Source organism: Aeromicrobium sp. Root344 (genome assembly GCF_001425755.1).
Lineage (GTDB): Bacteria > Actinomycetota > Actinomycetes > Propionibacteriales > Nocardioidaceae > Aeromicrobium.
In genome coordinates, this window is record NZ_LMDH01000001.1 from 65,619 (window position 1) to 122,525 (window position 56,907).

General features: G+C 69.7%; 53 protein-coding genes (1 of these 53 cut by a window edge). 15 read left to right on the forward strand and 38 right to left on the reverse strand.

The genetic code is table 11. From position 1 onward, the window contains the following. From ASC61_RS19890 to ASC61_RS00325, 6 genes are all read right to left on the reverse strand, one after another. Positions 1–480: hypothetical protein (locus ASC61_RS19890; protein WP_200935357.1), on the reverse strand; the 480-nt coding region annotated here is incomplete at its 3' end. Positions 481–589: 109 nt separating this feature from the next. After that, positions 590–1,216 carry a maleylpyruvate isomerase N-terminal domain-containing protein gene (locus ASC61_RS00305; protein WP_056207717.1) on the reverse strand — a complete coding sequence of 209 codons (627 nt, stop codon included), beginning with the start codon at positions 1,214–1,216 and terminating at the stop codon, positions 590–592. Then, a complete protein-coding gene (locus ASC61_RS00310) occupies positions 1,210–2,634 on the reverse strand; it encodes an SDR family oxidoreductase (RefSeq protein ID WP_056207719.1) in 1,425 nt (474 codons plus the stop codon). Before ASC61_RS00310 ends, ASC61_RS00305 begins: the two co-directional genes overlap by 7 nt. After that, a complete protein-coding gene (gene ilvD, locus ASC61_RS00315) occupies positions 2,635–4,320 on the reverse strand; it encodes a dihydroxy-acid dehydratase (protein ID WP_056207722.1) in 1,686 nt (561 codons plus the stop codon). A 46-nt stretch (positions 4,321–4,366) separates the two neighbouring features. Further along, entirely contained in the window at positions 4,367–5,029 is a 663-nt protein-coding gene (locus tag ASC61_RS00320) for a hypothetical protein (RefSeq protein WP_056207724.1), read from the reverse strand. Between the two features lie 79 nt (positions 5,030–5,108). Then, complete coding sequence (locus tag ASC61_RS00325; protein WP_056207727.1) at positions 5,109–5,738, reverse strand: SatD family protein; 630 nt, start codon at positions 5,736–5,738, stop codon at positions 5,109–5,111. A gap of 73 nt (positions 5,739–5,811) precedes the next feature. Between ASC61_RS00325 and ASC61_RS00330 the strand changes: the two genes are divergently transcribed. Together ASC61_RS00330 and ASC61_RS00335 are read left to right on the forward strand one after the other, a co-directional pair. Next, positions 5,812–6,663, forward strand: a complete 852-nt coding sequence (locus ASC61_RS00330; protein WP_056207730.1) for an ATP-grasp domain-containing protein — start codon at positions 5,812–5,814, stop codon at positions 6,661–6,663. A 45-nt stretch (positions 6,664–6,708) separates the two neighbouring features. Beyond that, a complete protein-coding gene (locus ASC61_RS00335; protein WP_056207733.1) occupies positions 6,709–7,593 on the forward strand; it encodes an alpha/beta fold hydrolase in 885 nt (294 codons plus the stop codon). 68 nt (positions 7,594–7,661) lie between these two features. Here ASC61_RS00335 and gatB read toward each other — a convergent pair whose 3' ends face one another. From gatB to ASC61_RS00360, 5 genes are read right to left on the reverse strand one after another with little or no spacing between them, the layout of a single operon-like run. Then, a complete protein-coding gene (gene gatB / locus ASC61_RS00340) occupies positions 7,662–9,155 on the reverse strand; it encodes an Asp-tRNA(Asn)/Glu-tRNA(Gln) amidotransferase subunit GatB (protein ID WP_056207735.1) in 1,494 nt (497 codons plus the stop codon). Next, positions 9,152–10,663: an Asp-tRNA(Asn)/Glu-tRNA(Gln) amidotransferase subunit GatA gene (gene gatA / locus ASC61_RS00345; protein ID WP_056207737.1), complete on the reverse strand. Its 1,512-nt coding sequence runs from the start codon at positions 10,661–10,663 to the stop codon at positions 9,152–9,154. Before gatA ends, gatB begins: the two co-directional genes overlap by 4 nt. A gap of 1 nt (position 10,664) precedes the next feature. After that, positions 10,665–10,973, reverse strand: coding sequence for an Asp-tRNA(Asn)/Glu-tRNA(Gln) amidotransferase subunit GatC (gene gatC, locus ASC61_RS00350; protein WP_056207740.1), 309 nt, complete (start codon positions 10,971–10,973; stop codon positions 10,665–10,667). Positions 10,974–11,023: 50 nt separating this feature from the next. After that, entirely contained in the window at positions 11,024–12,268 is a 1,245-nt protein-coding gene (locus tag ASC61_RS00355) for a hypothetical protein (protein WP_056207744.1), read from the reverse strand. Between the two features lie 30 nt (positions 12,269–12,298). After that, positions 12,299–13,045, reverse strand: a complete 747-nt coding sequence (locus tag ASC61_RS00360) for a TetR/AcrR family transcriptional regulator (RefSeq protein WP_056207747.1) — start codon at positions 13,043–13,045, stop codon at positions 12,299–12,301. A 61-nt stretch (positions 13,046–13,106) separates the two neighbouring features. On the opposite strand from ASC61_RS00360, the gene ASC61_RS00365 reads away from it, so the two are divergent. The 4 genes from ASC61_RS00365 to ASC61_RS00380 are packed head-to-tail and all read left to right on the forward strand — an operon-like array spanning position 13,107 to position 16,014. Beyond that, a complete protein-coding gene (locus ASC61_RS00365) occupies positions 13,107–14,033 on the forward strand; it encodes an ATP-binding cassette domain-containing protein (protein ID WP_056207750.1) in 927 nt (308 codons plus the stop codon). Beyond that, entirely contained in the window at positions 14,030–14,794 is a 765-nt protein-coding gene (locus tag ASC61_RS00370) for an ABC transporter permease (RefSeq protein ID WP_056207753.1), read from the forward strand. Before ASC61_RS00365 ends, ASC61_RS00370 begins: the two co-directional genes overlap by 4 nt. A 25-nt stretch (positions 14,795–14,819) precedes the next feature. Further along, positions 14,820–15,656 carry an alpha/beta fold hydrolase gene (locus ASC61_RS00375; RefSeq protein WP_056207756.1) on the forward strand — a complete coding sequence of 279 codons (837 nt, stop codon included), beginning with the start codon at positions 14,820–14,822 and terminating at the stop codon, positions 15,654–15,656. Positions 15,657–15,666: 10 nt separating this feature from the next. Beyond that, positions 15,667–16,014 (forward strand): YrdB family protein, encoded by a 348-nt coding sequence (locus tag ASC61_RS00380; protein WP_056207759.1) that lies wholly within the window; start codon positions 15,667–15,669, stop codon positions 16,012–16,014. 9 nt (positions 16,015–16,023) lie between these two features. On the opposite strand, the gene ASC61_RS00385 is transcribed toward ASC61_RS00380, so the two are convergent. Then, a complete protein-coding gene (locus ASC61_RS00385; RefSeq protein WP_235503600.1) occupies positions 16,024–16,836 on the reverse strand; it encodes a pseudouridine synthase in 813 nt (270 codons plus the stop codon). Between the two features lie 185 nt (positions 16,837–17,021). Here ASC61_RS00385 and ASC61_RS00390 point away from each other — a divergent pair, with 185 nt between their 5' ends. After that, a complete protein-coding gene (locus tag ASC61_RS00390) occupies positions 17,022–18,359 on the forward strand; it encodes an FAD-binding oxidoreductase (protein WP_056207764.1) in 1,338 nt (445 codons plus the stop codon). A gap of 61 nt (positions 18,360–18,420) precedes the next feature. Here ASC61_RS00390 and ASC61_RS00395 read toward each other — a convergent pair whose 3' ends face one another. From ASC61_RS00395 to ligA, 3 genes are read right to left on the reverse strand one after another with little or no spacing between them, the layout of a single operon-like run. Then, the gene (locus ASC61_RS00395; RefSeq protein WP_056207767.1) at positions 18,421–18,672 is read right to left on the reverse strand and encodes a DUF1272 domain-containing protein; all 252 of its coding nucleotides are present in this window, start codon (positions 18,670–18,672) and stop codon (positions 18,421–18,423) included. Between the two features lie 16 nt (positions 18,673–18,688). Next, the gene (locus tag ASC61_RS00400; protein WP_056207769.1) at positions 18,689–19,072 is read right to left on the reverse strand and encodes a VOC family protein; all 384 of its coding nucleotides are present in this window, start codon (positions 19,070–19,072) and stop codon (positions 18,689–18,691) included. 1 nt (position 19,073) lies between these two features. After that, the gene (gene ligA, locus ASC61_RS00405; RefSeq protein ID WP_056207774.1) at positions 19,074–21,188 is read right to left on the reverse strand and encodes an NAD-dependent DNA ligase LigA; all 2,115 of its coding nucleotides are present in this window, start codon (positions 21,186–21,188) and stop codon (positions 19,074–19,076) included. A gap of 66 nt (positions 21,189–21,254) precedes the next feature. On the opposite strand from ligA, the gene ASC61_RS00410 reads away from it, so the two are divergent. Then, a complete protein-coding gene (locus ASC61_RS00410) occupies positions 21,255–21,611 on the forward strand; it encodes a hypothetical protein (protein WP_157439325.1) in 357 nt (118 codons plus the stop codon). Here the strand turns inward: ASC61_RS00410 and ASC61_RS00415 are convergent, their stop codons facing one another. The 11 genes from ASC61_RS00415 to ASC61_RS00465 form a co-directional block, all read right to left on the reverse strand. Then, the gene (locus ASC61_RS00415; protein WP_056207779.1) at positions 21,612–22,577 is read right to left on the reverse strand and encodes a methionine synthase; all 966 of its coding nucleotides are present in this window, start codon (positions 22,575–22,577) and stop codon (positions 21,612–21,614) included. 94 nt (positions 22,578–22,671) lie between these two features. After that, on the reverse strand, positions 22,672–23,760 hold the full coding sequence (mnmA, locus tag ASC61_RS00420; RefSeq protein WP_056207781.1) for a tRNA 2-thiouridine(34) synthase MnmA: 1,089 nt from the start codon (positions 23,758–23,760) through the stop codon (positions 22,672–22,674). Next, positions 23,757–24,962 (reverse strand): cysteine desulfurase family protein, encoded by a 1,206-nt coding sequence (locus tag ASC61_RS00425; protein ID WP_200935358.1) that lies wholly within the window; start codon positions 24,960–24,962, stop codon positions 23,757–23,759. The genes mnmA and ASC61_RS00425 overlap by 4 nt, the downstream gene beginning before the upstream one ends. A 105-nt stretch (positions 24,963–25,067) precedes the next feature. Beyond that, on the reverse strand, positions 25,068–26,210 hold the full coding sequence (locus tag ASC61_RS00430; RefSeq protein WP_056207786.1) for an ABC transporter substrate-binding protein: 1,143 nt from the start codon (positions 26,208–26,210) through the stop codon (positions 25,068–25,070). Positions 26,211–26,263: 53 nt separating this feature from the next. Then, a complete protein-coding gene (locus tag ASC61_RS00435; RefSeq protein WP_056207789.1) occupies positions 26,264–27,067 on the reverse strand; it encodes an ABC transporter permease in 804 nt (267 codons plus the stop codon). Beyond that, positions 27,064–27,870: an ABC transporter ATP-binding protein gene (locus tag ASC61_RS00440; protein ID WP_056207791.1), complete on the reverse strand. Its 807-nt coding sequence runs from the start codon at positions 27,868–27,870 to the stop codon at positions 27,064–27,066. Before ASC61_RS00440 ends, ASC61_RS00435 begins: the two co-directional genes overlap by 4 nt. Next, positions 27,867–28,745, reverse strand: a complete 879-nt coding sequence (locus ASC61_RS00445) for an ABC transporter permease (RefSeq protein WP_056207794.1) — start codon at positions 28,743–28,745, stop codon at positions 27,867–27,869. The genes ASC61_RS00440 and ASC61_RS00445 overlap by 4 nt, the downstream gene beginning before the upstream one ends. Beyond that, entirely contained in the window at positions 28,742–29,758 is a 1,017-nt protein-coding gene (locus ASC61_RS00450) for a TIGR03842 family LLM class F420-dependent oxidoreductase (protein WP_056207796.1), read from the reverse strand. The genes ASC61_RS00445 and ASC61_RS00450 overlap by 4 nt, the downstream gene beginning before the upstream one ends. A gap of 13 nt (positions 29,759–29,771) precedes the next feature. Then, positions 29,772–31,193, reverse strand: coding sequence for a dihydropyrimidinase (gene hydA, locus ASC61_RS00455; RefSeq protein WP_056207798.1), 1,422 nt, complete (start codon positions 31,191–31,193; stop codon positions 29,772–29,774). A 9-nt stretch (positions 31,194–31,202) separates the two neighbouring features. Next, the gene (locus ASC61_RS00460) at positions 31,203–32,051 is read right to left on the reverse strand and encodes a nitrilase-related carbon-nitrogen hydrolase (protein WP_082530357.1); all 849 of its coding nucleotides are present in this window, start codon (positions 32,049–32,051) and stop codon (positions 31,203–31,205) included. A 138-nt stretch (positions 32,052–32,189) separates the two neighbouring features. Beyond that, positions 32,190–33,152: a helix-turn-helix transcriptional regulator gene (locus ASC61_RS00465; protein WP_056207801.1), complete on the reverse strand. Its 963-nt coding sequence runs from the start codon at positions 33,150–33,152 to the stop codon at positions 32,190–32,192. Positions 33,153–33,214: 62 nt separating this feature from the next. Here ASC61_RS00465 and ASC61_RS00470 point away from each other — a divergent pair, with 62 nt between their 5' ends. Then, positions 33,215–34,072: an SDR family oxidoreductase gene (locus ASC61_RS00470; RefSeq protein ID WP_056207805.1), complete on the forward strand. Its 858-nt coding sequence runs from the start codon at positions 33,215–33,217 to the stop codon at positions 34,070–34,072. Between the two features lie 54 nt (positions 34,073–34,126). Here ASC61_RS00470 and ASC61_RS00475 read toward each other — a convergent pair whose 3' ends face one another. After that, the gene (locus tag ASC61_RS00475) at positions 34,127–35,725 is read right to left on the reverse strand and encodes a PucR family transcriptional regulator (RefSeq protein ID WP_056207809.1); all 1,599 of its coding nucleotides are present in this window, start codon (positions 35,723–35,725) and stop codon (positions 34,127–34,129) included. Between the two features lie 95 nt (positions 35,726–35,820). Between ASC61_RS00475 and ASC61_RS00480 the strand changes: the two genes are divergently transcribed. Further along, positions 35,821–37,329, forward strand: coding sequence for a CoA-acylating methylmalonate-semialdehyde dehydrogenase (locus tag ASC61_RS00480; protein WP_056207814.1), 1,509 nt, complete (start codon positions 35,821–35,823; stop codon positions 37,327–37,329). A gap of 96 nt (positions 37,330–37,425) precedes the next feature. Continuing rightward, complete coding sequence (locus ASC61_RS00485; protein WP_082530358.1) at positions 37,426–38,745, forward strand: aspartate aminotransferase family protein; 1,320 nt, start codon at positions 37,426–37,428, stop codon at positions 38,743–38,745. Positions 38,746–38,747: 2 nt separating this feature from the next. On the opposite strand, the gene ASC61_RS00490 is transcribed toward ASC61_RS00485, so the two are convergent. Then, positions 38,748–39,986, reverse strand: coding sequence for an MFS transporter (locus ASC61_RS00490; protein WP_056207821.1), 1,239 nt, complete (start codon positions 39,984–39,986; stop codon positions 38,748–38,750). 72 nt (positions 39,987–40,058) lie between these two features. Here ASC61_RS00490 and ASC61_RS00495 point away from each other — a divergent pair, with 72 nt between their 5' ends. The 3 genes from ASC61_RS00495 to ASC61_RS00505 all read left to right on the forward strand — a co-directional run bounded on the left by ASC61_RS00495 (position 40,059) and on the right by ASC61_RS00505 (position 42,520). After that, positions 40,059–40,631, forward strand: coding sequence for a MarR family winged helix-turn-helix transcriptional regulator (locus ASC61_RS00495; protein WP_082530359.1), 573 nt, complete (start codon positions 40,059–40,061; stop codon positions 40,629–40,631). A 24-nt stretch (positions 40,632–40,655) separates the two neighbouring features. Then, on the forward strand, positions 40,656–41,936 hold the full coding sequence (locus ASC61_RS00500) for a hypothetical protein (protein ID WP_157439326.1): 1,281 nt from the start codon (positions 40,656–40,658) through the stop codon (positions 41,934–41,936). A gap of 146 nt (positions 41,937–42,082) precedes the next feature. Next, positions 42,083–42,520, forward strand: a complete 438-nt coding sequence (locus tag ASC61_RS00505; protein ID WP_056207827.1) for a hypothetical protein — start codon at positions 42,083–42,085, stop codon at positions 42,518–42,520. Here ASC61_RS00505 and ASC61_RS00510 read toward each other — a convergent pair. The 5 genes from ASC61_RS00510 to ASC61_RS00530 are packed head-to-tail and all read right to left on the reverse strand — an operon-like array spanning position 42,517 to position 47,968. Continuing rightward, positions 42,517–43,641, reverse strand: a complete 1,125-nt coding sequence (locus ASC61_RS00510) for a cysteine desulfurase family protein (protein WP_056207829.1) — start codon at positions 43,639–43,641, stop codon at positions 42,517–42,519. The two genes, ASC61_RS00505 and ASC61_RS00510, sit on opposite strands and share 4 nt — an antisense overlap. Before the next feature lies 1 nt (position 43,642). Continuing rightward, positions 43,643–44,485 carry a carboxylating nicotinate-nucleotide diphosphorylase gene (nadC, locus tag ASC61_RS00515; protein WP_056207832.1) on the reverse strand — a complete coding sequence of 281 codons (843 nt, stop codon included), beginning with the start codon at positions 44,483–44,485 and terminating at the stop codon, positions 43,643–43,645. Then, the gene (gene nadB, locus ASC61_RS00520; protein WP_056207835.1) at positions 44,478–46,016 is read right to left on the reverse strand and encodes an L-aspartate oxidase; all 1,539 of its coding nucleotides are present in this window, start codon (positions 46,014–46,016) and stop codon (positions 44,478–44,480) included. The genes nadC and nadB overlap by 8 nt, the downstream gene beginning before the upstream one ends. Positions 46,017–46,025: 9 nt before the next feature. Continuing rightward, positions 46,026–47,285: a quinolinate synthase NadA gene (nadA, locus tag ASC61_RS00525; protein ID WP_056207838.1), complete on the reverse strand. Its 1,260-nt coding sequence runs from the start codon at positions 47,283–47,285 to the stop codon at positions 46,026–46,028. Beyond that, on the reverse strand, positions 47,282–47,968 hold the full coding sequence (locus tag ASC61_RS00530; protein WP_056215084.1) for an NUDIX hydrolase: 687 nt from the start codon (positions 47,966–47,968) through the stop codon (positions 47,282–47,284). The genes nadA and ASC61_RS00530 overlap by 4 nt, the downstream gene beginning before the upstream one ends. Before the next feature lie 137 nt (positions 47,969–48,105). Here ASC61_RS00530 and ASC61_RS00535 point away from each other — a divergent pair, with 137 nt between their 5' ends. After that, positions 48,106–49,614 (forward strand): ATP-dependent DNA ligase, encoded by a 1,509-nt coding sequence (locus ASC61_RS00535; RefSeq protein WP_056207841.1) that lies wholly within the window; start codon positions 48,106–48,108, stop codon positions 49,612–49,614. Between the two features lie 66 nt (positions 49,615–49,680). On the opposite strand, the gene ASC61_RS00540 is transcribed toward ASC61_RS00535, so the two are convergent. The 5 genes from ASC61_RS00540 to ASC61_RS00560 form a co-directional block, all read right to left on the reverse strand. After that, a complete protein-coding gene (locus ASC61_RS00540; protein WP_056207844.1) occupies positions 49,681–50,844 on the reverse strand; it encodes a toll/interleukin-1 receptor domain-containing protein in 1,164 nt (387 codons plus the stop codon). 99 nt (positions 50,845–50,943) lie between these two features. Beyond that, entirely contained in the window at positions 50,944–54,339 is a 3,396-nt protein-coding gene (locus ASC61_RS00545; protein WP_056207847.1) for an error-prone DNA polymerase, read from the reverse strand. A gap of 12 nt (positions 54,340–54,351) precedes the next feature. Continuing rightward, entirely contained in the window at positions 54,352–55,866 is a 1,515-nt protein-coding gene (locus tag ASC61_RS00550) for a DNA polymerase Y family protein (RefSeq protein WP_327019485.1), read from the reverse strand. Further along, positions 55,867–56,517 carry a hypothetical protein gene (locus tag ASC61_RS00555; protein WP_056207850.1) on the reverse strand — a complete coding sequence of 217 codons (651 nt, stop codon included), beginning with the start codon at positions 56,515–56,517 and terminating at the stop codon, positions 55,867–55,869. Positions 56,518–56,565: 48 nt separating this feature from the next. Beyond that, positions 56,566–56,907, reverse strand: partial view of a S8 family serine peptidase gene (locus tag ASC61_RS00560; protein WP_082530360.1) — the 3' portion only. It continues 1,659 nt past the right edge of the window; 342 of the gene's 2,001 nt are visible here — the last part of the coding sequence; its start codon lies off the right edge, out of view; the stop codon is at positions 56,566–56,568.

The window sequence follows — 56,907 nt, forward strand, 5'->3', positions numbered from 1 at the left end:
GGCGGGTGCCCACGTGCCCGGCGTGGCGGTGAGGGTCGAGGCGACGCGTGGAGTGCCCGAGACTGCGGGTTGACCCGCCGTGATGCCCGGTGCCAGGACCGTGGCGGTCATGCTGGAGGTCTTCACGAGACTCGTGTAGCCGGACCTGGCCCCCGTGACCTCGACCACCAGTCGCTTGCCGACGTCGGCGGACCGCACGACGTACGTGGTCCCGGTCCCGCCGGTTGCCACGAGGTCCTTGCTGGTCGTGCCGCTCAGCCACCGGTACGTCAGCTGTGCGTCGGTCGGCGACCAGACGCCTGGCTTGGCGGTGAGCGTGAGCCCGGCCTGTGGAGTGCCCGTGATCGACGGCGGCGTCGAGTTCGACACGGCCGCAGCGGGCCGTGCGATGGACGGCGTGGCAGTGCCGAGCAGCACCAGGCACGCCATGGCGAGGACGAGCGCGAAATACCCCGAACGGCGGCAAAGCCCGGCGATCATGTGAGACTCCGTACGCCCTCCACCTGGGAACGTACGCCCGAACGCGAGCGTGAAAGCCGGTCTGCGTGAGACTCATGACTTAGGTCCCCCGCAGTGTGGCCCGAACGGCTCAGAGCAGGGGTAGTGCCTCGTCGTCAGAAGCCACGCGCCCGGTCGCGGCCCTGATCCAGTCGAGCAGGTCGGCGATCTCCGGCTCCCGCGCGGTGACCTCGACGTACGCGCTCACCAACGCATCGGAGACGGCGTTGACCGGCTGCTCGAGCAAGGGCGGCGCCGGCAGCCCCGGCACGGAGCGCGCCAGGTCATCGCCGTGCACGACGAGCTCGAGGACGCGCGTCAGGATGAAGTCCTCACGCGTGATCGCGCCCAGGGGGCCGCGTACGACCTCCGCCTTGAGCGCATCCAGCGCGCGGAAGCCGAGCCGCGCGCAGTTGTCGATGCCGGCCAGCACGTCGCCGGAGAACGAACGGGCCAGCTGCTTCGTGCCGTCGGCGATGTCGCGTGCCGAGGCCCCGTAGCTGGAGATGTACTGGTGGATCGTGCGTGGTTCAGCGCGAGGCGCCGGACCCAGCACCGGGAAGTCGAGGAACGAGCGGCCGATGTGCGTGATGAGCTCGTGCACGTTCCACGCCTCGAGGACGCTCTGCTCCTGCGCGTGTTGCAGGACGCCTGACGTCTCGATCCACCGGCGAAGCGCCGTCCACTGGGACCGCAGCAGCTCCTCGTTGGTCACCACGGAGAGGGCTCGTAGTCCTTGAGGAAGACGCCGTGGATGTCTTCCCCGGCCTCGCCACGGACGATGGGGTCGTAGACGCGCGCCGCCCCGTCCACCAGGTCCAGCGGTGCCTTGAACCCCTCCTCGGCGAGTCGCACCTTGGTCGGGTGCGGCCGCTCGTCGGTGATCCAGCCCGTGTCGACGGCGGTCATGAGGATGCCGTCCTGCTCGAGCATCTCCCCTGCGCTGGTGCGAGTCAGCATGTTGAGTGCCGCCTTGGCCATGTTGGTGTGCGGGTGGCCCGGCCCCTTGTAGCGACGGCTGAACTGGCCCTCCATCGCCGAGACGTTCACGACGTACGTGCGGCGGGCCTCGGAGGCGGCCATCGACGGCCGCAGCCGACTGACGAGGATGAACGGCGCGGTGGTGTTGCAGAGCTGGACCTCGAGGAGCTCGAGCGCGTCGACCTCGTGCACGCGCTGGGTCCAGCTGTTGACGTCGACGGTGTCGGGCACCAGGCCGCCGGCGTCGATCCGCGCGAGATCGGCCGAGCCCGCGGACAAGGCCATCGACGTCAGCTCCTCGGCGGTGTGCGCGTCGCCGGCCAGGACCGGGTGCGCGGACACCGAGCCGACGAGAGCCGCCGGGTGGGCGTCGCTCGTGTGCCCAAACGTCAGCAGCTCGGGCAGCGGCCCGTCGGGCAGCGGGGCCGACTCGGCCTCGGCCAACGGCGCGTACGCCCCCGGTGTGCGGCGTACGGTCTGCGCCGCGTTGTTGATGAGGATGTCGAGCGGCCCCTGCGCGGCGACCGAGTCAGCCAGTCCGACGACCTGCGCCGGATCGCGCAGGTCGATGCCGACGACGCGGAGCCGGTCGATCCAGTCCGCACTGTCGGGCATCGCGGTGAAGCGGCGCACGGCATCGTGCGGGAACCGGGTCGTGATCGTGGTGTGCGCGCCGTCGCGGAGCAGGCGCAGCGCGATGTACATGCCGATCTTGGCGCGGCCACCGGTCAGCAGAGCGCGCTTGCCGGTCAGGTCGGTGCGCGCGTCGCGCTTGGCCCGGTTGAGCGCGGCGCAGTCCGGGCACAGCTGGTGGTAGAACGCGTCGACGACGGTGTACTTCTGCTTGCAGATGTAGCAGGGACGGGCGACCAGCAGCGTGCCGGCCGTGGCGCCGGCGGCGTTGGAGACGAGCGGCAGGCCTTCGGTCTCGTCGTCGATGCGTCTCGGCGACCCGGTGGCGGTGGCGGCCACCACCGCACGGTCGGCCGCAGCCACCTGGGCCCGCTTGTCGAGCCGGCGGTGCTTCTTGACGTTCTTGTAGAACTTGCCGCACGCGCGCCGCAGCGCGACGTAGTCGGGGTCGTCCTCGTCCAGCCGTTCGGCGGCGGCCAGCACCTGGAGCGCGACCGCCAGCTCGTCAGGGTCGATGGTCATCTAGCCACAGACTGCCCCGTCAGCGGCAGAGCTGACGAGCTTGCGGTACTTGGCGAGGACGCCCTTGGTGTACTTGGGCGGGAGCGGCTCCCAACCGACCTTGCGGGCCTCGAGCTCGTCGTCGTCGACCTCGATCTCGAGGGTGCGGTTGGCCATGTCGAGCACGATCGGGTCGCCGTCGCGGACGAACGCGATGGGTCCGCCGTCGACCGCCTCAGGGGCGACGTGGCCGACGCAGAGTCCCGTGGTGCCGCCGGAGAATCGGCCGTCGGTCATCAACAGGACGTCCTTGCCGAGCCCGGCGCCCTTGATCGCGCCGGTGATCGCGAGCATCTCGCGCATGCCGGGCCCACCCTTGGGGCCCTCGTAGCGGATCACCACGACGTCGCCGGCGACGATCGTGCCGTCCTCGAGCGCGTCCATCGCCTTGCGCTCACCGTCGAAGACCCGGGCGGTGCCGCGGAACACGTCGGAGTCGAAGCCTGCGCTCTTGACCACCGCGCCGTCGGGAGCCAGCGAGCCCTTGAGGATCGTGAGGCCGCCGGTCTTGTGGATCGGCTTGTCGAGCGTACGGATGACGTCGCCGTCGAGCTTCTCGGTGATGGTCGAGAGGTTCTCGGCCATGGTCTTGCCGGTCACCGTCATGACGTCACCGTGGATGAGGCCGGCATCGAGCAGGGCCTTCAGGATGACGGCGGTGCCGCCGGCCTTGTCGACGTCGTTCATGACGTAGCGGCCGAACGGCTTGAGGTCGCCCAGGTGGGGGACCTTGTCGCCGATGCGGTTGAAGTCGTCGAGCGACAACGGCACCTCGGCCTCGCGGGCGATCGCCAGCAGGTGGAGGACGGCGTTGGTCGAGCCGCCGAGCGCCATCACGACGGTGATGGCGTTCTCGAACGCCTCCTTGGTCATGATCTGACGGGCCGTGATGCCCTTGCGGAGCAGCTCGACGACGGCTTCGCCGGACTTGCGCGCGAAGTCGTCGCGGCGGTCGTCGATCGCCGGCGGGGCGGCCGAGCCGGGCAGGCTCATGCCGAGCGCCTCAGCCGCGGTCGCCATCGTGTTGGCGGTGAACATGCCACCGCAGGCGCCCTCGCCGGGGCAGACCGCACGCTCGATCTTGTCGACGTCCTCACGGGTGATGAGGCCCTTGATGCACGCCCCCACGGCCTCGAACGCGTCGATGATCGTGACGTCCTTGCCGTCGACGTTGCCCGGCATGATCGAACCGGCGTAGAGGAACACGCTCGACAGGTCGAGCCGGGCGGCCGCCATCAGCATGCCGGGCAGGCTCTTGTCGCAGCCGGCGAGCAGCACGGAGCCGTCGAGGCGCTCGGCCATCATGACGGTCTCGACCGAGTCGGCGATGACTTCACGACTCACGAGCGAGAAGTGCATGCCTTCGTGGCCCATCGAGATGCCGTCCGAGACCGAGATCGTGCCGAACTCGAGCGGGTATCCCCCGCCGGCGTGCACGCCGACCTTGACGGCCTTGGCGAGCCGGTCGAGCGACAGGTTGCAGGGGGTGATCTCGTTCCAGCTGGAGGCGACGCCGATCTGGGGCTTGGCCCAGTCGTCGTCGCCCATGCCGACCGCACGGAGCATGCCGCGCGAGGCGGTGGCCTCGAGGCCATCGGTGACGGTGCGGCTGCGGGGCTTGATGTCGATCGGGTTCTCGGGGGCCATGCCCCAAGATTACGGCTCGGCCCGACCGAGCCGTCCGCCAGTCCACCTAGAACAACGGCACGAAGACCAGGGCCAGCGCCCAGCTGACGAAGCTGCCCACCAGGACGTACTCGGCCCGCAGCCCGTCGGGGCCGTCGCGCGAGATCTCGGGAAAGCGCAGGATGCCCTTGGCCGCGACCACGACGGCGATCGCGGCGAGGTTGCCGCTGAGTGCGCAGGCCAGCACGAACCAGCGTTCGAGCGGTCCGAGCACGCGCCCGCCACGCAGCTGGTCGCCCTGGGCGAGGACGCGCGGACCTGTGGCCAGCAGCACTCGGCGCACGACGACGTTGGCGGCGGTCGCGAGGAACAGCACGACGCCGACCCCCAAGGCCGCCCGGTCGAGTGGGACGCCCTGAAGTCGCGGGATCGGCAGGTCGTCGTACCAGTCCTGCAGCGGAGCCTTGCCGAAGTCGAGCACGCCGGAGACCACGACCAGCGCCAGGCTCGCGACGGACAGGAGGATGACTCCCGCGGACGAGTCGTGGGAGGCCGCGTCGACCCACACGACGACCACCACGGCGAACACGAGCGAGAGCCACACGGTGTGCCACCCGCCGCCGAGCACCAGCAGGCCCGCCACGGTCACGGCGAAACCCGTGGCGACCTTCCAGCGACGCACGAGATCGGCCATCCCGATCGCGGCCAGCAGCACCGCCAGCCCGCTCACGCCGTCACCTCCACAAAGAACCCACGATAAGGAGGTGCCGGCGTGATGGCTGTTCGATGGTTCGCTCGCTGGCGCTCGCTCACGCTCGCGCCTGACCGATCGACTCGAGCAGCGCGCCGATGCCTGCGCGGTGCCGCTGGGACACCGCTGACGTCGAGATGCCCTCGTCGTCGGCGATCTGGGACAGCGTCCTGCCGTGCAGCTCGGCAAGCGCGATGCGTCGTTGCCGGCCGTCGAAGTCACTGACGAGCTCGTCGCGCACGAGCAGGTAGGCGTTCACGATGTCGCCCCCCTCCGCTCCCTCGCGCTTGATCCAGGTCCGCAGGCCGGGGAGCTGTCGCCCCTTGGCCTTGGCCGTGTCGATCGCGTCGCGCGCCAGCCACCACGCCTGCCCGTCCTGGGTCAGACCATAGTTGGACGTACCGACGATCTCGAGCTCGCCGACACCGATGCCGAAGCGGCAGTCCATCGATTCGGGCAGGGCGAGCCGGACCAGCACCGTCGCGTAGAGAGCGTCGGGCAGGTCGTCGTAGACGCCTTGCAGCTCGTCGCCGATCGTCGGTTCGAGCGGCTGCGACGCCGAGACCAGCGCGTTGACGGTGCTCAGGGCCGCCAACAGGTTGTCCTGGGCTTCGGCGCGCGAAGGCTGCTCGCGCGAGCCCACGAGGTCGCCGATGACCGCGTACCGCGGTGAAGCGATCTGGTTCATTTCTTCATGTTGAAGGTATTTACTTCAAAAGGCAAGAGTGAAGTGTTCCCCTTCACCGATTAGGCTGGCCCTCATGAGCATCACGTTCGTCAGCAGCCCGTGGGCCCTGGACCGCGACGCCGACCTCCCTCTCCTCCTCGATGCCGCCCACCAGCGCGGGATCGACGCCGAGATCACGGTCTGGGACGACCCAGCGGTCGAGTGGCAGGCGTACGACGCCGTGGTCGTCCGCTCGTGCTGGGACTACACCACGCGACGCGACGAGTTCCTCGCCTGGGCGGCGTCCGTGCCCCGCCTCCACAACAGCCACGAGGTGCTGGCGTGGAACACCGACAAGGTCTACCTCCGCCAGATCGAAGCCGCCGGCGTCCCGATCATCGAGACCCGGTGGGACATCGCTGACGGTGACGACCTCGGCGACCATGCCGAGTGGGTCGTCAAGCCGACGATCTCGGCCGGGTCCAAGGACACCGCCCGGTGGGAGTCCCCCGCCGACGTCTACGCCCACAGCGCGGCACTCGTCGCCGCCGGACGTACCTCCATGACGCAGCCCTACATCTCGTCGGTCGACGAGGAGGGCGAGACCGCGATGCTGTTCTTCGGCGGCGAGTTCTCGCACGCGATCCGCAAGGGTCCGATCCTCACCCGTGGCGAAGGCATCCGGCAGGACCGCGACGGTCGCGGCGAGAACGGGATGCGTACGCCGACACCGGCCCAGCACGAGGTCGCCAGAGCCGCACTGGCGGCGGTCGACGAGGTCCTCGGACATCCGGCCGACCTCTCGTACGCCCGCGTGGACCTGGTCACCAGCGCCGACGGATCGCCGCTGGTCATCGAGCTGGAGCTGACCGAGCCCTACCTGTTCCTGGTGCTGGCCGAGGACGGCGCGGGTCGGCTCGTGGACGCCGTCGCGGCGCGGATCTGACGAAGTGATTGCGGGGGCTGCGTACGCCATGGACAATCAGCGCTTGTGAAGCCACCCACGGCCGCCTTCGTCCGCTACTACGACGTCGAGAGCGCCGACGGCACCCGCCTGCGAGCCTGGACGAACGACGCCGAGGGGCCGACGGTGTTCCTGTCGAACGGCCTGGGCACCAACCCGCACGCCTGGCCGGCGCTCCTGCGGCCGGACTGCGGCGTCCACGTCGTGTCGTGGAACCATCGCGGCGTCGGCGGCTCGGAGCGCCCCGCCAACGGTCGCGTCGACCTCGACGCGTTCGTCGAGGACGCGCTGGCCGTGATGGACGACGCCGGCATCGACTCCGCAGTCGTCGCCTCCTGGTCGGCCGGCGTCACGATCGCGTTCGAGCTGGCCGGCCGTCATCCCGAACGGGTCAAGGGGATCCTCGCCGTGGCCGGCGTGCCCGGCAACACGTTCGCCACGATGCTGGCGCCCCTGCGCATGCCGCCGGTGGTCTCCAAGCAGCTCATGGTCGGCCTCGCACGTACGGCGTGGGTGTCGGGGCGCGCGCTGGCGCCGCTGACGCGCCGGATCCCATGGACCAACGCGACGGCCAACATGCTGCGCCTGACCCGGCTCATCAACCCGGCGGCCGACACCGCGGAGCTGCGGACACTGATGCAGGAGTTCTGCACGACGCACCCGTCCTGGTACGCCAAGCTCGCCCTCGGCGTCTCGGAGCACCAGCGCGTCTCGCTGTCCAAGATCGACGTGCCGGTGACGTTCATCGCCGGCAAGTGGGACATGCTCACCGGGGCCCGCGACATGCTCTCGGCGTCAGAACGCCTCGCAGGGTCCCGCTTCCGCGAGCTCGACGCGACGCACTTCATCCCGATCGAGTTCCCCGAGATCGTGCTCGAGGAGCTCAAGGACCTCGTCGAACGCACCGCCTGACCCCAGTTTTGGGACGAACCTCGTCACGTCCGTAGGAAAAGTGGCGAGGAAAGTCCCAAAACGGGGGGTCAGGTGAGCTTTTCGAGGATCAGCTCTCGTACGCGGCCGGCGTCGGCCTGGCCGCGCATCTCCTTCATGACGGCACCGATCAGTGCACCCGCAGCGGCCTGCTTGCCGTCGCGGATCTTCTGCGCGGCATCGGGATCGCCGGCGATCGCCCGATCGACGGCCTCGCCGAGCGCACCGTCGTCGGAGACCACCTCGAGCTGACGCCCGACGATGACCTCCTCCGGGGTGCCCTCACCGGCGATGACGCCGTCGAACACCGAGCGGGCCAGCTTGTCGTTGATCCGGCCGGCATCGATCAGCGCCTGGATCTCGGCGACCTGCAGCGGCGTGATGCCGAGCGAGTCGAGATCTGCGCCCTGCTCGTTGGCCCGGCGAGCCATCTCACCGAGCCACCACTTGCGGGCAGCCTGCGGCGTCGCTCCGGCCTCGATCGTGTCGGCGACGAGCTGCAGCGCACCGGCGCCGATCGTGTCGCGCATCTCCAGGTCGCTGAAGCCCCAGTCGGCCTGCAGGCGCGCACGGCGTACGGCCGGGGGCTCGGGCAGCGTGGCGCGCAGCTCCTCGACCCACTCCCGCGACGGCGACACCGGCGCGAGGTCGGGCTCGGGGAAGTAGCGGTAGTCGTCGGCGTCAGACTTCTCACGGCCCGACGACGTCGTGCCCGTGTCCTCGTGGAAGTGGCGCGTCTCCTGCAGCACCGAGCCGCCCTCGTCGAGGATGCCGGCGTGCCGCGAGATCTCGTAGCGTACGGCGCGCTCGACCGAGCGGAACGAGTTGACGTTCTTGGTCTCCGAACGGGTGCCCAGCGTCGTCGAGCCCTTGGGCTTGAGCGAGAGGTTGACGTCGGCGCGCAGCGACCCCTGGTCCATGCGTACGTCCGACACACCCAGCCCGCCGATCAGGTCGCGCACGTAGGACACGTACGCCCGGGCGACCGCGGCAGCCTTGTCACCGGGAACCTCGATCGTGCGGGTCACGATCTCGATCAGCGGGATGCCGGCGCGGTTGTAGTCGACCAGCGAGAAGTCGGCGCCGTGGATGCGACCCGTCGAGCCGCCCACGTGCAGCGACTTGCCGGTGTCCTCCTCCATGTGCGCCCGCTCGATGTCGATCCGGTAGGTCTCGCCGTCGACCTCGACGTCGACGTGTCCGTCGAACGCGATCGGCTCGTCGTACTGCGACGTCTGGAAGTTCTTGGGCATGTCCGGGTAGAAGTAGTTCTTGCGGGCGAAACGGCACCACTCGGCGATCTCGCAGTTGAGCGCGAGGCCGATGCGGATCGCCGACTCGATCGCCTTGGCGTTGACGACCGGCAGCGCACCGGGCAGCGCGAGGCACACCGGGCAGACCTGGGTGTTGGGCTCGGCGCCGAACTCCGTCGGGCAGCCGCAGAACATCTTGGTCGCGGTGTTGAGCTCGATGTGGATCTCGAGCCCCATCACCGGGTCGTAGCGGGTCAGCGCCTCGTCGACGGGAACGAGAGTCTCGCTCATCGTGCCACCTCCAGATCGGGTGCCTGGGCAAGCATCGGCCCGCCCCACTTCTCCTCGAGCAGCTTCTCCAAGGCGGCGCCGGCGTTGTAGAGCCGGTCATCGGCCTGCTGGGGAGCGAGGAACTGCAGGCCGACCGGCAGGCCGTCCTCGTCGGCGAGCCCGACGGGCAGCGACAGCCCGGGGATGCCGGCGAGGTTGGCCGGGATCGTGGCGACGTCCTGCAGGTACATCGACAGCGGGTCGTCGAGCTTGGCGCCCAGCTGCCAGGCCGTCGTGGGCGAGGTCGGCGAGACCAGGACGTCGACCTGCTCGAACGCGGCTGCGAAGTCGCGCGCGAGGAGCGTACGAACTTTCTGTGCCGACCCGTAGTAGGCGTCGTAGTAGCCGCTCGACAGGGCGTAGGTGCCAACGATGATGCGGCGCTTGACCTCGTCGCCGAAGCCCGCGTCACGGCTCGACGCCATGACCTGCTCCGCGCTCGGGTCGTCGGCACCGGCGGGTGGCACGCGTACGCCGTAACGCATCGCGTCGAAACGGGCGAGGTTGCTGCTCGCCTCGCTCGGCATGACGAGGTAGTAGGCCGCAAGGGCGTACTCGAGGCTCGGCAGTGACACCTCGACGACCTCGGCGCCGGCGGACGTCAGCAGCTCGACGGCCTCGTGGAACCGGGCACTGACGCCGGCCTGGAAGCCCTCGCCGCCCAGCTCCTTGACGATGCCGATCTTGAGTCCCTTGACGTCGGCGCGACGGGCGGCCGAGACGACGAGCGGTGCCGGCGCGTCGATGCTGGTGGAGTCCATGGGGTCGTGGCCGCCCATGAGCTCGTGCAGCAGCGCGGCGTCGAGGACCGTACGTGTGACAGGTCCCGCCTGGTCGAGGCTGCTCGCGAGCGCGACGAGGCCGTAACGGCTGATGCCGCCGTAGGTCGGCTTGACGCCCACCGTGCCGGTCAGCGCGCCGGGCTGGCGGATCGAGCCGCCGGTGTCGGTGCCGATCGCGAGGGCGGCCTCGAACGCGGCGACGGCAGCGGCCGAGCCGCCACCGGAGCCTCCCGGGATGCGGTCCCGGTCCCAGGGGTTGCGCGTCGGCCCGTACGCCGAGTGCTCGGTCGACGAGCCCATCGCGAACTCGTCCATGTTGGTCTTGCCGAGGATCGGCAGCCCGGCAGCCTTGATGCGCAGCGTGATCGTCGCGTCGTAGGGCGGGATCCAGCCGTCGAGGATCTTGGAGCCGCACGTCGTGGGCATGCCCTTGGTCGCGACGATGTCCTTGACGGCGATCGGTACGCCGGCGAGTCCGTGCAGGCCTTCGCCCGCGGCCCGGCGGGCGTCGACGTCGGCCGCCGTGGCGAGCGCGCCCTCGGCGTCGACGTGCAGGAAGGCGTGGACGTCACCGTCGACCGCGGCGATGCGGTCGAGCTGGGCCTGGGTGGCCTCGACACTCGAGACTTCCTTGCGGGCCAGCTTGGCGGCCAGATCGGCCGCGCTGAGACGAGTCAGGTCGGTCATGTCAGTCCTCCCCGAGGATCTTGGGCACGAGGAACCGCTGCTGCTCGGACGCCGGGGCGCCGGCGAGCGCCTCCTCGGGCGTCAGGCACGGCACGACGACGTCCTCACGGAAGACGTTGTTGACGGGGACGGGGTGGCTCATCGCCTCGACGTCGTCGCCGGCGGCCTGCTGGACCACCGCGACGTGCTCGAGGATGGCGGGCAGCTCGGCGGCGAAGTGGTCGAGCTCGGCCTCGCTGAGGTCGATGCGGGCGAGGCCGGCCAGATGGCTGACGTCGGCGCGCGAAATACCCTTGGCGGGCTCAGACATACGGATCCTTGCAGGTGGAGTCGGGGATACCGATCCATCCTAGTGACCGTCTAGCGCCGGCCCACCAGGCGCTGCTCGTCCATGCCGTGCGACCCGCCGCGCCCGCCCGTGACGATCGCCGCGCGACTGCTCACCGGGTAGACCACCGGCACGTAGGGCACCACGGCAGTTGCGGTGACGGCACCCGTCTTGACGTCGAGCATCGTGATCTTCGTGGCTGCCGACGTGCGCCACGGCAGGAACGGACTCCAGCCCGTCGGCTTCGACTCCACTGCGACACCCCCGTTCGCGTACGAGATCCAGGTCGCGCCCGGAATGCGGCGCTTCCACTCCCGCTCACCGGCGTGCCCCAGGATCACGTCGTCGTCGACGACCTCGACCTGGAGGCCCTCACCACGCAAGGGCAGTCCGTGCTCGGCGCTGGCCGTCAGGAAGTCGCGGGGCAGGTACTTCTCGGCAATGTCGGGGTCGTCACCGAATTCCAGCCTCGCTATCGAGCCGTCCTCGAGGTTCAGGACCCTGAGCCGGAGCACGTCTCCCGGAACCGTGCCCAGCACCTCGGGGATCAGCCGATCCTTGGGCCGCTCGAAGCCGGCAACGGCATCCAGTCGCCGGCTCCAGGCGATCGCCCCGTCGGGGCCGATCGTTGAGACCACGCACGAGGTCAGGAGATCGAGCCGGTCCGGCCGGCACGTGCGCACGGCGGCGAACCCGCGTGCCCCGGCAATGACGTCGACCGACGTCCGCTGCTTCTCGGGGAACTCGCGGGTCCAGAGCTCACCGGACTCCACCGTGACGTAGTCGACTCGTACGGTTCCCGGGGTCTCTGAGACCTGGACCAGGTCGCCGTCGGAGGTGAACCGCCGAGACTGGACCCCGTCGGCGAGCCTTCCGATCGACGTGACCTTGCCGGTGTCGCGGTCGAGCGCCACCATCGCGGGCTGTTCGTCGCCGTCCGTGAGGCCGGCGACCAGGACGGCGTCGTCCGTGGCGAACCACGATCGACCCTGGACGCCTGCCGTCCACACGCTCGAGGTCTGGCTGTCGGCCCGGACGATCGGCGAGACGATGCCGGCGGCCAGGACCGCCACGCCAAGGCCGGCGATCAGCGCGACCCGCTTCAGGACGTGCAGTCGCCGCAGGAGGGCCGAACCCAGAGCCACCAGACCGCCGGCCAGGAGCAGCAACCCGAGGACGTACTTCATGGTCTCGTCGTGCGTCGCCCACCACGCTCCGACAAGGGCTGCGACGAGCCCGGCCCAGAGCCTCGGCATGCGGACAGCGCGGTCGTTCATGTTCCCCCCGGAGACGTGTGTGCGACGACCCTAGCGGGAGCGCTCGACCAGGGTCTCAATGCCGTCGAGCATGACCTCGAGGTCGAACCGGTACTCCGCGAACGGGTCGCCGCCCGGCTCGGGCTCGTCCGCAGCCCCCGACCAGGCGACACGGTGCAGCTGCGGGAAGCGCTCCTCCTCGACGACCTCACGGAGGATCGCGGTGTAGTCGACCTGGTCGGCGCCACCACCCTTGGCCTGCTGCGCGTCATAGGCCATGCGGGCATCGATCAGGGCGTGCGACGAGATCAGGCCCAGGATGCGCATCTTGTCGCCGTCGTCCAGGCCCGTGCCGTCCAACGCCTCGAGCCCGACCTCCATCCACCGCAGCGAGTTGGGCGCCAGGGGCGGCGTCGCCATCGGCATCTGGACGATCCAGATGTTGCGCGTGATGGCCTCGCGTTGCGCCATCGCCCAGCTGAGCAGCCGGCTGCGCCAGGTGTCCCCCTCGAGCTCGAACTCCATCACCCCATCGGCACTGGCGTTCCACATCAGCTGGAGCAGCTCGTCCTTGTTGGTGACGTGGCGGTAGAGCGACATCGTGGTGAACCCGACGGCCTTGGCGACGCGCGCCATCGAGACGGCAGCGAGCCCTTCGGCGTTCGCGATGTCGACGGCCGCGGCGACGATCGAGTCGACGTCGAGCCCCGGCTTGGGTCCGCGTCGTCCCACGTCGCGCCGTCCCCAGAGCAGCTCGAGGCTGGGCGGGAGGGCGACCTGGTCGTCGGATTCAGCCATGCCCACACCCTTTCAGATCACCGCTTGCGACTTTCAGTGTACGTCATATACAGTTCCGTGTATGACATACACAGTTAACGCCACCGGACTTCGCAAGACATACGGGGACCACGTGGTCCTCGACGGCATCGACCTCGCCGTCGCCACCGGGTCCGTGTTCTCGCTGCTCGGACCCAATGGCGCCGGCAAGACGACCCTCGTCCGCATCCTCGCCACGCTGCTGGCACCCGACTCCGGCACCGCGACGATCGCCGGCCACGACCTCCTGAGCGACCCGCTCGCTGTCCGCAAGGTCATCAGCCTCACGGGTCAGTACGCCGCCGTCGACGAGGTGCTGACCGCCGAGGAGAACCTGCTGATGATGGCCCAGCTCAGGCACCTCCCCCGCAAGCTCGCCCGGCAGCGAGTCGAGGACCTGCTCGCCGAGTTCGACCTCGTCGATGCCCGCGCCCGCCGCGTCGGCACCTTCTCGGGCGGCATGACCCGGCGCCTCGACCTGGCGATCAGCATGATCGAGCGGCCCGAGCTGCTGTTCCTCGACGAGCCGACGACCGGCCTCGACCCCCGCAGCCGCGAGCAGGTCTGGGGCACCGTGCGCCAGCTGGTCGACGACGGCGTGACGATCCTCCTGACGACGCAGTACCTCGAGGAGGCCGACCAGCTCGCCGACCGCATCGCGGTGCTCGACGGCGGGTCGATCGTCGCCGAGGGCACCGCCGCCGAGCTCAAGTCGACGATCGGCGGCGAGCTGCTGCGCATCGAGCTCGCCGACCTCGAGTCGTACGGCCGCGCGGTCGCGCACCTCTCCCCCGAACGTACGGACGAGCGGCTGCTGAGCGTCGAGGTGCCCACCGACGGCTCCCCTACCGAGATCGTTGCCCTCCTCGCCCGCCTGGAACGCGAAGGGCTCGCCGTGCGCAAGGTCACGACGGTGCACCCGAGCCTCGACGACGTGTTCTTCACCCTCACCGAACGGAGCGCAGCATGACCCTCTCGACCGCAGTCCTCGACTCGCGCGTGATGGTGACGCGCAGCGTCCGCAGGTCGTTCCGCGACCCTGAGGCCTTCTTCACGGCGCTGATGCTGCCGGTGATCCTGATGCTGCTGTTCGTGTACGTCTTCGGTGGCGCGATGAACACCGGCGGCGACTACGTCAACTACGTCGTGCCCGGCCTGCTCCTGCTGTGCGCCGGATTCGGTGCCGGCACGACATCGGTCAGCGTCGCGCAGGACATGAGCAACGGCATCGTCGACCGGTTCCGCTCGATGCCGATCCACGGCTCGTCGGTCATGGTCGGCCACATCGTGGCGAGCGTCGTCCGCAACCTCATCGCGACGGCGCTCGTGATCGGGGTCGCCCTGCTGGTCGGCTGGCGGCCCACCGCGTCGCCTCTCGACTGGATCGCCTCGATCGGCGTGGTGCTGCTGTTCGTCCTCGCCATCTCCTGGCTCGCCGCGACCGCCGGCCTCCTGCTCGGCAGTCCCGAGGCGGCCAACGGCTTCTCGATGATCCTGATGTTCCTGCCGTACGTCAGCACGGCGTTCGTACCGGCCGACACGATGCCGTCGTGGATGCGCGGGTTCGCCGAGCACCAGCCGCTCACGCCGGTCATCGAGACGTTGCGCGGCCTCTGGATGGGCACCCCGATCGACCACCAGGCCTGGATCGCCGCCGCGTGGTGCGTGGGCATCCTCGCGGTCTCGGTGCCGGCCGCCAGCTCGCTCTTCGGGCGGCGCACATCCAGATAATCCCGTTCTCTGACATGATGGAGGGGTGACCGAGCCCAGACTGACCCAGTTCCGCAACGGCCCCCACACGTTCGACGTCATCGACACCGGCCCGCTGGACGGGACGCCCGTGGTCCTGCTCCACGGGTTCCCCCAGCGGGCCTCGGCGTGGAACGCGGTCGCCGAGCACCTTCACGCGCGCGGCCTGCGGACGTACGCCCCGGACCAGCGTGGCTACTCCCCCGGCGCCCGGCCGAAGTCACGGTTCGCGTACGGCATGGCGGCCCTGACCTCGGACGTCCTCGCCCTGATCGACGCGATCGGGCCCGGGCCGGTGCACCTCGTGGGCCACGACTGGGGCGCAGCCGTCGCCTGGTCCGTCGCGGGCAACCACCCGGATCGGGTCACCACGTTGACCGCTGCCTCGGTGCCCCACCCGGGCGCGTTCATCCGGTCGATGTTCACCAGCGGCCAGGCGTTGAAGTCGTACTACATGGCGCTGTTCCAGCTGCCGGTGCTGCCCGAGTGGATGCTGGCGAGCGGCCGCGCCGACTCGATGCTGCGGGGTGGCGGGATGACGCGCGAGATGGTCGCCCGCTTCCACACCGAGATCGTCGACCACGGCGCACTCCGCGGCGGGCTCGGCTACTACCGCTCGATCTTCCGGGCGAACCCCGGACAGCTCGGCACGAAGATCACGGTGCCGACGACGTACGTGTGGAGCGACCACGACGTGGCGCTCGGCCGCAAGGGCGCCGAGATCAACCATCGCTGGGTCAGTGGGCCGTACGAGCTGGACATCGTCGAGGGGGCGACCCACTGGTTGCTCGACGAGCGGCCCGCCGACCTGGCCAACAGCATCATCAAACGGATCGGCATCTAGGCTGCTCGGCATGCCTCCGCAGAAACCGCAGGACGTCGGCCCCTGGGACCTGCTCGCGTTCGTGTGCGAGCTCGCGATGATCGTGCTGCTCGTCGCCGCCGGTCACGGCATGGCCGGCGGCTGGAAGGGCTGGGCCCTCGGCGCGTTCCTCGCCTTCGTCGCGATCGGCATCTGGGCGCAGTGGATGGCGCCGACCTCCGACAAGCGGCTGGTCAACCCGACGCGATTCATCGTGCAGGTCATGATGTTCGTGACGGTCGCCCTCTATGCCGCGGCCGGCGGCCTCGTCTGGTGGGGCATCGCATTCGCGATCGTGTCGATCACGGCGTTCGCAGCCCGCATTCGCGCCGACCCCTGAGCCAGCGGGTCACAGCGGCAACGAACGTACGCTCTCGAACCGGCGCAGGCTGCCGTCGAACGGGTCCGTGAGCTCGAGCTCGGCGGCGAGGAGCTGCAGCGGACGGCTGAAGTCGTCGACCGCGATGTCGTGCACCGTCGGGTAGAGCGGGTCGTCGACGATCGGGATGCCCAGGCCGTGCAGGTGCAGGCGCAGCTGGTGCGTACGACCGGTGCGTGGCGTCAACCGGTAGATCCCGTGGTCACCGACCACTGATTCGAGCTCGACGAGGGTCTCGGCGTTGACCGGCGCGCCCGGCACGACCTCGGCCTGCCACGTGCCGCGGCGCTTCGTGATGTGGTCGCGAACCACCACGGGCAGCTCGAGGTCCGCGCGCACGGGAGCCAGCGCCCGGTACGTCTTGCGGACCTCGCCGTCCTGGAACAGCGTCTGGTAGCCGCCTCGCCACCGGCGATCCGTGGCGAGCAGCAGCAGTCCCGAGGTGACCCGGTCGAGCCGGTGCAACGGTGACAGCTCGGGCAGGCCGAGCTCGTCCCTCAGGCGTACGACGACGCTCTGTCGCACGTGCCGACCCCGCGGGATCGACGACAGGAACGCCGGCTTGTCGACGACGACCAGCCGCTCGTCCTGGTGCAGCACGTGCAGCGTGCCCGGCACGTCCGTCTCGTCCGGCAGGTCGCGGTGGAACCAGACGAACGTGTGTGGCGTGTAGGGATGCTCCTCGCCGACCGCCCGACCGGTGTCGTAGACGAAACGCTCGGCCGCGAGCATCCCGGCGACGTCGACGCGCTCCGGGAGCCGGGCACGCAGCCAGGCCCCCATCGTCGGCCACGGGTCCGGGGTCGGCTGATCCCGGTCGGGGGTGCGCAGCCACGCGGCGCCGAGCCCATGACGGGGCGGCAACGGCGAGCGGGGAGGCACCTCTCGATGCTACGGGCGCTGTCACATCGCCGCGCCCCCGTCCGTCAGAGGTGCGTTCCAGTCCAGATTTCTGCGGGAGGCACCTCATGAGCACGACCCTCGACACCCTTCGCCGCGAGTTCCGCGGTGACATCATCGAGCCCGGCGACGCGGCGTACGAGCAGGCCAGTCGTACGGTCCTGGCGCAGGGCACCCCGGCGTACGTGCTGAGGCCCGCGAGTGCCGCCGACGTTCAGGCTGCGGTCAGGTTCGCTGCGCACGGCGAGCTGCCGCTGGCCGTGCGCAGCGGCGGGCACGGCTTCCCCGGGTTCGGGACCAACGCCGGCGGGATCGTCATCGACCTCAGCCGCCTCGCCGACGTGGAGGTCATCGACAAGGAGCGGCATGTCGTACGCATCGGCACCGGCGCCACGTGGGGGCAGGTCGCGGAGGTGCTGGCGCCGCACGGCCTGTCGATCTCGTCGGGCGACTCACGCAGCGTCGGCGTCGGCGGGCTCACGCTGGGCGGCGGGATCGGGTGGAAGGTCAGGAAGCACGGACTGGCGCTCGACCACGTGATCGCCGCGGACGTCGTCATCGCGTCCGGCGAGCTTATCCGCGCCAGCGCCGACGAGGCCGACGAGCTGTTCTGGGCGGTCCGCGGTGGGGGCGGCAACGTTGGCATCGTCACTGCCCTCGAGTTCGCCGCGCACGAGACCACCGACGTGTTCTTCGGCCGGATCGCGTTCCCGGCATCCGAGGCGGCAGAGGTGCTCCAAGGCTGGGCGGCGTACATGCGCACGGCGCCGGACGACCTCACCTCGACGGTCGAGCTGGCCAACCCGTTCGCCGGCGGACCCCAGGCGCCGGTGGTGATCCGGGTCGCCTTCGACGGCGACGACCCGGTCGCGGGCGCTGCGGCGATCGACCCGATCCGCGCGCTCGGCACGGTGATCGAGGACGCCGTCGCCTTGGTCCCGATCGCCGCGACGTTGGAGGAGGGCATGGTCCCGCCGCCGGGCATCCAGATCGCGACCCGCAGCGGCTTCGTCAACGCAGGCTCGGTGCCGGAGGTGCTCCGGCTCCTCGCCGAGACGGGTGCCGCTGAGGGATCGCCGGTCATCGCCATCCGCAGTGTCGGTGGCGCGGTGGCCCGGGTTGATGACGACGCCACGGCGTACGCGCACCGGCGGGCCGAGCTGATGTTCGTCACCACGATGGTGGGGCCCGAGCCGGTCATCGCTGCCCGTCGTCCCGGCTTCGACGCCACATGGGCGGAGCTCGCCCCGCACGTCAGCGGGGCGTACGGCAACTTCCTGTCGTCAGCGTCCGAAGCGGATGTCGACGCGATCTATCCGCCGGAGACCCGTCGACGGCTTCGCGCGGTCAAGCGCGAGTACGACCCCGGCAACCTGTTCGCCGGCAACCACAACGTCCGCCCCTAGACCTCGCTGGGAGTGACGAGTTGCAGGCTCGCTCGGGCGTGTCGCCTGTAACTCGTCACGCTCAGCGTGAGTGGGCGGTGAGGCAGTCGGGGTTGAAGACGCGGGCGGTCGAGGGCGGGTCGCTCGCCAGCCGGAGCGCGGACGGGACCGGCCGGCGCACGAGCTCGCCACCGCAGTTGGGGCACACGCCGCGCAGGACGTTGTCGGCGCAGTCGCGGCACCACGTGCACTCGTAGGTGCAGATCAGGACGTCGGTCGACAGCGGATCGAGGTCACGGTCGCAGCACTCGCAGTTGGGGCGGATCTCCAGCATCCGACCAGTATGGCGGTCAGGCGGGCTGGATGAGGTCCCACGCGTTGCCGTAGAGGTCCTCGAACACCGCCACGGACCCGTACGCCTCGTGGCGCGGCTCCTCGCGGAACCGCACCCCGGCGTCGCGCATACGGGCGTGGTCACGCGCGAAGTCTTCGGTCTCGAGGAAGAAGAGCACGACGCCGCCGCCTTGCCGACCCACCGCAGCCTGCTGCTCGTCGGTCTCGGCGAGCTTGAGCACGAGCGCCGCACCCGTGCCCCCAGGCGGGGCGACCACGACCCGGCGGCGGCCGGGGGTGTCGTCGTCCTCGAGCACGTCGAAGCCGAGGTCGACCGTGAAGTAGGTGAGCGCCTCGTCGACGTCACGCACGAGGTAGTTGATCCCGGCGATCGACGGCACGTCAGGACTCCACGGCGGGCGCCGCCGGTGGGCCGTCGGCGATGAGCTCCTCGAACCCTGCCTCGTCGAGGATCGGGACGCCGAGCTGCTCGGCCCTGTCGGCCTTGGACCCGGCGTTCTCCCCCACCACGACGTAGTCGGTCTTCTTGGACACCGACCCCGACGCCTTGCCGCCGCGGGCGATGATCGCCTCCTTGACCGAGTCGCGGGTGAACCGCTCGAGCGACCCGGTGACCACGATCGTCAGCCCCTCGAGCGTGCGCGGGATCGAGGCGTCGCGCTCGTCCCTCATACGTACGCCGGCGTCGCGCCACTGGCGGACGATGCTGGCGTGCCAGTCGACGGCGAACCACTCGACGACGGCTTCAGCGATCGTCGGGCCGACGCCGTCGACCGCCGAGATGGTCTGGACGGCGTCGTCAGTCCCCACGACCTCCTCGATCGCGTCCATCGAGGCGAAGTGCGTCGCCAGCGCGCGGGCCGCGGTCGGGCCGACGTGCCGGATCGACAAGGCGACGAGGACGCGCCACAAGGGCTGCGTCTTGGCCTTCTCGAGGTTGTCGAGCAGGGCCAGGCCGTTGGCGCTCAGCACGCGTTCGCCGGCACCGTCGGCGAGCTCGGCCTTCTTGGCGAGCCGGGTGTAGAGCGGGACCTGGAGCAGCTGGTCGGCAGTCAGCGAGAACAGGCCGCCCTCGTCGACCAGCACCCCGGCGTCGAGCAGTGCGGTCGCGCCCTCCCAACCGAACACCTCGATGTCGAACGCGCCGCGGCCGCCGACGTGGGTCAGCCGCTCGCGCAGCTGCGAGGGGCAGGACCGGGTGTTGGGGCACCGGATGTCCTTGTCGCCCTCGCGGCTCGGTGCAAGAGGCGTGCCGCAGGACGGGCACTCCGTCGGCATGACGAACTCGCGCTCGGTGCCGTCGCGCAGCGCGACAACGGGACCGACGATCTCAGGGATCACGTCACCGGCCTTGCGCAGCACGACCATGTCGCCGATCAGCACGCCCTTGCGCTTGACCTCGTGCTGGTTGTGCAGCGTGGCCATCTCGACCGTCGATCCGGCGACCCTGATGGGCTCCATGACGCCGTAGGGGGTGACCCGGCCGGTGCGGCCGACGTTGACCCGGATGTCGAGCAGCCGGGTGTTGACCTCCTCGGGCGGGTACTTCCACGCGATCGCCCAGCGCGGTGCGCGCGACGTCGAGCCGAGCCTCCGCTGCAGGTCGACCTGGTCGACCTTGACCACGACGCCGTCGATCTCGTGGATGACGTCGTGGCGGTGCTCGCCGTAGTAGTCGATGAACTCCTCGACTGCCTTGAGGTCGGGCAGCACCTTGGCGCGGTCGCTGGTCGGCAGGCCCCACGCCTTGAGCGCGTCGTAGGCCTCGCTCTGCCGCTTGGGCGTGAACCCTTCGCGGTAGCCGAGGCCGTGGCACACCATCGACAGCGGGCGACTCGCGGTGACCGACGAGTCCTTCATGCGCAGCGTGCCCGCAGCGGCGTTGCGGGGGTTGGAGAACGGGGTCTTGCCGGACTCGGCCCACGCGGTGTTGAACTCCTCGAACTCCTTGGTCGGGAAGAACACCTCGCCGCGCACCTCGACGTAGGCGGGGACCGGGTAGTCCTCGGTCGCCCTGAGCCGGTGCGGGATGGCCTTGATCGTGCGGACGTTGGCCGTGACGTCCTCGCCGACGCGCCCGTCGCCGCGGGTGACGCCACGGGTCAGCACGCCGTCCTCGTACGTCAGGGAGATCGCCAGTCCATCGACTTTGAGCTCGCAGAGGAACTCGGCGTTGTCGACGCCGTCGCGGAGGATGCGGGCGTGCCAGCTCTCGAGCTCCTCGATCGAGAACGCGTTGTCGAGGCTGTAGAGCCGCTCGCGGTGCTCGTAGGCCTCGAACGTCGACGAGATCATGCCGCCGACCTGCTGCGTCGGCGAGTCGGGCGTGCGGAGCTCGGGCAGCTGCTCCTCGAGGCCCTCGAGCTCGCGGATCAGCTGGTCGTAGTCGTAGTCGGAGATGACCGGCGCGTCGTCGCGGTGATAGCGCTGCCGATGCTCCTCGATCGTCTCGGCGAGCTCCTTGTGCCGCTGCCTCAGGTCGTCATCGGTCGCCATGGCTCGACTTTATCGCCGCGCGGGGACACTCGGCGCGGCGGAGAGGCTGTCGCCTAGGCTCACTGCATGAGATTCGTGTTGCTCTTGGTCGTGGTGTCGACGGTGGCGGTCTTCGTGCTCCAACGGTTCATCGTGCGGCTCGCGACGAAGGCCGGCACGACCGAGCGCGTCATCGCCGAGGGCAGGCCCTCGACAGCCGTCGTGCTCGACACGTACGACACCGGCAACCGGGTCAGCTCGATCTTCCTGATGGTCCGCCTGACGTTGCGGATCGAGGACGCCGAGGGCGTGCCGGGGTTCGAGACCACGACCGTCGTGCCCATCAGTCCGGTGAAGCTCCCGGACTTCGCGATCGGCCGTACGATCAAGGTGCGCGTCGACCCCGCGACCAAGGACGTCGCGATGGACCAGCCCCGCCGCTGATCAGCCCGCGGCCACGCGCTGCGCCAGCCCCAGGGCCTCACGGGCCCATGCCGGTGAGGCGCCCGCCAGGCCGCACGTCGGCGTGACCACGAGCCGTTCGGCGTACGCCTCCTCGTCGAACCCGAAGCGGCCGAAGAACGCCGCGATGCGGGTCACCAGCGCCGTGTCGGTGACACCTGTCCTGTCCGTCGAGGGGACCACACCAAGCCACAGGTCGGTGCCCTGCTCGAACGACTCGGCCCAGATGTCGTCGGGCCGGGCGAGAGAGAGGTCGAACGAGATCGCGGTGAAGCCCGCGCCGGCGAGCAGCTCGACGGGTACGTCCGGCGCGCAGGAGTGCGCGACGGGGCGTGCTCCGGCGTCGGTGATCGCTCCCGTGACGAGGCGCAGCAGGGCGTCGGCCTCAGGCGGGTGCACGCTGCGGTGCCGCGAGAACCCGCTGGCGGTCGGGATGCCACCGGTGAGCACGGGGACGATCGACGGCTCGTCGACCTGCACGACGAGCTCGGCATCCGGGAATCGCCTGCGTGCGTCGGAGACGTTCGAGCGGAGGCCCTCGGCGAGTGACTCGGCGATCTCGCGCCGGGCGCCGTGGTCGGCGAGCATCTTGTCGCCGCGAGGTCGTTCCACCGAAGCGGCGAGGGTCAACGGGCCGGTGACCTGCAGCTTGAGCGGTCCCTGGTGCGTACCGGCGAGCTCCTCGGCGACGTCGAGGTCCTGCGCCAGCAGCGATCGTGCTCGTCGCTGGTCGACGCCCTCCCCCACGCCGACGCGCCAGCCATCAGGCTGCAGGTCGGCGTCGAGCCCCTCGAGCACCGCAAGCGTACGGCCGATCATCCCGGCGTGGACGCCTCGCGCGGGGAGCTCCGGCACGTACGCGAAGTCGCCGACCTCGCCCATCACGAGGCGGAGCGACTCGGCGAAGTCGGTGCCCGGCATCGAGCCGATGCCGGTGGCGATGCTCATGTGATTCCTTCGTCTGAGGGTGGAGCGGTGAGCTGGGTCGAACCGCAAAGCTCCGCGTTCGACCTGAGCCACCGCCGCGGAGAGGCGGTTCGACCTAACCCACCGCCACGCGGGCGGTACGACTGATGGTGGCGGAGCCGACGACGCGGGTGCCGTCGTACATGACGCAGGCCTGGCCCGGCGCGATGCCGCTCGCCGTGTCGTGGAGGTCGACGCTGACGTCGTCGCCGGACACGTGCACCGTCGCGCGGTGCTCGTCGCCGTGCGCCCGCAGCTGCACCGTGCAGTCGAGCGAGCCGGACGGGGGCGTGCCGCACCACAGCGGCTTGATGCACTCGAGCGCGTCGACCGCGAGGGACTCCCGTGAGCCCACCGTGACGGTGCCGCTGACCGGCTCGATGTCGAGCACGAACCGGGGCTTGCCGTCATCAGCCGGGATGCCGAGCCGCAGCCCGCGCCGCTGCCCGATCGTGAACGCGTACGCCCCGTCGTGCTCGCGCAGCACCGTGCCGTCCTCGTCGACGATCGTGCCCGGCTTGGGGCCGAGCTTCTCGCCGAGCCAGCCGGCGTTGTCGCCGTCGGGGATGAAGCAGATGTCGTGGCTGTCGGGCTTGGTGGCGACCTGGATGCCCCGGCGCGCGGCCTCTGCGCGTACGACGTCCTTGGTCGTGTCGCCGAGGGGGAACAGCGAGTGCGCGAGCTGCTCCTGCGTCAGCACGCCGAGCACGTAGGACTGGTCCTTGCCCATGTCGATCGCGCGGTGCATCTCGATCGTGCCGTCCGGCGCCGTCTCGAGCTGCGCGTAGTGACCCGTCGCGACGGCGTCGAAGCCCAGCGCCAGGGCGCGGTCGAGCACGGCGGCGAACTTGATCTTCTCGTTGCAGCGCAGGCACGGGTTGGGCGTACGCCCGGCGGTGTACTCGGCGATGAAGTCGTCGACGACGTTGTCGGCGAACTCCTCGCTCATGTCCCACACGTAGAACGGGATGCCGAGCTGGTCGGCGGCGCGGCGGGCGTCGCCGGCGTCCTCGATCGAGCAGCAGCCGCGGGCTCCTGACCGGTACGACCGGGGGTTGCGGCTGAGCGCCAGGTGGACACCCGTGACGTCGTGACCTGCGTCGACGGCTCGCGCGGCGGCGACGGCCGAGTCGACGCCGCCGGACATCGCGGCGATGACCCTCATGACCCGCCCCTGACCAGCGACGCGCGCTGTGCACGCTCGTGCACCGCGGGCAGCGCCTCGATCAGCCGGTCGACATCGGCCTCCGTCGAGGTGTGGCCGAGGCTGAACCGCAGCGAGCCCCGGGCGGCGACGTCGTCGTAGCCCATCGCCAGCAGGACGTGGCTGGGCTGGGGCACGCCCGCGGCACAGGCGGAGCCGGTCGAGCACTCGATGCCCTGCGCGTCGAGCAGCATCAGCATCGCGTCGCCCTCGCACCCGGGGAACGTCACATGGGCGATGTTGGGCAGTCGGTGATCGGGTCCGGGCTGCGGATCGCCGTTGACGATTGCGTCGGGGACTACCCGCACGATGCCCTCGACGAGCCTGCGACGCAGCGCCTCGATGCGGTCGACGGTCTGTGCCTGGCGACCGACCGTGACGTCGACGGCCGCGGCGAATGCGGCGATCAACGGGACGCTGAGCGTGCCGGACCTCAGGTCGCGCTCCTGGCCGCCGCCGTGCAGCAGCGGCGTCGCCTCGAGCTCGCGGCGGAACAGCAACGCACCGACGCCGACAGGACCACCCAGCTTGTGCGCCGTGATCGTCATGGCGTCGAGCTGGCTGGCGGCGAAGTCGAGCGGCACGTAGCCGGCCGCCTGCACGGCATCGCTGTGGACCGGGATGTCGTACGTGCGGGCGATGTCCACGACGTCGGAGACCGGCTGGATCGTGCCCATCTCGTTGTTGGCCCACATCGTCGTGACAGCTGAGACCGAGGCCGGGTCGCGTTCGACGGCGGCACGCAGCTCGTCGACCAGGATGCGGCCCGTGGTGTCGACCGGCGTCATGTCGATCTCTGCGCCCTCGTGCTTGGCGAGCCACGTGACGGGGTCGAGCAGCGCGTGGTGCTCGATCGAGCTGAACACGATGCGGTTGCGATCGGGGTCCTGGGCCCGGCGCGACCAGTAGAGGCCCTTGATCGCGAGGTTGTTGGCCTCGGTGCCGCCGGAGCAGAACACCACCTCGCTGGGCCGCGCGCCGAAGCGCTCGGCGATCAGCTCGCGCGCCTCCTCGACCGTACGACGGGCATCCCGCCCGGACGCGTGCAGCGACGACGCGTTGCCCGTGCGGGCCAGCTCCTCGGCCATCACGGCGATCGCCTCAGGGACCATCGGCGTGGTTGCCGCATGGTCGAGGTAGGCCACTCGTTCGAGGTTGTTCATCGCTCAACAAGCGTAGCCCGGTGACGCACGCCCCGTTCCCACCGTCCGGACGCACGACCGGCGCCGCCCGCGGAGGGACGACGCCGGTCGTGGCAGGGCGAACGGCTACTTGCCGCCCTCCTTGAGCGTCACGTCGATCGGCTTGTAGCCCTTGCCGTCGACGTCGACCCCTTCGGCCTTGAGCTCCTTGAGCGCCGCCTCGACGTACGTGTTGGAGTACGCCGACGCCGGGGGCGCCTTGGAGATGATCGTCGCGCCGGTCTCGTTCTTGGTGCCGAGCGCGATGTCGACTGTCTGCTTCCAGGCCGCCTCGTCGATCACACCGACGCCGTGCGTCGAGGGCCAGATCAGCTTGTTGACCTCGTTGGTCATCCACAGCTGGTGGCTCTCGCCGAGCTGCGAGCCCGCGGCCGTGACGATCTTGGCTGCTTCCTCGGGGTTGTCCCGCGCGTAGACCCAGCCCTTGATCGACGCCTTGATGAACTTGGTCGTCTGGTCCGCGTACGCCTTGTCCTTCAGCTTGTCGGTCTGTGCCCAGATCGCGTCCTGCAGCATCGCCGTGCCGACGTCGTTCCAGTCGATGACGTTGAGGTCCTCGGGCGTGTAGAGCTTGCCGGTCTTGGGGTTCTTGGTCTCCAGCACCTGGGCGTACTCGTTGTAGGTCATCGCCTGGGCGGCGTCGATGTCACCGGCGAGGAAGCCGTTCATGTCGAACGCCTGCTGCACGAGCTTGACGTCCTTGACCCCCACGTTGTCCTTCTGCATGCCGGCGAAGAGCTCCCACTCGTTGCCGAAGCCCCAGCTGCCCACCTTCTTGCCGTTGAGGTCGGCCGGGCTCGTGATGTTCTTGTCCTTGAACGAGATCTGAGTCGTCGCGCTCCGCTCGAAGATCTGGGCCACGTCGGTGATCTTCGCGCCCTTCTCGATCGAGCCCAGCACCTTGGGGACCCACGAGATCGCGTAGTCCACGTCGCCGGCCGACAGCACGTCCTGCGGCACGATGTCGGCGCCGCCCTCGACGATCTGGACGTCGAGCCCCTCGTCCTTGTAGTAGCCCTGGGCGACCGCCGCGTAGTAGCCGGCGAACTGTGCCTGCGGCACCCATTGCAGCTGGAGCTTGACCTGCTTCAGGTCACCGCTCGTTGAGTCGCCGTCACTGTCGCTCCCGCCCCCGCAGGCGCTCAGGACCAGCGATGCCGCAGCCACCATGGCGGCGACCCTTGCCCACTTCCGCATGTTGTGCTTCATCGATTCTCCTTGTTGATGGTGCTGCAGGCCGCCCGTGGGTCACGGGCGGACGATCAGGGGGTCGAACGGTGCCGCGTGAAGAACATCTCGACCGCGAGGGCCGCGCAGTAGAACACGAGGCCGAGCACGATCGCGCCGAAGACGTACGCCCAGGCCAGTGCGTAGTTGCTGCTGGCCGCCGACGAGGTGATCGACTTGCCGAGGCCGCCGATCGGACCGCCGAAGTACTCCGCGATCAGCGCCGAGATCACCGCGAGCGACGACGCGACGCGCAACCCCGTGAACACGTACGGCGCAGCGGTCGGCAGCGTGACCGCGAACTGCTGCTGGCGGGCGGACGCGGCATAGACCCGCATGAGGTCGCGGTGCACCGGCCGCACCTGGCGCAGGCCGCGCAGGGTGTTGATGTAGACCGGCACGATGACCGCGACCGCCGCGACGATCTGGCGAGCGGTCTCCTTGTCGGCGCCGTACATCGTGTAGAGCACGGGTGCCAACGCGACGATCGGCATGACCGCGAGGGCCGCGACGAGGGGTGCCACGATCGTGTCGAAGATGCGCCACACGCCGGCGATGATCGCGCCGAGGATGCCCACCAGCGCGCCGACGACGAGCCCGATCAGGGCGTTGACGCCGGTGCTGACCGAGCCGTCGACGATCGAGCCGAGGTTGTCGGTGATCTCGTGCCAGATGTCGGTCGGGGTCGGCACGATGTACTGCTCGATGCCGAAGCCATCGACGACGCCCTGCCACAGCCCGAGCATCGCGACGCCGAGGACGATCGGGGCGACGACCGTGCGATAGGCCGACCCGCGCGCCAGCGCCCGCTCGGGGATCGTCGCCGTTGTCGCGCTCATCGGGTGTCGACCCCTCGCGCACCGGCGACAGGTACGCCGTGGAGTGCCTCGCGCACCTTGGCGACGCCCCGGAAGAACGCCTCGTCCTCACGGAGCGAGTCGTCACGCTCGGCCGGTCCGCCCAGGCTGACGTCGATGACGTCGGTGATGCGGCCCGGACGCGGCGACATCACGACGACGCGGTCGGACAGGAACACCGCCTCGGGGATCGAGTGCGTCACGAACACGACGGCGGCCTGGGTCTCGGCACAGATGCGGACGAGCTCGTTCTGCATGCGCTCACGAGTCATCTCGTCGAGGGCGCCGAACGGCTCGTCCATCAGCAGGAGCTTGGGGCTCTCGGCGAGCGCCCGGGCAATCGCCACGCGCTGCTGCATGCCGCCGGACAGCTGGTCGGGGTAGTGCCCGGCGAAGTCCGTCAGGCCAATCAGCTCGAGCAGCTCGGAGACCCGGGCCTTGCGCTCCGAGCGGCCGACACCGTGGAGCGCCAGCGGCAGCTCGATGTTGCCGGTCACGGTCTTCCACGGCAGGAGTCCGGCCTGCTGGAACGCGATGCCGTAGTCCTGGTCGACGCGCGCCTGACGGGCCGGCTTGCCGAACACGCTGAGCTCGCCGGAGGTCGGGGTGTCGAGGTCGGCGATGAGCCGCAGGAGCGTGCTCTTGCCGCAGCCGCTGGGACCGATCAGCGACACGAACTCCCCCGGCGCGACGCTGAGGTCGACCGATTCCAGAGCCGTGACGGACGCACCCTTGCGACCCCCGAACGTACGGCTGACCGCACGGACCTCTACTGCTGAACTCATGCTGGGATCTCCGAACGTCGATAGGGCTTGAGGGCGAGGCCGAGCAGGCCGACGAACGCGGCAGCCACCAGGCCGACGGCGATCGCCGCGAAGATCGGCGCCCAGGGCTTGGCCGGGTCGCTGCTGGCGGACTGGGCGTACTCGATGATCAGGCGGCCCACGCCACCGCGGAGGCCGATCGAGACCTCGGCGACGACCGTGCCGATGACCGCCGATGCCGCCGCGAGCCGCAGCGCCGGGAGCAGGAACGGGACGCTCGCAGGCAGGCGCAGGCTGAACAGCGTGCGCCACCAGCCGATGCCGTACGTGTGCATCAGGTCGACGTGGGTCGCGTCCGGCGCCTTGAGGCCACGCAGCACTCCCACGGCGACCGGGAAGAACGCGAGGTAGGCAGCGATGACCGCCACGGAGTGCTCGCTCTGCCACTCGAAGCCGCCGATCGTGATCTGCGAGCCCCAACGGCGTACGAGCGGGGCGATCGCGATGAGCGGCACGGTCTGGCTCAGCACGATCCACGGCAGGACCGCTGCCTCGGCGATCGTGAAGCGTTGCATGACCAGCGCCAGCGCGAACCCGACGACGACGCCGATGATCCAGCCGAACGCCGCGATCCTGAGCGTGAACAGGCCCGCGTCGAGCACGGTCTGCCACATCGTGTCGCCGATCGTGCCGATGACGGGGTCGGACAGCCTCGAGAACATGTCCCACACGTGCGGCATGGCGATGTCGGACGACCGCGGCAGCACCGTGGTGCCGCCGATGACGACGCCGGTGTCGGGGGCGACCGCCTTGTAGGCCTCCCACACCCCGATCACCGCGGCGATGCCGAGGGCACCGAGAGCCAGGCGCCCCAGGGGCGCGCTACGTCGGGTCACGCCTTCGCCGTCACGTGCTCGCGGATCTGCGGGATGATCGACTCGCCATAGACCCGGAGGGTCTCCTCCTTGTTGTCGTGCTGGAGGTAGCCCGCGAACTGCGTCACGCCGACCTCCTGGAGCGCCTTGAGCTTGGCGACGTGGTCCTCGACGGTGCCGAGCAGGCAGAACCGGTCGACGATCTCGTCGGGCACGAACTCCGCATGCGTGTTGCCCGCGCGGCCGTGCTCGTTGTAGTCGTAGCCCTCGCGGCCCTTGATGTAGTCGGTCAGCGCCTGCGGCACCGAGCCGTCCGCCCCGTACTTCTCGACGATGTCGGCGACGTGGTTGCCGACCATGCCGCCGAACCAGCGGCACTGCTCGCGCATGTGCGCCCAGTCGTCGCCGACGTACATCGGCGCGGCGATGCAGAACTCCAACGAGTCGGGGTCGCGGCCGACGTTGGCCGCCGCGTCGCGGACGGTCTGGATCATCCACTTCGTGATGTCGACGTCGGCGAGCTGCAGGATGAACCCGTCACCGACCTCGCCGGCCGCCTTGAGCGCCAACGGCCCGTACGCCGCGATCCACACCTCGAGCGACGTGTTGGTCGTCCACGGGAACCGCAGGGTCGAGCCCTTGTAGTCGACCGCGCGGCCACTGCCGAGCTCCCGGATCACGTGCGTCGCCTCGCGGACCTCCTTGAGCGTCGACGGCTTGCCGTTCGTGACGCGTACGGCCGAGTCGCCGCGACCGATGCCGCACACCGTGCGGTTGCCGTACATCTCGTTGAGCGTCGCGAACACCGACGCTGTGACGGTCCAGTCACGCGTCGCCGGGTTGGTCACCATCGGGCCGACGACGATCCGCTTGGTCTCGGCGAGGATCGCGCTGTAGATGACGTACGGCTCCTGCCACAGGATGTGGCTGTCGAACGTCCACACGTAGTCGAAGCCGTGCGCCTCGGAGAGCTTGGCGAGCTGCACCGTGCGCCACGCGGGCGGGTTGGTCTGGAGTACGACTCCGAAATCCATGGTCAGCCTTCTGCTAGATGAGGTACTGGGACAGGTCGCGCTTGACGAACTGGCCATGGCCCTTGGTGCCTACGTACGCGTTGTCGTCCACGACGACCGTGCCGCGCGAGATCACGGTGTCGACGTGCCCGTCGATCTCGAAGCCCTCCCACGCGGAGTGGTCCATGTTCATGTGGTGCGTCTTCTCGTAGCCGATCGACGTGTGACCGTTGGGGTCGTAGATCACGATGTCGGCGTCGGCGCCCGGCGCGATGACGCCCTTCTTGCCGTAGAGGCCGAACATCCGGGCCGGCGTCGTCGAGGTGATCTCGACCCACCGCTCGAGCGTGATCTGGCCGCTGACGACGCCCTGGTACATGAGGTCCATGCGGTGCTCGACGGACCCGATGCCGTTGGGGATCTTGGAGAAGTCGCCCAGGCCGAGCTCCTTCTGGTCCTTCATGCAGAACGGGCAGTGATCCGTCGACACCATCTGGATGTCGTTGGTCCGCAGGCTCTGCCACATGTGGTCCTGGTGGCCCTCCGCGCGGGACCGCAACGGCGTCGAGCACACCCACTTGGCACCCTCGAAGCCCGGCGCGCCGAGCTGTTCCTCCAGCGACAGGTAGAGGTACTGGGGACACGTCTCCCCGAACACGTTCTGCCCGTTGTCGCGGGCCGCGGCGAGCTGCTCGACGGCCTGCTTGGCGCTGACGTGCACGACGTACAGCGGCGCGCCGGTGAGGTTGGCGAGCATGATCGCGCGGTGCGTCGCCTCCTCCTCCATCTGCCATGCGCGAGCGATGCCGTGGTAGTAGGGATCGGTCTTGCCCTGGGCCAGCAGCTGCTCGACGAGCACGTCGATCGCCGGTCCGTTCTCGGCGTGCATCATCGTCATGAGGCCCGTCTCGGCGGACGTCTGCATGGCCCGGAGGATCTGCGCGTCGTCGGAGTAGAACACCCCGGGATAGGCCATGAACAGCTTGAAGCTCGTGATGCCCTCGTCGACCAGGCCGTCCATCGCCTTGAGCGAGTCGGCGTTGACGTCGCCGATGATCTGGTGGAAGCCGTAGTCGATCGCGCAGTTGCCGCGGGCCTTGTCGTGCCACGTCGCGAGGCCGTCCATGACCTGCTGCCCGTACGTCTGAACGGCGAAGTCGATGATCATCGTCGTGCCGCCCCACGCAGCAGCGCGGGTGCCGGTCTCGAACGTGTCGGAGGCCGCGGTGCCGCCGAACGGCAACTCCATGTGCGTGTGCGCGTCGATGCCGCCGGGGATGACGTACTTGCCGGTCGCGTCGATCACGGTGTCGACCGTGCGCGCGAGGTCGCTGCCCAGCAGCGTGGATCCGGGCGCGAGGACGGCGACGATGACCTCGCCGTCGACGAGGACGTCCGCCGCCGAGCGGCCGGTCGCGGTGACGACCGTGCCGCCGGTGATGAGTGTCGTAGCCATGAGGCCTCCTTACGGCTTGGCGATCAAGGTGTAGGAGTCAGGACGACGGTCGCGATAGAACTGCCAGTCGTCGCGCATCTCCTGCACCATGTCCATCTCGAGGTCGCGGACGAGGATCTCCTCATCGGTGCCCGAGCCGCGCTCGCCGACGAAGTTTCCGCGCGGGTCGATGACCTGGCTCGTGCCGTAGAAGTCGACGGCGAGCTCGCCGTACTCGTTGTCCTCGCGCCCGACCCGGTTGGGCTGGAGCACGAAGTAGCCGTTGGCGACCGCTGCGCACGGCCCCTCGACCTCCCACAGCCGGTTGCTCAGGCCCGGCTTGGTGGCGTTGGGGTTGAAGACGATGTGAGCGCCGTTGAGGCCGAGCTCGCGCCAGCCCTCGGGGAAGTGGCGGTCGTAGCAGATGTACATGCCGATCTTGCCGACCGACGTGTCGAAGACCGGGTAGCCCAGGTTGCCGGGGCGGAAGTAGAACTTCTCCCAGAACCGGTCGAGGTGCGGGAGGTGGTGCTTGCGGTACTTGCCGAGGATCGTGCCGTCAGCCTCGACGATCACCGAGGTGTTGTAGTAGACGCCGGTGATGTCCTCCTCGTAGATCGGCAGGACCATGACCATCGACAGCTCCTTGGCCAGCGCCGCGAAGCGCTGCACGATGGGGCCGTCGGCCGGCTCGGCGTAGCGGTAGTACTTCTTGTCCTCGGTGATGCCGAAGTAGGGACCGTAGAACAGCTCCTGGAAGCAGATGACCTGCGCCCCGTCGGCCTTGGCGTCGCGCGCGAACTGCTCGTGCTTGTCGAGCATCGACTCCTTGTCGCCCGTCCACGTCGTCTGCGTGATCGCGGCTCTGATGACCGTCACTTGGCTTCCCTCTCGCTTGTGGCCCAGATCACAGACCGTCGTAAGGCGCTCACTCTAAGCACGTGGAGGCGACCCGTCCAGACATTGAATGGCACGAACGTTTCACGAGAATGATCTTTTGTAACGTCGGTATGAACCTCAGTGGGCGTCGCTCGATGCCGGCTCGACAGCGGCCGCGATCCGAATGGCCAGCACCCGCAGGGCATCCAGCACATCGGCGCTCCCGTCCTCGATGACGAAGTCCTGGCCGATGAGCAACAGGTTCGTGGCGACGGTGTCGGCCGTGTCACCGGTCGCCCGCACGCGGCACCGATCGTCGTCGACGACCTCCACGGGTACGACTGCCGGGAGACGCGCGCTCACGACCCGGGCCGGTGCGGCCACGACTGCGTCAGCCCAGTGCCGCCGATACATCGCATCCATGCTCTCGACCAGAGCTTGCGAGGGTGGCGCGACCTGCGGCCGGAACCGGGCACCGGCCGGCTGCTTCACGGTCATCCGGTCGAGCCGGAAATGCCGCCAGTCAGTCCGTGCGGGATCGAACGCCAACAGGTACCACCGGCCACCGGACTGCACCAACCGGTAGGGCTCGACGTCCCGCTGTGTCACGTTGCCCTTGCGGTCCGCGTAGTCGAACCTGACCCGTCTCTGGTCCCGGCACGCGCCGGTCAGGAACACCACATCGGCCGGCTCAGTGCCCGGGCCACGCCTGTCCGCGGTGTCGGTGAAGGTGCGCAGGGCGCTCATCCGCCCGCGCAGCCGCCAGGGCAGCACCTGCTCCAGCTTGGCCAGGGCCGTGACAGCCGCCTCGCCGACCCCGGCGGTTCCTCCGGCCGCGAGCCGCAGCCCGACTGCCATGGCGACCGCCTCATCGTCCTCCAGCAGGAGCGGCGGAAGCGCACTGCCGGCCTGCAGCGCGTAGCCGCCGACGACGCCGGTCTCGGACTGCACCTCGTAACCGAGGTCGCGAAGCTTGGCGATGTCGTAGCGCAGCGTTCGCGCGCTGACGCCCATGCGCGTCGCCAACTCGGGTCCGGACCAGCGCGTACGCGACTGGAGCAGGTTGAGGAGTTGCAGGAGTCGTGCCGATGGATTCGTCATGTTCTGAACATTCTCTCGTACTGCGGCAAGGATCTTGCCTCAATGCCTGAAATGTTGAAGTCATGAACTCACACACACCGCACACCATCCTCGTCACCGGCGCCACTGGTCAGGTCGGTCGCCACCTCGTCTCCGAGCTGCTCTCCGCGGGTCATCGGGTCCGCGCACTGAGCCGCACCCCAGAGACCGCGAACCTGCCCGAAGCCGTCGACGTCATCGCCGGCGACTTCGGCGGCGAGCTGCCCGCCGGACTCTTCAAGGACGTCGACGCGGCGTTCGTCTTCGCGGCCGACGGCGCCGCGTCGTTCGTCGAGGCAGCGGCCGCAGCACAGGTGCCCCGGCTCGTGCTGCTGTCCTCGCTCGCCGCAGCACTCGAGCACGAGCGCGACCACGGCTCGTTCAGCCAGCTGCACCACTCCGCGATCGAAGAGGTCGTCCGCGCCAGCGGTACGTCCTGGACGATCCTGCGCCCCGGGACGTTCGCCAACAACCTGCTGACCTGGGCCCAGCCGATCCGCTACACCGGCGGCGTCACGGGGCCCTACCCGACGTCGGCGCAGGCACCGATCCACGAGGCGGACGTCGCCGCCGCGGCCGCGGCCGTGCTCACCAGCCCGGGCCACGAGGGCAAGATCTACCCGATGACCGGACCGCAGGCGTTGAGCCGCACCGAGCAGCTCGCGGCGATCGGTGCCGCGATCGGGCGTGAGCTGACCTTCACCGAGAACACGCCCGACGAGTTCCGCGCGGAGATGGCGCAGTACGGCGTCGCCGACGGCATCGTGAAGATGCTGCTGGACTACTGGTCCGACACCGTCGACAGCCCCGACGTCGTACGTTCGACCGAACCGCTGACCGGCCGCCCGGCCCGAACGCTCGCCGAGTGGGCGCAGGACCACGCCGCCGACTTCGCCAGCTGAGCCAGGCCCTCCGGCCCGCCGCTGATCCCGGATCGGCGGCGGGCCGGTTGAACGTCACCGAGCGTGGTCGTGGGCCATCATCGCGACGCCGAGGGACAGTTGCGACGAGGGATCGTCGAGGCGTACGCCGAGGACGCTCTCGATCTGCGCGAGCTTGGCGTAGAGCGCCGGCCGGCTGCGGTGGGACGTCCGCGCCAGCCGCGACTTGTTGCCGCCGGCCGCGAGGTACTGCCGCAACAGGTCCAACAATCCACCGCCGTGCCGGGCCTCGTACGCCAGCAGCGGGTCGAGCTCGGCCTCGACGAAGGACTGGACCCGCGGATCGTCGTGGAGCTGCGCGATGAGGCCATGCAGTCGGATGTCGGCCTGGCGAAAGTACGCAGGTCCGGGCGCAAGCGCCTCGTGCGCGACCCTCGCGACGTGCTGCGCGGTCCGCAGCGACCGGTTCGTCGAGAGCAGGTCCGGCTCTGCGGCGCCCGCACCGATCGTCACCGCGTCATGGCCGGCGTCGAGCCGCAGGGCATCGGCGAACGCCGTCAGCACGGCGTCCTCGGTCGATCGCGGCGGCACCGAGAGCAGCAGGACGACCTGGTCGTCTCCGAGCACGCCGGCGATCGCGGACTGCCGCGAGGCGATCAACGCCTTGGACACCCGCTCGCCGAGCCGTCGTTGCGCGCGGTGCACGGTTGCCGCCTCCCCCGTGGCGGTGTCGGCCTGGACCGCCGCACCCACGTACGAGCTGCCGGGCGCCAGTCCGAGCGCCCGCGCACGCGTCAGGGCGGCCGACTCCTCGCCCAGCCGTCCCTCCAGCAGCTCCCTGAGGAAGCCGCCCTGGGCCTGGAGCTGCACCGACTGCTGGTCGCGCTCGATCATGCGGGACAGCTCCACCGCCTGGGCCACGCGCTCCACGAGCATGCCGAGCCGTTGCTGGTCAGCCGCCGGATTGGGCACGACGAGTCGACCCCACTCGTGACCGTGAGTGCCCACCGCGGTCGTCAACCAGCCCTCGAGGCCCGCGAGCCCCGTGCCCTCGCGCCGCGGACAGAGCCTCGATCGACGCTCCCAGTCGGCGAGCAGCCCCTCCGCAGGGCGGCCGATGGCGTGGAACGCCACCACACGCCGGTTGAGGTCCTCCAGCACCATCGACGAACCGGCCATCTCGGCACCCGCTCGTAGGAGCTCATCGACCCCTGCTCCGTCGAGGCTCAGCGCGGTGAACGTCTCGTGCACGTCCTGGGCGAAGCGTACGAAGTCGAAACGATCCGCCACGATGCCGCGGTGCACCTCCTCGGTGATCACGACGAAGCGCGCCTGATGGTGGAGCACGATGAGGGGAAACTCGGCGGCCCGGGCGCACTCGAGCGCAGCTGGCGGCATCGATCGCAGATGCTCGCCCAGCTCGACGATGAGACCGGCCGCCCCGGCCTCGATCAGGGCCGACACGTAGTCCGCGGCCTCCTCTGCGGCGCCACGCATCGCCAGCCCGGTCGACAGCAGGAGCTCATCGCCCTCGAGCAGATCGGCGACCTCGCGCACCTCGCTGACGTGGACCCACCGGACCGGGCGGTCCAGGCGGGTCGATCCGCTCAGCACCTCGGGCTCGCCCGCCTGCACGGCGGGTCCCGCAAGGATCGAGCGGATGGTCGGGATCATGCACCGAGCCTAGTTGACACTGTGTAAGCCGTTCAGCAGATTCGACGACACCATGCCCATTGCTCACGGGCCTCTACGGGCGCAGGATTCAGAGCATGAGCGAAAAGAAGGTCATCGGGCACTGGCTCGACAACAGCATCCACATCGGCAGCTCCGGGCGCTTCGGCGACGTGACCAACCCGGCCACCGGTGAGGTCACCGCACAGGTCGCCTTCGCCGACGAGGCCGACGCCGCGCGGGTCATCGCCGCAGCCAAGGCCGCCGCCCCGGGCTGGGCCTCGGCATCGCTGACGACCCGCACCAAGGTGCTGTTCCGCTTCCGCGAGCTGCTCAACGAGCGCAAGGAAGAGCTCGCCGCGATCATCACGGCCGAGCACGGCAAGGTGCTCTCGGACGCGCTCGGCGAGGTCTCGCGGGGGCTCGAGGTCGTCGAGTTCGCCTGCGGCATGCCGCACCTGCTCAAGGGTTCGCACTCCGAGGGTGTCTCGACCGGCGTCGACCTGCACTCCAAGCGCCAGCCGCTCGGCGTCGTCGGAATCATCAGCCCGTTCAACTTCCCGGCCATGGTGCCGATGTGGTTCTACCCGATCGCGATCGGCGCCGGGAACACCGTCGTGGTGAAGCCCAGCGAGAAGGACCCGTCGGCCGTGCTGTGGACCGCCGAGCTGTGGAAGGAGGCCGGCCTGCCCGACGGCGTGTTCAACGTGCTCCAGGGCGACAAGGTCGCCGTCGACGCGCTCCTGGACTCTCCCGACGTCAAGTCGATCAGCTTCGTCGGCTCCACGCCGATCGCCCGGTACGTCTTCGAGCGCGCCAGCCAGGCCGGCAAGCGCGTGCAGGCCCTCGGCGGCGCCAAGAACCACATGCTGGTGCTGCCCGACGCCGACCTCGACCTCGCGGCCGACGCCGCGGTCAACGCCGGCTACGGCTCCGCCGGCGAGCGCTGCATGGCGATCAGCGTCGTCGTCGCCGTCGGCCCGATCGCCGACGACCTGGTCGACCGGATCGCATCGCGTACCAAGACCCTCCGCATCGGCGACGGCACACGCGGCACCGACATGGGACCGCTCGTCACGCTGGCACACCGCGACCGCGTCGCCTCGTTCGTCGAGGCCGGTGACGCTGCGGGCGCCAAGCTCGTGATCGACGGCCGCGAGTCGCCCGTCGACGGCGAGGACCACGGCTTCTGGCTCGGCCCGACGCTGTTCGACCACGTCACGCCCGACATGAGCATCTACACCGAGGAGATCTTCGGCCCGGTGCTCAGTGTCGTCCGCGCCGAGACGTACGACGAGGCCGTCGAGCTGATCAACGCCAACCCGTACGGCAACGGCGTCGCGATCTTCACCAACAACGGCGGCGCCGCCCGCAAGTTCGAGGTCGACGTCGAGGTCGGCATGATCGGCATCAACGTGCCGATCCCCGTGCCGATGGCCTACTACTCGTTCGGTGGCTGGAAGAACTCGCTGTTCGGCGACACGCACGCGCACGGTGTCGAGGGCATCCACTTCTTCACGCGTGGCAAGGTGATCACGAGCCGTTGGGCCGATCCGGCGGTCTCGCCGACCGGAGGCCTCGAGCTCGCGTTCCCCACCCATGACTAGGGAGCCGGCCGCCGCCGGTCGAGGAGCGTAGGCGCCCGCGGCCGAAGCCTCGAAACCCCGCAAGCTGACAACGCAACGACCCAAGGAGTGCCCCCGATGAGCCGCACGTACGACCTCGACCGCGCCCACGTGTTCCACTCCTGGTCCGCGCAGGCCGAGCTCTCCCCCATGGTCATCGCCGGCGCGTCCGGCAGCGAGGTGTGGGACGAGGACGGCACGCGCTACCTCGACTTCTCGAGTCAGCTCGTGTTCACCAACATCGGGCACCAGCATCCCAAGGTCGTCGCGGCGATCCAGGAGCAGGCCGCCACGCTCTGCACCATCGGCCCGCCGTTCGCCAACGCCGCTCGTTCGGAGGCAGCCCGGCTCATCGCCGAGCGCGCACCCGACGGCATGGAGCGCGTCTTCTTCACCAACGGTGGCGCCGACGCCAACGAGCACGCGATCCGCATGGCCCGGCTGCACACCGGGCGGCCCAAGGTCCTGTCGACCTACCGGTCGTACCACGGCGGCACCCAGACGGCGATCAACGTGACGGGCGACCCTCGGCGCTGGGCGAGCGACTCGGCGTCGGCGGGCACGGTGCACTTCTTCGGGCCGTTCCTCTACCGCTCGGAGTTCCACGCGACGACGGAGGCCGAGGAGTGCGAGCGCGCGTTGCAGCACCTCGACCACGTGATCCGCAACGAGGGTCCGGCGACGATCGCGGCGATCATCCTCGAGACGATTCCCGGCACCGCCGGCATCATGGTGCCGCCTCCGGGCTACCTCGCCGGCGTCCGGGCGCTGTGCGACGAGCACGGCATCATGCTGATCGCCGACGAGGTCATGAGCGGCTTCGGTCGTACGGGCGCCTGGTTCGCGATCGACCACTTCGACGTCGTGCCGGACCTCATCACGTTCGCCAAGGGGGTCAACTCCGGCTACGTGCCGCTCGGCGGCGTCATCATCAGTGACGCGATCGTCGAGACGTTCGCGCATCGCGCCTATCCCGGCGGCCTGACCTACTCGGGCCACCCGCTCGCCGCCGCTGCGGCGGTCGCCACGATCACCACCATGGCCCAGGAGGGCATCGTCGAGAACGCTGCGCGCCTGGGCACCGAGATCTTCGGACCCGGCCTCGCCGAGATCGCCGAGCGGCACGCTTGCGTCGGTGAGGTCCGCGGCCTCGGCGCGTTCTGGGCCATCGAGCTCGTCGCCGATCCCGAGACGCGCGAGCCGCTCGCGCCCTACGGCGGCAGCAGCCCGGCGATGAACGACATCATCGCGGCGTGCAAGAAGGCCGGCATGCTCCCGTTCGCCAACTTCAACCGCATCCACGTCGTGCCGCCGTGCGTCATCAGCGACGACGAGGCGCGCCGCGGCCTGGCGGTCATCGACGAGGCCTTGGCAATCGGCGACGCCGTCGTCGCCTGAGGTCAGACCCCGACCGAGACCTCGGCGCGGCGCTCGAGCCGGCGCACGGCCGGGGACGTGAGCGACAGCAGCGCCGAGCCACCCATGACGGCGGCGACGACCAGGAGCCAGCGGTCGAACCCGACGGCCGAGGCGATCGGACCGGTGACGACCAGCCCGAGCGGCCTGGCGACGTACGATCCGACGATGTCGAACGAGTAGACGCGGGCGAGCTTGTCCTCGGGGATGTTCTGCTGGATCGACAGGTCCCAGTTGACGCTGAAGATCTCGAGCCCGAAGCCGTGCAGGAACGCGCCGAGCAGCAGCAGCGGCAGGTGGTCGGACAGGGCCATCGCCAACGGGAACGCTGCGGTCAGGGCCAGCAGCGCCGTGCCGACGAACAGTCCGCGCCGCGGCCGCCACCGCAACGTCACCACGCCGCCGATGATGAACCCCAGCATCAAGGCGCCGAGAGCCCAGCCCCACGCCGAGCGGCCCAGCGAGTCCCCGACCACGATGGGGCCGAGCACGCCCTGCACTCCCCCGTAGAACAGGTGGTAGAGCAGCGCCTGGCCGATCAACAGCCAGAGCCAGGTGTGGCGGAACACCTCCGCGGCGCCGGCCCGCAGGTCGCCCAGGAGAGACGGTGCCTTCTCGAGCGCCACCACTCGCGGCACGCGGATCAACCCGAAGCACCCGGCAGCGACCGCGAAGGTACCTGCGTCGACCGCGATGGCCCACCCCGAGCCGAAGACGGCGACGAGCGAGCCGGCGCCGGAGAACCCGATCACCATCGCGCCGTTCTGGGCCAGACGGCGAATGGCCACCGCCTTCGGCAGCTCCTCGGCGGGCACGGTCTGTCGAGTGAGCGCCGAGGACGACGGGCCGCTGAGCGCACCCAGGCAGCCGTTGAGCACGCCACCGACCGCCAGCAGCGGGATCGTCGCCCAGCCGCCGATGAGCGCGACCGCGATGAGCGCCTGGAACACCGCGGCAGCCGCCGCCGAGCCCTGCAGCATCAGCTGGCGGGGCAGCCGGTCGCCCAGCACGCCGCCGGCGAGCACCGTCAGCACCTCCGCGGCTGCGAACGCCGAGACCACGAGTCCGAGGTCGGTCGCGGATCCGCCGAGGTCGAGCACCGCGAACGCGAGGGCGACCGGGGTGATGGCATTGCCGAGGGCGCTGACCGTGGCGCCGGAGACCAGGTAGCGGTAGTCCGGGTGCGCGAGTGGACCGCTGTTGAAGGTGCGGCGAGCGTTCATGCGACCAAAGTAGTTCGTCAGCGAACTATTCGTCAACAAACTAGTTCGGTGCAATCGCGATAGCATGCGGACATGGCCGAGACCGACTGGACCGACCGGCACGTCGCCCGATGGCGCGATCACTGGGTCGACGTCCCGTTCGACGACGATGTCGAGGGCTTGGTCGTTCGCATCGGCCGCCTGCAGCGCTACCTGAAGGGCACGAAGCAGCGGGCCGTGACCGAGACCGGGCTGCAGGACTTCGAGTACGACACGCTGCACTCGTTGATGATCCGGGACACCCCCGGCACCGCCTCCCCCACGGACCTCGCCGACGAGCTGGGCATCTCGGGCGCCGGCATGACCGGTCGCCTCGACAAGCTGGAGCAGGCCGGTTGGGTGCAGAGGACCGTCGCGCCTGACGACCGGCGCCGGGTGGTCGTCGAGATCACCAGGGCCGGCGCGGACATCTGGCGGCGCGCCATGGCCCTGCGCGGTTCGCAGGAGCAGGAGATGGTGGCCGTGCTCAGCGCCAAGGAGCGTGCCACGATCAACCGCCTGCTGCGGAAGATGACGCTGCACGTCGAGTCGAAGGACGCCGCCATCCCACCCCGCACGCCCGGCAAGGCCTCGGACGGCGAGTCTCACGGGTCGCCTAGGGTGTAGCGCGACACCATCGGGGGAACACACATGCATTCACGATCCGGCTTCAGCCTGCGCCGGCTCGCTGTGGGGCTGGCGATCGCGGCTCTGCTCGCAGCGTGCGGTGGCGACAAGACGTACACCGCATCGGACGTGCCGCGCAGCGATCCGGCCAACGCGCTGAAGTTCTTCGCCGACCAGGATCTCGACGCGGGAGATGGCTCGGTCGGGCACACCTTCGAGTACGTGCACGAGCGCACGTGGGACGCGGCGGGCTGGCGCTCGCTCGCCCGCACCCTGGACGCTGCGACGACCGACGGCGACTTCATCCTCGAGCCGACCAGCTGGCAATCGCGCAGCGCCGCGCTCATCGCCTCGCGGGTGCTGACCTACATCCCGCAACGCTCGGACATCGACGACCTGCCCGCGCTGTTGCGCGAGAAGGGGGCGGGAGACGCCGCCGTGCACCTGGCACACATCGTGACGACGTACGCCGTGGCGTTCGACGTGGACGCGGACGCCCAGGTCAAGCCCCGCACCTGGAACCCGGAGGCCGACTTCGCCGGCGGTGAGCTGCAGAACGTACCGATGATCGAGCGGGACGACGCAGCCCGCGTGCTGCGCCTGGCGCTGGCGACCGATGCGGGGTTCGCCGAGCTCCGCACCGGCTTCAACGACTACCGCGCCCGCAAGTTCACCTACTTCGCCGACCGGGTGCGCAGTGGGAAGGCCGACGACGACAACCCGTACGCGACGGCGATCGCTGCGATGGGCGGTGACATCGCCGTCGAGCAGGCAGTGCTCGAGCAGATCCGCAAGGACCCCACCCGCACGCGCGCGCAACGGAATGCTCGCCTCAACGCCTGGATCGAGGCCGGAACGGACGTGTTCGACCGGGTCGGCGAGATCAAGCCCGGCGCGTCAGACCTGCGGCCCGACGGCAAGACGCTGACGGGCGTGATCTCCCGCGACGCCGGCTTCCGTTCCTCGATCGCCAGTGAAGCGCTCGACGCCGAGGCGCCGACTCGTCAGCCCGGCGACCCCGCGCTCGCCGACGACGCAGCGCTCGCTGAGTGGTATCTCTTCGCCGTGACCATCGACCGGGCCGGCCTGTGGAAGGACGCCGACGCGCTCGACATCGTCCGTCCCGGCGGTTCCCTGATCTCGTGGGACGACCTGAGGGCTCAGCCGAAGTCGGGCCGGGACGCGTTCCTCCGCCAGCTCACCGACCGCGGCGTGGTCACGGGTTTCGGACCGGTCGAGAGCCTCTACCGCCAGCTCGGAGGAGCCTTCACCGAGGCGGCCACCCCTCTCGGCAACCATCGGTGACGAGCTGACGGTTGCCGGCCGACCTGACCGTGCAACCCGCTCGGAGTCGTTGTCCAGCCTTCACTCCCCGGTAGCCCGAAACGGCCCCGCCAGGGGAATGCCGACGTTATGGTGAGCCACAAGCCACCTCAAGACAAGGACTCACCATGGGACTGTTCGGAAACAAGAAGAGCCAGGAAGAACGCACCGAGGATGCCATGAAGAAGGCCGAGGATCTCGTCGGCGGCAAGGGCGTCATGGGCAAGGTCACCAAGGGGTTCATGGGCAAGGAGTTCACGGACCAGATGAGCCAGGGCCTGCAAGCCGGGCGCGATGCGCAGGCCGCCGTGGCCGCCAACGCCGCTGCCGCTGCTGCCGGCATTCCCGGGACCAAGGCCACCGTCACCGCGCTCGCCGACACCGGCACGATGATCAACAACGATCCGGTCGTCAACCTCAGCGTGACGCTCGAGGGCGGCCAGAGCCTCCAGCTCGACCAGATCTTGGTCTCCAAGCTGCAGATCCCCCGCGTCGGCGACTCCGTGACGCTGATCCCCAACCCGGCGCAGCCCGGGTCGTACGTCTACGGCGGGCTCGCCGTCTAGCCCAGCGCGGACACCGCAGCGACAGCTCGTGCGAGCTCGGTCGCTGCGGTGTCGAGGTCCTCTGCGGTCGTCGTACGCCCGAAGGTGAACCGCACCGCGGTCTGGGCGACCGGACCGTCGTAGCCCATCGCCGTGAGCACGTGGGACGGCTCGTCGCTGCCCGCGGCGCAGGCCGAGCCGCTCGAGCACACGATCCCGCGGGCCTCGAGCTCGAGCAGGATCGTCTCGCCGTTCGTGCCCGGGAAGACGAACGAGGCGCTGCCGGGCAGCCGGTGGTTGCGGTGTCCCGTGAGCTCGGCTCCGGGCACGTCGGCCAGGACCCGGTCGATGAACGCGTCCCGGCGCGCGATCGTCTCGTCGTTGGAGCCGCCGGTGAGCGTGAACGCCGTGGCCATGCCGACGGCTGCGGCGACGTTCTCGGTGCCGGATCGGCGTCCGGACTCCTGCCCGCCGCCGTGGATCAGCGGCTCCCACCGCGTGCCCCGACGGACGTACAGGATGCCGATGCCCTTGGGCGCGCCGAGCTTGTGCCCGGAGACGCTCATCGCCTGCACGCCCAGCCGGTCGACGTCGAGGTCGAGCCAGCCGGCGGCCTGCACGGCGTCGGTGTGGAACGGCACGCCCTTGGCAGCCGCGAGCCTCGACAGCGACTCGACCTGCTGGATCGTGCCGACCTCGTTGTTGGCGTACTGGATGCTGACGAGCGTCGTGTCGTCGCGAAGCGCCTCGGTCAGCGCGGCCGGCTGCACCATGCCATCGTGGTCGACGTCGAGGACCGTGACGTCGTAGCCGAGACGGCCGAGGAACTCCGCGGACTCCAGCACCGCCGGGTGCTCGATCGAGGACACGATGACGTGCTTGCCGCGCGGGGCAGCCAGCGCGATGCCCTTGATCGCGGCGTTGTCGGACTCGGTGCCGCCGGACGTGAAGGTGATCTCGGACGCACGCGCGCCGAGCGCCTGCGCGACGTCGGCCCGCGCCTGCTCGAGCGCCCGGCTGGCCGACTCCCCGACCTCGTGATGGCTCGACGGGTTGCCGAAGTCAGGCCCGAAGTAGGGCCACATCGCCTCGAGCACCTCCCGCTTGAGCGGGGTGGTTGCTGCCTCGTCGAGATAGATCACGTCAGGAAACCGTGATGTCGAGCCCGAGGTCGAGCGCCCGCACGCTGTGGGTCAGCGCTCCGACGGAGATCACGTCGACGCCCGTACGTGCGACCTCCGCGATCGTGTCGAGCGTGATGCCGCCGCTGGCCTCGACCAGCGCGCGGCCGGCGATCGTGGCGACACCCGTGCGCAGGTCGTCGAGGCTGAAGTTGTCGAGCATGATCGTGCCCGCGGCGCCGGAGTCGAGCACCGCCTCGAGCTGCTCCAGCCGGTCGACCTCGACCTCGATGTGCGTCGTGTGGGGCAGGTCGGCCTTGGCCTGGCGCAGCGCTGCGGTGAGGTCGGGGATCACCGCAAGGTGGTTGTCCTTGGCCATTACGGCGTCCGACAGCGAGTAGCGGTGGTTGTGCCCGCCGCCGCAGCGTACGGCGTGGCGCTCGAGGGCGCGCAGGCCCGGAGTCGTCTTGCGGGTGTCGACGACGCGAGCGCCGGTGCCGGCCACGGCCTCGACGTACGTCGCAGTGAGGGTCGCGATGCCGGTCATGCGCTGCACGAGGTTGAGCGCGACCCGCTCGGCCTGGAGCACCGCGCGCGCCGGACCTTCGACGTGCGCGAGCACGGCGCCGGTGTCGAACCGGTCGCCGTCGGTTGCCTCGAGAGTCACCTTGACCGACGGGTCGAGCGTCGTCATCGCGACCTCGAACACCTCGGCGCCGGCGAAGACGCCCGGCTCGCGGGCCACCAGGTCGGCACGCGCCACCGCGGTCTCGGGCACCAGCGTCTGTGACGTCAGGTCGCCGAACGGCGCGTCCTCGTCGAGCGCCAGGTCGACCACGCGCTGGATCTGCCGCCGCTCAAGCATGCTGCGGCGCGATCGACGAGTGGGTGGCCTGAGCGGGATCGGTCTCGGGGAAGTCGGTCCGGTAGTGAGCCCCGCGGGACTCACGACGCGCCAGGGCGCTGGCCACGATCGCGCGGGCCACGACGAGCAGGTTGGCGTCCTCGGCGGACTTGGCGTCGGTGGCGACCGGCGCCCGCCACTCGGCCAGCGTCGCGAGCGCGCGCTCGAGATCCTCGCCGTCGCGCGAGAGGCCGGCGGCGTCCCACATGAGCTGCTGCAGGTCGCTGCGGTTGACGTCGTCGCCGTCGGGGTCGTCGGCGAGGTCGACCGCGATCGCTGCCGGCCAGTCGCCGTCGAAGTCCACGAGCGGCGCCGGGTCGTTGATGCCTTCGATGACCCGGGTGCCGTAGACGGCGCCTTCGAGCAACGAGTTGGACGCGAGCCGGTTGGCACCGTGCAGCCCGTTGCAGGCGGCCTCGCCTGCGGCGTAGAGCCCCGGGATCGAGGTGCGGCCCCACTCGTCGGTGCGGATGCCGCCCATGTAGTAGTGGGCGGCCGGCGTCACCGGGATCGGCACCTCGCCCCAGTCGAAGCCCTGCGCGCGGCAGGCTGCGTCGATGTTGGGGAACCGCTTGGCGAGGAACTCCGCACCCAGCGCCGTCGCATCGAGGCGTACGGGGATGCCGGGCTGCTTGGCCATCTGGGCGGCGATGCCGCGGGCGACGACGTCACGCGGTGCCAGCTCGGCATCGGGATGCACGTCCAGCATGAACCGCTTGCCGTCGGCGTCGATCAGGGTGGCACCCTCACCGCGTACGGCTTCGGACACCAGGAAGTTGCCCGGCGCGTCGAGCGATGTCGGGTGGAACTGGTAGAACTCCAGGTCCGCGGCGACGGCGCCGGCGCGCAACGCCATGCCCAGCCCGTCGGCGGTCGCGACCTCGGGGTTGGTCGTGTAGCGGAACAGCTGCCCCGCGCCACCCGTCGCCAGGATCACCGCGTCGGCCCGCACCTCCTCGCCGTCGAGGAGGCGCACCCCGACCGCGCGCCCGTCGGCGACGATCACGTCGACCACGGTCGTACGCTCGCGCACCGTCACGGCGCTCTCGCGGATGCGGTCGATCAAGGCGTACGCGATGCCGGCACCCGTGGCGTCTCCCCCGGCGTGCAGGATGCGCGCGTAGGAATGGGCCGCCTCGAGGCCGTGTGACAGCTGCCCGTCGTGCCGGTCGAACCGGACGCCACGGGCGATGAGCTCGTCCATCGCAGCGGGGCCCTCGGCGCAGAGGATGCGCACGGTGTCCTCGTCGCTCAAGCCCGCGCCGGCGACGAGCGTGTCGCCGACATGGGAATCGACGCTGTCACCGAGGCGCGGCGCGCCGGGATCGGTCATCGCGTCGATCACCACCGCGACGCCGCCTTGGGCGTAGCGGGTGTTGCTCTGTGCCAGGTCGGCCTTGGTGAAGAGCGTGACGTCGTACGCGTCCACGGCTTCGAGGGCGGCGGTCATGCCGGCCACCCCGCTGCCGACGACGATGATGCTGTTGCGCATGGCGGATCCTTACTTCGGGAGCGCCGCGAGCATGCGCTCGAGCGCGACCTTGGCGTCGGTGGCGATGTCGTCGGGGACGACGATCTCGTTGCGGAGCTCGCCGTCGGCGAGTCCGTCGAGCGTCCAGGCGAGGTAGCCGGGGTGGATGCGGTACATCGTCGAGCACGGGCACACGACCGGGTCGAGGCAGAAGATCGTGCGGTCCGGGAACTCGGCAGCGAGCCGGTTGACCATGTTGACCTCGGTGCCGATCGCGATGACGTCACCGGGCTCGGACGCGATGACGTACTTGCGGATCGCGTCGGTCGAGCCGGCGGCGTCCGCGGCGTCGACCACCGGCATGGGGCTCTCGGGGTGGACGATGACCTTGACGCCGGGGAACTCGGCGCGCGCCTTGTCGATCTGCGCGACCGTGAAGCGCTTGTGCACCGAGCAGAACCCGTGCCAGAGGATGACCTTGGCGTCGTGGAGCTCCTCGACGGTGTTGCCGCCGAGCTCCTTGCGCGGGCTCCACATCGGCATCTGCTCGAGCGGGATGCCCATCGCCTTGGCGGTGTTGCGGCCGAGGTGCTGGTCGGGGAAGAACAGGACGCGCTGACCTCGTTCGAAGGCCCACTCGAGGACCGTCGCGGCGTTGGACGACGTGCAGACGATGCCGCCGTGGCGGCCGCAGAACGCCTTGAGCGCAGCCGACGAGTTCATGTAGGTCACCGGGATGACCGGCTGCCTGCCGTCGGCGTCGGACTCGGTGCCGTAGACCGCCATGAGATCCTCCCAGCAGGCCTCGACCGAGTCCTCGTCGGCCATGTCGGCCATCGAGCAGCCGGCGGCGAGGTTGGGCAGGATCACGTGCTGCTCGGGACGCGCCAGGATGTCGGCGGTCTCGGCCATGAAGTGCACGCCGCAGAACACGATCGTGTCGGCGTCGGGCTTGGTCAGCGCCGCGTTGGCGAGCTGGAACGAGTCACCGACGAAGTCGGCGTACTGGATGACCTCGTCGCGCTGGTAGAAGTGGCCGAGGATCACGAGCCGGCTGCCGAGCTTGTCCTTGGCGGCGCGGATGCGGGCGTGCAGCTCGTCGTCGGTCATGCGCTGGTACTCCACGGGCAGCTGCCCGGGGCGTACGACGGGTTCGGGGATCACGTCGTTCTCGGAAGCGCCGGGACCGTAGCCGGGGAACGTGTCGAACTCCCACGGACCCTTGGCCAGCTCGACATCGCAGCTGGTGTCGGGTGCCGCGACGATCAGGTCGTTGATGGAGGTGGTCATCTGCGCTCCTCAGGGGCGTGTGACGGGGGTCCTGCCTGGAAGCGGAACAGGGCCGGTGGTCGGTGGCTCGTGCCCTGCAGGCAGGTGCCTGTGGGGACGAGGGTCTTGCTGGCCAGCGCCTGGCGGCGGAAGTTGGCCGGGTCGAGATGCGTGCGCAGGACGGCTTCGTGCACCGCCCGCAGCTCGGCGAGGGTGAACTCGACGGGCAGGAACGCGTGCGCGATCGGGGTGTAGGTGATCTTGGCGCGCAGCCGGGCGAGGGCGTAGTCGACGATCTCGGTGTGGTCGAACGCCAGCGGGGGCAGCTCGTCGGCGACGAACCACTCGACGTTCTCGCCGTCGACCGCGCGGGCGACCTCGTCGGGCTGCACGAGCGCCCAGTAGACGATCGAGACGACCCGGTCGTCGGGTGAGCGGTCGAGGCTGCCGAAGGCGTAGAGCTGCTCGAGGTAGTTGGGGGTGAGCCCGGTCGTACGTTCGAGGGTGTGGCGGGCGCTGGCCGCGAGGTCCTCGTCGGCCTCGAGGGGGCCGCCAGGCAGGGCCCACTGGCCCTCGTAGGGCTCACGGATGCGGCGCACGAGAGGCAGCCACAGCGTCATGAGGCCGCTCTCGGGGTGCGGGCGGAGCGCGAAGATCACGGTCGAGACCGCGAGGGAGACCCGCTGGTCGATCGCCGAGTGCATCGTCACGTCGTGGGTCCTTCCGCTCTCAGTCGTACTTAAGGTTGAGTTGACTCTAAGGTCACTGTAGTGGGCACCTTAAAGTCATGTCAACCCTAAGTACGTCTTGTGGTGTCGGTGGTGGCGTCGATGATGGGTGCATGCTGCTTGCCGACGTCGTCGCCACGTCCACGGCTGTCGCCGCCACGCGATCACGGAACGCGAAGGCCACCGCGATCGCCGACTTGTTGGGCCGGGTCGCCGACGAGGGGGCAGACGTCATCCCGGTCGTCACGTCCTACCTCTCAGGCGTGCTGCGTCAGCGCCGCACAGGGCTGGGCTGGCGATCGTTGCAGGACCTGCCCGAGCCGGCGGACACCGCCACTCTCGACGTGGCCGAGGTCGACGCCGAGTTCGAGCGCATCGCGGCACTGGCCGGCGCCGGCTCGCAGGTCGCTCGCACCGAGGCGACCCGCAGCCTGTTCGCCCGCGCCACCGCCGACGAGCAGCGATGGTTGCGCGGCATCGTCACCGGCGAGGTCCGCCAGGGCGCACTCGACTCGTTGGTCCAGGAAGGGCTCGCCATCGCGGGTGGCATACCTGTCGCCGCGGTCCGCCGGGCCGCCATGATGGCGGGGTCGACCGTCGACGTCGCGGTCGCCGCCCTGATCGAAGGGGTCGGCGCTCTTGCGTTGTTCACGCTCCAGGTCGGCCGACCCGTGCTGCCGATGCTGGCCTCGACCGCCCCCACGGTCGAGGCGGCCATGGCCAAGGCCGGCGGCGGCGAGGTGGCGATCGACACCAAGCTCGACGGCATCCGCGTCCAGGTGCATCGCCAAGGCGACGACGTCCTCGTGGTCACCCGGTCGCTCGACGACGTGACCGACCGCCACCCTGACCTGGTCGCTCTCGCTCGTACGCTCCCCTGTCGCGACATCGTGCTCGACGGCGAAGTGCTCGCGCTCGGCCCGGACGGCCGGCCCCGCCCGTTCCAGGAGACCGCGTCCCGCACGACGGCTGCTGGCAAGGTCGTGCTGACCCCGGCCTTCTTCGACGTGCTCCACCTCGACGGTCGTGACCTCGTCGACGCTCCGACCGCCGACCGCCTCGCTGCGCTCGAGTCCGTGGTCCCCGAGGCCTACCGCGTGCGGCGCATCGTCACCGCGGACCCGGCCGAGGCGGAGGCCTTCGCCGCTGAGGTGCTGGCGTCCGGGCACGAAGGGGTCGTGGTCAAGAGCCTGACGGCGACCTATGCCGCCGGCCGGCGTGGCGCCAACTGGGTCAAGGTCAAGCCCGTGCACACGCTCGACCTCGTCGTGCTCGCGGTCGAACGCGGATCCGGCCGGCGCAGTGGCTGGCTGTCCAACATCCACCTCGGTGCCCGCGACGGCGACACTTACGTGATGCTCGGCAAGACGTTCAAGGGCATGACCGATGAGATCCTCGCCTGGCAGACCGAGCGGTTCCGTGAGCTGCAGAACGACGACGACGGCTACGTCGTCACGGTCCGCCCCGAGCAGGTCGTCGAGATCGCGTTCGACGGCGTCCAGCGGTCGACTCGCTACCCGGGTGGTGTGGCGCTGCGGTTCGCCCGCGTGATCCGCTACCGCGATGACAAGCCGGCGGCCGAGGCCGACACCATCGAGACCGTGCGGGCGTTCTTGAGCTAAATCTCGAGCGCTACCAGCACCTGCGGCTCGCACCGTGGTGCCATACACGAAGGCCGACGATCAGCCTTAGGAATCGACCCTCGATGAGGGCTCTTCAAGGTGATCGAGCAGTGATCGCCACGTCGCCACTAGTTGGATAGTGTCGCGAACGGAAGTTACCCCTCGTCGCGCTGGTCGGAGGGACTTACGAAGCGGCACGGAGAATGTCTCTGCGGGCTTCATTGCGGTTAGGAGCCCCTCCATCGACTGTTCGACGGAGCTCAAATCGCCGAACCCACTAATTACGGTCCGTAGGCCCTCCGCAAGCGGGCCGTCCTCGTTGGTCTCCCCGATCTCGATTGAGACCTGTTTTATGCCCGACAGAGCTTCATCCAGTCGCTTGGCCGCGGCGAACATCCGCTTTCCGTCGCGCTCGAGATCCAGAGCCGGCTGCTTGAACGCCAACGCGAGCCGCGTGGTCCACGTTTGCAACTGCTTGGGAGACGGATCGTCAGGCAGGTCGCCCACTTCACCTGGCACGCTGCCCAACGCTGTGATCGTTGGATTCAAGTGGTTTGCTGCATCGCCCATCTCGTCAATGGCTCTCTGCATCTCAATCATGTGCTCGGCGAGACCGGCCCGATCATCGTCGTCATCGTCCGCATTGGGCGAGGCTTCGCTCCCAGCCCGCCGCCGCGAAGTCAGCGAAGCATCGTTCTCCGATGCCTCACCCAGGGCAGTCTCAGCCCGGAGCAGAGCCTCAATCAACTTCTCGGCCAGCTTGGACATTTGCGTCAGCCAGGTCGAGGAATCGTAACCATCCAGCAGAGCATCTTCGATGCATTCATACTGGCGTTCCTCTGCGATTGCAGCGACGTCGTCCGTGCTATCGGGCCCGAAGAGCGGAGATTGGAAGACAAGTACAGGCAGTAGCAACTCGGTCACGCCTAGAACTTGAGCCTTGGTATGAAAAGTAAGGAATTCCTCGCGACAAGCAGGACGTTCAAGATAGGTCGCCGTCAGCAACGGGACGAACACCGTGGCGCCCTGCACGCTCTCTTCTAGCCTGTCCCGCCAGTTTTCGCCCCAGCCAATCGCATCCCGGTCCACAAAGACGTCCAATGCCCGACCTGACTTCGCCTTCACGAGCGCCTTCAATTTGCTCACGAACGGATCCACGAACCCAAACTCTTCGTCATCACTTCTGGCGTAACTCAGGAAAAGCTGGATGGGCGTTGGGTCGATCGGCATGGTCCTCCTGGGGCTAGCTGCTGTTGAAAGTATGGCGCGGGGGTGTGACAAATCATCCGATGGCAGTTGGTCGACGATTCATCCTGAAAGAACTGACTTTCAACGGAAGTTGCGGCCCTGGTGCTTGGCCGGGATCGCGGCGGCCGCCTCTGGATAGACGGTCTCGATGCGCTCGAGCTTGTCGGCAACGAGGTTGGTGACGCCGTCGAAGCGCTCCAGCTTGCCGCGGATGATCATGCCTGCGGAGTTGCGGGCTACCCGCCGATGGCGCTGCCACAGCGCCATCGAGCAGACCACGTTGAGCATCCCGGTCTCGTCCTCGATGTTGAGGAACGTGACCCCCTCAGCCGTCGCGGGGCGCTGCCGGTGGGTGATCAGGCCGGCAACCTTGACCCGCCGCCCCGACTCGGCGTCGGCCAGCCCGGCGACGGAGTAGATGCCTTCGGACGTCAGCAACGGGCGGAGGAACTCGGCGGGATGCTTCTCCGGCGAGATGCGGGTCGCCCACAGGTCGGCCATGGTCTCCTCGACCTCGGACATGCCCGGCAGCATCGGCGGCGGCGACTGCACCGAGGTGCCCTCGAGCTGGTCGGGGTTCTCGACGTAGCCGGCGTTCCACAGCGCCTGCCGGCGCGACAGGCCGAACCCGTCGAACGCCCCCGCGGTGGCCAGCGACTCCATCTGGGCGACGGTCAGCCCGGCTCGCCGCGAGACATCGGCCATGTCCTTGAACGGCTGCCGGTCGCGCTCGGCCACGATGCGACGAGCGACGTCGAGGCCGAGCCCCTGCACCTCGTCGAGCCCCAGGCGTACGGCGAAGCCTCCGTCACGACGGTGCGCCGGCGTCGGGTCGGCCGTGCCGCGGACGAACTTCGGGACGGGCGGCTGCTCACGCTCAAGACAGCTGTCGAGGCCGGTCGCCTCGCCACTGTCCAGAACCTCGAGGTCAGCCTGCGCCTGCGAGTGCATGATGTCGGGCCGCAGGATCGTGACGCCGTGGTGACGGGCGTCGGTCACGAGTGACTGCGGTGAGTAGAAGCCCATCGGCTGGTTGCGTAGCAGCGCCGCGAGGAACGCCGCGGGATAGTGCAGCTTGAGCCACGAGCTGGCGTAGACCAGCAGCGCGAAGCTCAACGCGTGGCTCTCGGCGAAGCCGAAGTTGGCGAACGACTGGATCTTGAGATAGATCGTGTCGGCCTCCTCCCCCGTGATGCCGTGGGCGGCCATGCCCTCGTAGAGCTTGAGCCGCAGCGACTCGATGCGCTCGATGCCGCGTTTGGAGCCCATCGCCCGACGCAGCAGGTCGGCCTCGTCGCCGGTGCACCCGCCGAGCTTGATCGCCATCTGCATCAGCTGCTCCTGGAACAGCGGGACGCCGAGCGTACGTTGGAGCACCTCCTTGAGCGCCGGATGCGCGTACGTAACCGGCTCCCGCCCTGTGGCCCGCCGGATGTAGGGGTGCACCGCGCCACCCTGGATCGGGCCGGGGCGGATCAGGGCGATCTCGATCGCGAGGTCGTAGTAGGACCGGGGCTGCAGGCGCGGCAGCGTGCCGATCTGGGCACGGCTCTCGACCTGGAACACCCCGATCGAGTCGGCCCGGCACAGCATGTCGTAGACCGCGGCCTCCTCCTTGGGCATCGTGGCGAGGTCCCACTCCTCACCCAGGTGCTCCGCGACGATCCGCATCGTGTGGTCGAGCGCACCGAGCATGCCGAGGCCCAGCAGGTCGAACTTGACCAGCCCCATCCACTCGCACGCGTCCTTGTCCCACTGCAGCACCGTGCGGTTGTCCATGCGGCCCCGCTCGATCGGGCAGACCTCGCCGATGGGTCGCTCGGTGAGGATCATGCCGCCCGAATGGATGCCCAGGTGTCGCGGACCGCCGAGCAGCTGCTGCGCCAGCGACACGACCTGTGGGGGTACGTCGGTGGTGTCCTCGGCCGAGATCGCGCTCCACGCATCGATCTGCTTGGACCATGCGTCCTGCTGACCCGGCGAGTAGCCGAGCGCCTTGGCCGCATCGCGTACGGCCGAACGTGGCCGATAGCTGATGACGTTGGCGACCTGGGCGGCGTTGTGCCGGCCGTAGGTCTCGTAGACCCACTGGATGATCTCCTCGCGCCGGTCGGAGTCGAAGTCGACGTCGATGTCGGGCTCCTCCTCGCGTGTCGTGGCGAGGAACCGCTCGAACGGCAGGTTGTAGAAGATCGAGTCGACCGCCGTGATGCCCAGGGCGTAACAGAGCGCGGAGTTGGCCGAGGAGCCCCGGCCCTGACACAGGATCTTGCGGCGCCGGGCCTCCATGACGATGTCGCGGACGATCAGGAAGTAGCCCGGGAAGTCCTTCTCCTCGATGACCTGGAGCTCGCGGTCGATGCGCCTGCGCGCCTCGTCGGGGTTGTGGGCATAGCGGTCGCGGATGCCCTGGTCGGCGAGCTCACGCAGATAGCTCATGGCGGTGTGCCCCTCAGGGATGCCACGGTGGGGCAGCCTGGGCGTCGCGGCGCGCAGGTCGAAGGCGAGCTCGTCGGCGATCGCGACCGTACGCTCGACAGCGCCCGGGTGACGACGGAACAACCGATGCATCTCGGCACCTGACCGCAGGTGCGCCGCTCCTGTGGCCGGCAGCCAGCCGTCCATGTCGGTGAGGCTGCGACGCGCCCGCACCGCCGCCATCGCGGCCGCGAGCTGACGGGCGCCGGGCCGGGCGAAGTGCACGTTGTTGGTCGCGACCGTCGGCAGGCCGTGCATCGCGGCGAGCTCGGCCAGCGCGTCGTTGGTGGTGCTGTCGGCGGGGAAGCCGTGGTCGATCAGCTCGACGACGACGTTGTCGAGGCCGAACAGGGCGGTGAGCCGGTCGAGGGCGGTCGCCGCCTCGTCGAGCCCGCCGGTCGCGAGCCCCTGGCGCAGGTGACCTTTGCGGCAGCCGGTGAGGATCAGCCAGTGGTCGCGGCCCCTCTCGGCGAGCTCCTCGAGGTCATAGACGGGCCGCCCCTTCTCGTCACCGCGGAAGTGCGCGTCGGTCATGGCGGCAGCGAGCCGGTGATAGCCCTCGACGCCGCGCGCGAGCACCAGGAGATGACTGCCCTCGGGATCGGCGGTGCCGTTCTGCGGCTTGCTGAGTCCCAGCGACAGCTCGGCACCGAAGATCGTCTTGAGGCCGAGCTCCTCGTACTTGACGGCCTCCTCGGCGAAGCGCGGGGCGCCGTAGAAGCCGTCGTGATCGGTCAACGCCAGCCCGTGCAGGCCCAGGCCGATCGCCTCCTCGACCAGCTGGTCGGGACCGCTGGCGCCGTCGAGGAAGCTGAAGTTGCTGTGACAGTGCAGCTCGGCATAGGGCACGACCGGGCCCTCAGGACGGATGATCTCCTTGGGCTGGGTCTTGGCCCGCTTGCGCGACCAGCCCGGCGCGTCGCCGCCGTCCGGCTCGGGCCGGCCCGACAGCCGCCGCTCGAGCTCACGCCACGAGACATCCGGGTTGTTCCACCCCATCAGCCAACCCGCCTAGTCATAGCGAGCCTCCGTCCACCAGGAGCCGCCCTCGACGATCATCAGGTAGGCACTGCCGTCGACGCCGACGACCTGGAACCGGGCGATGCGGCGGGCCGCGACCTCGTCCCACCACTGGTCGTCGACCGGCCACGGCCCGGCCCACGACGCCACGGGTTGCCAGTCCTGACCGGCTGCCGCCCGGAACCGCGCCGGCTCCCCCGTGACCATGCCGCGCCCGGTGACCCCGATGGCCTGCCCCTCGGCACCGACGACCATCGCCTGCTGCGGCTCGAGATAGACCGTCGCCGGCGCCGGCGGCGGCAGGCTGCCCGGCCACGGCAGCCCCGCCGCCCGGGCGGCGACGGGTCGCTCACCCCACGGGGCGAGCAGCTGACGCTCGGCCGGCCCGCGACCACCCTGCACCGAGACCGACACGACCGCCTCGTGCCCGACGATGCTCTGCACCCGCGCCACCCCGCGCTCGACCCGTTCGTCCGGGCCACCACCGAAGAGGCTGTCGGCGTGATCACCGAGCGGCTCGGTGACCTCGGGGATCAGGCGCACGGCGTCGACCGGCGCCTTGATCACGCCGTCGACCGACAGCTGCCAGCGCACCCGGTCGACCAGGTCGGTCGGGCCGAACCAGCGCGGATGCATCCACCGCCGCGAGGTCGCCAGCGAGCCGTCGGTGTCGACCTCGATCAGGACCGTCGTGCACACCAGGCCGTGACCCGCGAGATCGGTGACGAACTTCTCGGCCGTCGTGCGTACGCTGAACGCGATCTGCTCCGCCAGGTCGAGCGGCGGCTCCAGCATCAGCGTCGCCTCGAACTCCGGCGGCACCTGTCGCCGGCTGATCGGCTGCGGGTTGAGGCCGCGAGCCATGCGGTGCAGCAGCTCGCCGTGCGTGCCGAACCGGGTGTGCACATCGGCGGGCGACAAGGCGGCGAAGTCGCCGAGGGTCAGCAGTCCCATGCGACGCAGCAAACCCACGATGGACTCGTCGTCGAGGGCGTCGACCGGCAGGTCCCGCAGGAACTGCGCCGATCCACCGGGAGGTACGACGAGGCTGTCCTGGGCGAGCGCCCGACGAGCGGCCTGCTCGGCGGCGAAGAGCCCGTCGGCGATGCCGGCCCGGACGTCCCACACCCCCAGGCGTACGAGTCGCTCGGCGATGACCGCTGCCGCCTCGGCCTCACCGCCGTAGAACCTGGCCGGCACGTTGATGGCGCACAGGCCGGGCCGCAGCGGCGCCACACCGGGACTGAGCTCTTCGATCGCGGTCAGCACCGTCTCGAAGGCCCGGGCATCGGCGTCAGGGTTGTAGTCGTGCAGGGCCAGCCCCGGGCACCGCGACTGGGCATCGCGCCGCCGCATGCCCCGGCGTACGCCTTCGGCCCGCGCAGCCTGCGAGCAGGCCAGCACCTGACCCTTGTGGAGCACCGCTGCGGGTGTCGAGGCCGAGCTCTCGACCGCGACGATCGGCCAGTCCGGCGCCCACAGCACCATCGTGCGACCGGGCGCCACCTAGCTCACGCTCCGCAGCTGGGTCGGCTCCTGCTCGGCGCGACGGATGACCTGGGCGCGATCGGGCAGCCAGAGTCGTCCCGCACGGGCCGGACCCGAGCCACGACGGACCTCGACCGTGACCCGGCGGGCCTGCAGGTGCCCGTGCCCGCGCCCCAGCCCGACCCACTCGGCGTCACGCAACGACACCCGGGCGTCGCACCGGGGCCAGTCACCGTAGGCGATGAGGACGCCACCACGCTGGCGCAGCCGGGCGCTGATGCGGCTGACGTCCTTGCCCGAGACCTCTGCGGGCGCAGCCACCACGACGACGCCCAGCACGTCGATCAGCGCAGCCGTGACCTCGAGCCAGGCCTCCCCCGGGTCCGGCACCAGGATCGTCCGGCGCAGCTCGACTCCAGCCGCAGCGGCCGCCTCGAGCCCGAACTCCGCCGACCCCACGACCCCACACCAGGCACCATCGGCCGAGGGACCCGCCATCAGCGCCATCGCGAGGCTGGCCGAGTCGACCGCATAGCTCGATCCGGTCTGCAATTGCAGCAGTCCAGCGAACGCGGGGTGCGTCGCGACGGGCTGGGCTGCGGGGCGGCCCTGCATCTGGTCGACGCGGGCTCGCAGCTCGTCCAGGGTCGGGGCAGGAGCGACGGTCATTCACTCATCTTCGAACATGTGTTCGAAGGAGTCAATCCGCCGCTGGGACTACTTCGACACACTCACCCAGACCGATGACGACCACTTGTAGGACACCCGGGAATCGCCGCCGTAACGCATCTGCACCTTGTGCGATCCGGTCGTCGAAAAGGCCGGCAGCCGCACCTGCGCCCGGCCCAAGCTCAGCGTCACGAGCGCCACCCGGCGACCATCCACGTATGCCCCGACTGTGCCGCTCGGCGACTGCCCCTGGGCCGCGGTCACGGTCACGTACGCGTACAAGCGAGACGTGTTGACGCGCGCGCGGGTCGCCGACAGGCGAAGCGCCACCGATGCCGTGGCCTTGGGCACCACCGTGGCGGCCGAGAGGCCCGAGAAGTCCGGATAGCC

Bases quoted from the DNA above. Each gene is read 5' to 3' on its own strand.
- ASC61_RS00325 (WP_056207727.1), bottom strand. From the start codon at position 5,738: ATGAACCAGATCGCTTCACCGCGGTACGCGGTCATCGGCGACCTCGTG.
- ASC61_RS00495 (WP_082530359.1), top strand. From the start codon at position 40,059: ATGGCCGAGACCGACTGGACCGACCGGCACGTCGCCCGATGGCGCGAT.
- ASC61_RS00465 (WP_056207801.1), bottom strand. From the start codon at position 33,152: ATGACGAATCCATCGGCACGACTCCTGCAACTCCTCAACCTGCTCCAG.
- ASC61_RS00540 (WP_056207844.1), bottom strand. From the start codon at position 50,844: ATGCCGATCGACCCAACGCCCATCCAGCTTTTCCTGAGTTACGCCAGA.
- gatB (WP_056207735.1), bottom strand. From the start codon at position 9,155: ATGAGCGAGACTCTCGTTCCCGTCGACGAGGCGCTGACCCGCTACGAC.
- ASC61_RS00355 (WP_056207744.1), bottom strand. From the start codon at position 12,268: ATGAACGACCGCGCTGTCCGCATGCCGAGGCTCTGGGCCGGGCTCGTC.
- mnmA (WP_056207781.1), bottom strand. From the start codon at position 23,760: ATGAGGGTCATCGCCGCGATGTCCGGCGGCGTCGACTCGGCCGTCGCC.
- ASC61_RS00395 (WP_056207767.1), bottom strand. From the start codon at position 18,672: ATGCTGGAGATCCGCCCCAACTGCGAGTGCTGCGACCGTGACCTCGAT.
- ASC61_RS00530 (WP_056215084.1), bottom strand. From the start codon at position 47,968: ATGCACTCGGCGATCGACCAGCGGGTCTCCCTCGCGGTCTCGACCGTG.
- ASC61_RS00430 (WP_056207786.1), bottom strand. From the start codon at position 26,210: ATGAAGCACAACATGCGGAAGTGGGCAAGGGTCGCCGCCATGGTGGCT.
- ASC61_RS00470 (WP_056207805.1), top strand. From the start codon at position 33,215: ATGAACTCACACACACCGCACACCATCCTCGTCACCGGCGCCACTGGT.
- ASC61_RS00370 (WP_056207753.1), top strand. From the start codon at position 14,030: ATGACCCTCTCGACCGCAGTCCTCGACTCGCGCGTGATGGTGACGCGC.
- ASC61_RS00360 (WP_056207747.1), bottom strand. From the start codon at position 13,045: ATGGCTGAATCCGACGACCAGGTCGCCCTCCCGCCCAGCCTCGAGCTG.
- ASC61_RS00385 (WP_235503600.1), bottom strand. From the start codon at position 16,836: ATGGGGGCCTGGCTGCGTGCCCGGCTCCCGGAGCGCGTCGACGTCGCC.
- ASC61_RS00555 (WP_056207850.1), bottom strand. From the start codon at position 56,517: ATGACCGTCGCTCCTGCCCCGACCCTGGACGAGCTGCGAGCCCGCGTC.
- ASC61_RS00480 (WP_056207814.1), top strand. From the start codon at position 35,821: ATGAGCGAAAAGAAGGTCATCGGGCACTGGCTCGACAACAGCATCCAC.
- ASC61_RS00415 (WP_056207779.1), bottom strand. From the start codon at position 22,577: ATGAGCATCGCCACCGGCATCGGCTCGATGCCGGGCACCGACTTCGCC.
- gatA (WP_056207737.1), bottom strand. From the start codon at position 10,663: ATGACCGACCTGACTCGTCTCAGCGCGGCCGATCTGGCCGCCAAGCTG.
- ASC61_RS00330 (WP_056207730.1), top strand. From the start codon at position 5,812: ATGAGCATCACGTTCGTCAGCAGCCCGTGGGCCCTGGACCGCGACGCC.
- ASC61_RS00425 (WP_200935358.1), bottom strand. From the start codon at position 24,962: ATGAACAACCTCGAACGAGTGGCCTACCTCGACCATGCGGCAACCACG.
- ASC61_RS00475 (WP_056207809.1), bottom strand. From the start codon at position 35,725: ATGATCCCGACCATCCGCTCGATCCTTGCGGGACCCGCCGTGCAGGCG.
- ASC61_RS00410 (WP_157439325.1), top strand. From the start codon at position 21,255: ATGAGATTCGTGTTGCTCTTGGTCGTGGTGTCGACGGTGGCGGTCTTC.
- ASC61_RS00310 (WP_056207719.1), bottom strand. From the start codon at position 2,634: ATGACCATCGACCCTGACGAGCTGGCGGTCGCGCTCCAGGTGCTGGCC.
- ASC61_RS00485 (WP_082530358.1), top strand. From the start codon at position 37,426: ATGAGCCGCACGTACGACCTCGACCGCGCCCACGTGTTCCACTCCTGG.
- nadB (WP_056207835.1), bottom strand. From the start codon at position 46,016: ATGCGCAACAGCATCATCGTCGTCGGCAGCGGGGTGGCCGGCATGACC.
- ASC61_RS00365 (WP_056207750.1), top strand. From the start codon at position 13,107: ATGACATACACAGTTAACGCCACCGGACTTCGCAAGACATACGGGGAC.
- ASC61_RS00440 (WP_056207791.1), bottom strand. From the start codon at position 27,870: ATGAGTTCAGCAGTAGAGGTCCGTGCGGTCAGCCGTACGTTCGGGGGT.
- ligA (WP_056207774.1), bottom strand. From the start codon at position 21,188: ATGGCGACCGATGACGACCTGAGGCAGCGGCACAAGGAGCTCGCCGAG.
- ASC61_RS00450 (WP_056207796.1), bottom strand. From the start codon at position 29,758: ATGGATTTCGGAGTCGTACTCCAGACCAACCCGCCCGCGTGGCGCACG.
- ASC61_RS00435 (WP_056207789.1), bottom strand. From the start codon at position 27,067: ATGAGCGCGACAACGGCGACGATCCCCGAGCGGGCGCTGGCGCGCGGG.
- ASC61_RS00490 (WP_056207821.1), bottom strand. From the start codon at position 39,986: ATGAACGCTCGCCGCACCTTCAACAGCGGTCCACTCGCGCACCCGGAC.
- ASC61_RS00505 (WP_056207827.1), top strand. From the start codon at position 42,083: ATGGGACTGTTCGGAAACAAGAAGAGCCAGGAAGAACGCACCGAGGAT.
- hydA (WP_056207798.1), bottom strand. From the start codon at position 31,193: ATGGCTACGACACTCATCACCGGCGGCACGGTCGTCACCGCGACCGGC.
- ASC61_RS00545 (WP_056207847.1), bottom strand. From the start codon at position 54,339: ATGGGGTGGAACAACCCGGATGTCTCGTGGCGTGAGCTCGAGCGGCGG.
- ilvD (WP_056207722.1), bottom strand. From the start codon at position 4,320: ATGGCCCCCGAGAACCCGATCGACATCAAGCCCCGCAGCCGCACCGTC.
- nadC (WP_056207832.1), bottom strand. From the start codon at position 44,485: ATGCTTGAGCGGCGGCAGATCCAGCGCGTGGTCGACCTGGCGCTCGAC.
- gatC (WP_056207740.1), bottom strand. From the start codon at position 10,973: ATGTCTGAGCCCGCCAAGGGTATTTCGCGCGCCGACGTCAGCCATCTG.
- ASC61_RS00390 (WP_056207764.1), top strand. From the start codon at position 17,022: ATGAGCACGACCCTCGACACCCTTCGCCGCGAGTTCCGCGGTGACATC.
- ASC61_RS00535 (WP_056207841.1), top strand. From the start codon at position 48,106: ATGCTGCTTGCCGACGTCGTCGCCACGTCCACGGCTGTCGCCGCCACG.
- ASC61_RS00500 (WP_157439326.1), top strand. From the start codon at position 40,656: ATGCATTCACGATCCGGCTTCAGCCTGCGCCGGCTCGCTGTGGGGCTG.
- nadA (WP_056207838.1), bottom strand. From the start codon at position 47,285: ATGACCACCTCCATCAACGACCTGATCGTCGCGGCACCCGACACCAGC.
- ASC61_RS00380 (WP_056207759.1), top strand. From the start codon at position 15,667: ATGCCTCCGCAGAAACCGCAGGACGTCGGCCCCTGGGACCTGCTCGCG.